Origin of the sequence: Sphingorhabdus arenilitoris (assembly GCF_042651485.1) — a bacterium.
GTDB lineage: Bacteria > Pseudomonadota > Alphaproteobacteria > Sphingomonadales > Sphingomonadaceae > Sphingorhabdus_B > Sphingorhabdus_B arenilitoris.
Map to the genome: position 1 here is coordinate 115,343 of NZ_JBHSDH010000010.1, position 57,671 is coordinate 173,013.

The 57,671-nt window shown below is 55.6% G+C and carries 44 protein-coding genes and 1 tRNA gene (2 of these 45 running past the window's edge); 19 read left to right on the forward strand and 26 right to left on the reverse strand.

Annotation, left to right across the window (positions count from 1 at the left end):
• A protein-coding gene (locus tag ACFOWX_RS02030; RefSeq protein ID WP_381420777.1) for an SMI1/KNR4 family protein crosses the window boundary here: on the reverse strand, window positions 1-205 show its start. It extends 629 nt beyond the left edge of the window; 205 of the gene's 834 nt are visible here — the first part of the coding sequence; the start codon lies at window positions 203-205; the stop codon falls past the left edge of the window.
• Window positions 206-350: 145 nt separating this feature from the next.
• Window positions 351-1,502, reverse strand: coding sequence for a flavodoxin-dependent (E)-4-hydroxy-3-methylbut-2-enyl-diphosphate synthase (gene ispG, locus ACFOWX_RS02035; RefSeq protein ID WP_381420778.1), 1,152 nt, complete (start codon window positions 1,500-1,502; stop codon window positions 351-353).
• Window positions 1,503-1,678: 176 nt separating this feature from the next.
• Between ispG and ACFOWX_RS02040 the strand changes: the two genes are divergently transcribed.
• Together ACFOWX_RS02040 and ACFOWX_RS02045 are read left to right on the forward strand one after the other, a co-directional pair.
• Complete coding sequence (locus tag ACFOWX_RS02040) at window positions 1,679-2,866, forward strand: acyltransferase family protein (RefSeq protein ID WP_381420779.1); 1,188 nt, start codon at window positions 1,679-1,681, stop codon at window positions 2,864-2,866.
• A gap of 205 nt (window positions 2,867-3,071) precedes the next feature.
• The gene (locus ACFOWX_RS02045; protein ID WP_381420780.1) at window positions 3,072-3,929 is read left to right on the forward strand and encodes a S1/P1 nuclease; all 858 of its coding nucleotides are present in this window, start codon (window positions 3,072-3,074) and stop codon (window positions 3,927-3,929) included.
• A gap of 283 nt (window positions 3,930-4,212) precedes the next feature.
• Here ACFOWX_RS02045 and ACFOWX_RS02050 read toward each other — a convergent pair whose 3' ends face one another.
• On the reverse strand, window positions 4,213-4,806 hold the full coding sequence (locus ACFOWX_RS02050) for a TlpA family protein disulfide reductase (RefSeq protein ID WP_381420781.1): 594 nt from the start codon (window positions 4,804-4,806) through the stop codon (window positions 4,213-4,215).
• 43 nt (window positions 4,807-4,849) lie between these two features.
• Here ACFOWX_RS02050 and argH point away from each other — a divergent pair, with 43 nt between their 5' ends.
• The 6 genes from argH to ACFOWX_RS02080 are packed head-to-tail and all read left to right on the forward strand — an operon-like array spanning window position 4,850 to window position 11,102.
• Window positions 4,850-6,220: an argininosuccinate lyase gene (gene argH / locus ACFOWX_RS02055; RefSeq protein ID WP_381420782.1), complete on the forward strand. Its 1,371-nt coding sequence runs from the start codon at window positions 4,850-4,852 to the stop codon at window positions 6,218-6,220.
• Window positions 6,217-6,576, forward strand: coding sequence for a hypothetical protein (locus ACFOWX_RS02060; RefSeq protein ID WP_381420783.1), 360 nt, complete (start codon window positions 6,217-6,219; stop codon window positions 6,574-6,576). The genes argH and ACFOWX_RS02060 overlap by 4 nt, the downstream gene beginning before the upstream one ends.
• Before the next feature lie 16 nt (window positions 6,577-6,592).
• Entirely contained in the window at window positions 6,593-7,855 is a 1,263-nt protein-coding gene (lysA, locus tag ACFOWX_RS02065; protein WP_381420784.1) for a diaminopimelate decarboxylase, read from the forward strand.
• Between the two features lie 5 nt (window positions 7,856-7,860).
• Window positions 7,861-8,643, forward strand: a complete 783-nt coding sequence (locus tag ACFOWX_RS02070; protein WP_381420785.1) for a precorrin-2 dehydrogenase/sirohydrochlorin ferrochelatase family protein — start codon at window positions 7,861-7,863, stop codon at window positions 8,641-8,643.
• A gap of 9 nt (window positions 8,644-8,652) precedes the next feature.
• Window positions 8,653-9,474, forward strand: coding sequence for a pyrroline-5-carboxylate reductase family protein (locus ACFOWX_RS02075; RefSeq protein WP_381420787.1), 822 nt, complete (start codon window positions 8,653-8,655; stop codon window positions 9,472-9,474).
• Window positions 9,471-11,102, forward strand: a complete 1,632-nt coding sequence (locus ACFOWX_RS02080) for an amidase (protein WP_381420789.1) — start codon at window positions 9,471-9,473, stop codon at window positions 11,100-11,102. Before ACFOWX_RS02075 ends, ACFOWX_RS02080 begins: the two co-directional genes overlap by 4 nt.
• Before the next feature lie 9 nt (window positions 11,103-11,111).
• Here the strand turns inward: ACFOWX_RS02080 and ACFOWX_RS02085 are convergent, their stop codons facing one another.
• Entirely contained in the window at window positions 11,112-11,567 is a 456-nt protein-coding gene (locus tag ACFOWX_RS02085; protein WP_381420791.1) for a DUF2721 domain-containing protein, read from the reverse strand.
• A 48-nt stretch (window positions 11,568-11,615) separates the two neighbouring features.
• On the opposite strand from ACFOWX_RS02085, the gene ACFOWX_RS02090 reads away from it, so the two are divergent.
• Together ACFOWX_RS02090 and ACFOWX_RS02095 are read left to right on the forward strand one after the other, a co-directional pair.
• Window positions 11,616-12,080, forward strand: a complete 465-nt coding sequence (locus ACFOWX_RS02090; RefSeq protein WP_381420793.1) for a PaaI family thioesterase — start codon at window positions 11,616-11,618, stop codon at window positions 12,078-12,080.
• Window positions 12,080-12,499, forward strand: a complete 420-nt coding sequence (locus tag ACFOWX_RS02095; protein WP_381420795.1) for a PaaI family thioesterase — start codon at window positions 12,080-12,082, stop codon at window positions 12,497-12,499. The genes ACFOWX_RS02090 and ACFOWX_RS02095 overlap by 1 nt, the downstream gene beginning before the upstream one ends.
• On the opposite strand, the gene ACFOWX_RS02100 is transcribed toward ACFOWX_RS02095, so the two are convergent.
• The 6 genes from ACFOWX_RS02100 to ACFOWX_RS02125 all read right to left on the reverse strand — a co-directional run bounded on the left by ACFOWX_RS02100 (window position 12,496) and on the right by ACFOWX_RS02125 (window position 19,778).
• Entirely contained in the window at window positions 12,496-13,008 is a 513-nt protein-coding gene (locus ACFOWX_RS02100) for a type III secretion system chaperone family protein (protein ID WP_381420797.1), read from the reverse strand. The genes ACFOWX_RS02095 and ACFOWX_RS02100 overlap by 4 nt on opposite strands.
• Window positions 13,009-13,146: 138 nt before the next feature.
• Window positions 13,147-13,476, reverse strand: a complete 330-nt coding sequence (locus ACFOWX_RS02105; protein WP_381420799.1) for an accessory factor UbiK family protein — start codon at window positions 13,474-13,476, stop codon at window positions 13,147-13,149.
• Window positions 13,477-13,509: 33 nt separating this feature from the next.
• The gene (locus ACFOWX_RS02110; RefSeq protein ID WP_381420801.1) at window positions 13,510-14,061 is read right to left on the reverse strand and encodes a TspO/MBR family protein; all 552 of its coding nucleotides are present in this window, start codon (window positions 14,059-14,061) and stop codon (window positions 13,510-13,512) included.
• Between the two features lie 179 nt (window positions 14,062-14,240).
• Window positions 14,241-14,543, reverse strand: coding sequence for a hypothetical protein (locus ACFOWX_RS02115; protein WP_381420803.1), 303 nt, complete (start codon window positions 14,541-14,543; stop codon window positions 14,241-14,243).
• A 35-nt stretch (window positions 14,544-14,578) separates the two neighbouring features.
• Window positions 14,579-17,491, reverse strand: a complete 2,913-nt coding sequence (locus ACFOWX_RS02120; protein WP_381420805.1) for a M16 family metallopeptidase — start codon at window positions 17,489-17,491, stop codon at window positions 14,579-14,581.
• 136 nt (window positions 17,492-17,627) lie between these two features.
• Window positions 17,628-19,778, reverse strand: coding sequence for a penicillin acylase family protein (locus ACFOWX_RS02125; RefSeq protein WP_381420807.1), 2,151 nt, complete (start codon window positions 19,776-19,778; stop codon window positions 17,628-17,630).
• A gap of 157 nt (window positions 19,779-19,935) precedes the next feature.
• On the opposite strand from ACFOWX_RS02125, the gene clpB reads away from it, so the two are divergent.
• Window positions 19,936-22,515, forward strand: a complete 2,580-nt coding sequence (gene clpB / locus ACFOWX_RS02130; RefSeq protein WP_381420809.1) for an ATP-dependent chaperone ClpB — start codon at window positions 19,936-19,938, stop codon at window positions 22,513-22,515.
• A gap of 8 nt (window positions 22,516-22,523) precedes the next feature.
• Here the strand turns inward: clpB and ACFOWX_RS02135 are convergent, their stop codons facing one another.
• Window positions 22,524-22,835 (reverse strand): hypothetical protein, encoded by a 312-nt coding sequence (locus ACFOWX_RS02135; protein ID WP_381420811.1) that lies wholly within the window; start codon window positions 22,833-22,835, stop codon window positions 22,524-22,526.
• Between the two features lie 91 nt (window positions 22,836-22,926).
• A complete protein-coding gene (locus ACFOWX_RS02140) occupies window positions 22,927-25,914 on the reverse strand; it encodes a TonB-dependent receptor plug domain-containing protein (RefSeq protein ID WP_381420813.1) in 2,988 nt (995 codons plus the stop codon).
• Window positions 25,915-26,238: 324 nt separating this feature from the next.
• Between ACFOWX_RS02140 and ACFOWX_RS02145 the strand changes: the two genes are divergently transcribed.
• Window positions 26,239-26,760: a hypothetical protein gene (locus ACFOWX_RS02145; protein WP_381420815.1), complete on the forward strand. Its 522-nt coding sequence runs from the start codon at window positions 26,239-26,241 to the stop codon at window positions 26,758-26,760.
• 39 nt (window positions 26,761-26,799) lie between these two features.
• Here the strand turns inward: ACFOWX_RS02145 and ACFOWX_RS02150 are convergent, their stop codons facing one another.
• The 3 genes from ACFOWX_RS02150 to xseA all read right to left on the reverse strand — a co-directional run bounded on the left by ACFOWX_RS02150 (window position 26,800) and on the right by xseA (window position 29,453).
• The gene (locus ACFOWX_RS02150) at window positions 26,800-27,729 is read right to left on the reverse strand and encodes a M23 family metallopeptidase (protein ID WP_381420817.1); all 930 of its coding nucleotides are present in this window, start codon (window positions 27,727-27,729) and stop codon (window positions 26,800-26,802) included.
• Window positions 27,726-27,926, reverse strand: a complete 201-nt coding sequence (locus ACFOWX_RS02155; RefSeq protein ID WP_381420819.1) for a DUF2093 domain-containing protein — start codon at window positions 27,924-27,926, stop codon at window positions 27,726-27,728. Before ACFOWX_RS02155 ends, ACFOWX_RS02150 begins: the two co-directional genes overlap by 4 nt.
• Window positions 27,927-27,989: 63 nt before the next feature.
• The gene (gene xseA, locus ACFOWX_RS02160) at window positions 27,990-29,453 is read right to left on the reverse strand and encodes an exodeoxyribonuclease VII large subunit (protein WP_381420821.1); all 1,464 of its coding nucleotides are present in this window, start codon (window positions 29,451-29,453) and stop codon (window positions 27,990-27,992) included.
• Window positions 29,454-29,577: 124 nt separating this feature from the next.
• Here xseA and purD point away from each other — a divergent pair, with 124 nt between their 5' ends.
• On the forward strand, window positions 29,578-30,858 hold the full coding sequence (gene purD, locus ACFOWX_RS02165) for a phosphoribosylamine--glycine ligase (RefSeq protein ID WP_381420823.1): 1,281 nt from the start codon (window positions 29,578-29,580) through the stop codon (window positions 30,856-30,858).
• A 15-nt stretch (window positions 30,859-30,873) separates the two neighbouring features.
• Here purD and ruvC read toward each other — a convergent pair whose 3' ends face one another.
• Genes ruvC through ACFOWX_RS02195 form a run of 6 tightly spaced genes read right to left on the reverse strand, consistent with a single transcriptional unit; the run spans window position 30,874 to window position 33,646 of the window.
• Window positions 30,874-31,347 (reverse strand): crossover junction endodeoxyribonuclease RuvC, encoded by a 474-nt coding sequence (gene ruvC, locus ACFOWX_RS02170; protein WP_381420825.1) that lies wholly within the window; start codon window positions 31,345-31,347, stop codon window positions 30,874-30,876.
• A 34-nt stretch (window positions 31,348-31,381) separates the two neighbouring features.
• On the reverse strand, window positions 31,382-32,125 hold the full coding sequence (locus ACFOWX_RS02175) for a YebC/PmpR family DNA-binding transcriptional regulator (RefSeq protein WP_381420827.1): 744 nt from the start codon (window positions 32,123-32,125) through the stop codon (window positions 31,382-31,384).
• 58 nt (window positions 32,126-32,183) lie between these two features.
• Entirely contained in the window at window positions 32,184-32,678 is a 495-nt protein-coding gene (locus tag ACFOWX_RS02180; protein WP_381420830.1) for a GNAT family N-acetyltransferase, read from the reverse strand.
• A gap of 21 nt (window positions 32,679-32,699) precedes the next feature.
• Complete coding sequence (locus ACFOWX_RS02185; protein WP_381420832.1) at window positions 32,700-33,017, reverse strand: heavy metal-binding domain-containing protein; 318 nt, start codon at window positions 33,015-33,017, stop codon at window positions 32,700-32,702.
• Window positions 33,018-33,037: 20 nt separating this feature from the next.
• The gene (locus ACFOWX_RS02190) at window positions 33,038-33,280 is read right to left on the reverse strand and encodes a DUF2312 domain-containing protein (protein ID WP_381420834.1); all 243 of its coding nucleotides are present in this window, start codon (window positions 33,278-33,280) and stop codon (window positions 33,038-33,040) included.
• A gap of 57 nt (window positions 33,281-33,337) precedes the next feature.
• Window positions 33,338-33,646 carry a DUF1244 domain-containing protein gene (locus tag ACFOWX_RS02195; RefSeq protein WP_381420836.1) on the reverse strand — a complete coding sequence of 103 codons (309 nt, stop codon included), beginning with the start codon at window positions 33,644-33,646 and terminating at the stop codon, window positions 33,338-33,340.
• Window positions 33,647-33,779: 133 nt separating this feature from the next.
• On the opposite strand from ACFOWX_RS02195, the gene pyk reads away from it, so the two are divergent.
• The 3 genes from pyk to ACFOWX_RS02210 all read left to right on the forward strand — a co-directional run bounded on the left by pyk (window position 33,780) and on the right by ACFOWX_RS02210 (window position 46,384).
• The gene (gene pyk, locus ACFOWX_RS02200) at window positions 33,780-35,228 is read left to right on the forward strand and encodes a pyruvate kinase (protein WP_381420838.1); all 1,449 of its coding nucleotides are present in this window, start codon (window positions 33,780-33,782) and stop codon (window positions 35,226-35,228) included.
• Window positions 35,229-35,357: 129 nt separating this feature from the next.
• Window positions 35,358-42,686, forward strand: coding sequence for a DUF7507 domain-containing protein (locus ACFOWX_RS02205; protein WP_381420840.1), 7,329 nt, complete (start codon window positions 35,358-35,360; stop codon window positions 42,684-42,686).
• 5 nt (window positions 42,687-42,691) lie between these two features.
• Complete coding sequence (locus ACFOWX_RS02210; RefSeq protein WP_381420842.1) at window positions 42,692-46,384, forward strand: hypothetical protein; 3,693 nt, start codon at window positions 42,692-42,694, stop codon at window positions 46,382-46,384.
• Window positions 46,385-46,451: 67 nt separating this feature from the next.
• Here ACFOWX_RS02210 and ACFOWX_RS02215 read toward each other — a convergent pair whose 3' ends face one another.
• Entirely contained in the window at window positions 46,452-46,715 is a 264-nt protein-coding gene (locus tag ACFOWX_RS02215) for a hypothetical protein (RefSeq protein ID WP_381420845.1), read from the reverse strand.
• Between the two features lie 209 nt (window positions 46,716-46,924).
• Between ACFOWX_RS02215 and ACFOWX_RS02220 the strand changes: the two genes are divergently transcribed.
• The 3 genes from ACFOWX_RS02220 (at window position 46,925) to ACFOWX_RS02230 (ending at window position 49,255) form a co-directional block, all read left to right on the forward strand.
• Window positions 46,925-47,011 (forward strand) — tRNA-Leu (locus ACFOWX_RS02220).
• A gap of 148 nt (window positions 47,012-47,159) precedes the next feature.
• A complete protein-coding gene (locus ACFOWX_RS02225; protein WP_381420847.1) occupies window positions 47,160-48,410 on the forward strand; it encodes a putative DNA modification/repair radical SAM protein in 1,251 nt (416 codons plus the stop codon).
• Window positions 48,407-49,255, forward strand: coding sequence for a TIGR03915 family putative DNA repair protein (locus ACFOWX_RS02230; protein ID WP_381420849.1), 849 nt, complete (start codon window positions 48,407-48,409; stop codon window positions 49,253-49,255). The genes ACFOWX_RS02225 and ACFOWX_RS02230 overlap by 4 nt, the downstream gene beginning before the upstream one ends.
• A 28-nt stretch (window positions 49,256-49,283) precedes the next feature.
• On the opposite strand, the gene ACFOWX_RS02235 is transcribed toward ACFOWX_RS02230, so the two are convergent.
• The 4 genes from ACFOWX_RS02235 to ACFOWX_RS02250 form a co-directional block, all read right to left on the reverse strand.
• Window positions 49,284-49,508 (reverse strand): hypothetical protein, encoded by a 225-nt coding sequence (locus ACFOWX_RS02235; protein ID WP_381420851.1) that lies wholly within the window; start codon window positions 49,506-49,508, stop codon window positions 49,284-49,286.
• Window positions 49,508-53,728, reverse strand: a complete 4,221-nt coding sequence (locus tag ACFOWX_RS02240) for a translocation/assembly module TamB domain-containing protein (RefSeq protein ID WP_381420853.1) — start codon at window positions 53,726-53,728, stop codon at window positions 49,508-49,510. The genes ACFOWX_RS02235 and ACFOWX_RS02240 overlap by 1 nt, the downstream gene beginning before the upstream one ends.
• Window positions 53,728-55,965, reverse strand: a complete 2,238-nt coding sequence (locus tag ACFOWX_RS02245; protein ID WP_381420856.1) for an autotransporter assembly complex protein TamA — start codon at window positions 55,963-55,965, stop codon at window positions 53,728-53,730. Before ACFOWX_RS02245 ends, ACFOWX_RS02240 begins: the two co-directional genes overlap by 1 nt.
• Window positions 55,966-56,229: 264 nt before the next feature.
• On the reverse strand, window positions 56,230-57,671 hold the 3' portion of the coding sequence (locus tag ACFOWX_RS02250; protein WP_381420858.1) for an ATP-binding protein. Its footprint extends 457 nt past the window's final position; only the last 1,442 of its 1,899 coding nucleotides appear in the window; its start codon lies off the right edge, out of view; its stop codon occupies window positions 56,230-56,232.

Genomic DNA, 57,671 nt, shown 5'->3' on the forward strand with positions numbered 1-57,671 from the left:
CCGCCAAAGAGCGGCCCAGCGGCGTATCGGGAAGCGTCATCTGCCAAGTTGCTCTATCCGGTGCGGCGTCAGGTTGGGGCTTGTGCCCATCAGACATGGCCTGCGGCGTGTGGGGCGATGCGTCTTGGCCCTTCGCCTGATTTTTGTTTGCCATGATCGCAATCGCAATCAGCGCGCCAATAACAAGAGCAACCGTCAATAACATAGACCTCACTCCGCAGCCTCAGTTGTCACGGCCCCCGCCTCTTGAAGAAGTTTGCGCGCCCATTTCATGCACAATGCGGGTTTTTCAGAATCCCACGCTCTATCTAAATAGCTCCAAACGCGATCTCGTTTTACATCTGTCAGCATCAAGCCGCCACCCCGTGGCTATCGTCCGCGCTCAAACTTTCGCCTGCTTCAATCGACGCGGCTTTGGCCTCGACCAATTTTACGATGTGCGCGACCATATCGGCGTCTTCGACATGGTGATCGGTTACGCCCGACAGATACACCATATGCTTGCCATTGCCGCCGCCGGTGATGCCAATGTCGGTTTCGCGCGCTTCGCCGGGGCCGTTGACGACGCAGCCCAATACGGACAGCGAGAGCGGCGTTTTGATATGGCTGAGTGCGTCTTCTAATTTTTGCACGGTGCGGATCACGTCAAAGCCCTGGCGCGCGCATGATGGACACGACACAACACGGACACCGCGGGTGCGTAGCCCCAAGGATTTCAGGATTTCATAGCCCACGCGCACTTCTTCCTCGGGTTCGGCAGACAGGCTGACGCGAATAGTGTCGCCGATGCCCGCCCACAGCAAATTGCCCATGCCGATAGAGGATTTGACCGTCCCGCCGATCAAGCCGCCCGCCTCGGTAATGCCCAAATGCAAAGGACAATCCACCGCGTCGGCAAGCCCCATATAGGCGGCGACCGCGAGGAACACGTCCGACGCCTTCACCGCGACTTTATATTCATGGAAATCATGGTCCTGCAGCAGCTTGATATGATCGAGCGCGCTTTCGATCAGCGCCTCTGGGCAGGGCTCGCCATATTTTTCGAGCAGGTCTTTTTCAAGGGAACCGGCGTTCACACCAATACGGATTGCGCAGCCATTGGCCTTGGCCGCATCGACGACTTCCTTGACGCGCGCCGCGCTGCCGATATTGCCGGGGTTGATACGCAGGCAGGCCGCGCCCGCCTCGGCGGCTTCGATCCCGCGTTTATAGTGGAAATGGATATCCGCGACGATCGGCACATTGGCGGCGCGCACAATCTGTTTCAGCGCGGCGGTGCTTTCCACATCGGGGCAGGACACGCGGATGATATCGACGCCCGCATCCTCACACCGGCGGATTTGATCCACGGTCGCCTTCACATCGCTGGTCAGCGTATTGGTCATGGTTTGCACGCTGATCGGTGCGTCGCCGCCGACGGGGACGTTGCCCACCATGATCTGGCGAGAGCTACGGCGGGCGATGTCGCGCCAAGGGCGCAAACCGGGATTATGATCGGACATAGGGGGGATATAATCCGAAGGGAGGCAAAGGGCAATTGCGGCTTTTGCGGAAAATCGATGTAATTTTTTTGGATAAATCGTGCAGGGCATTGGGCAAAGTCCCCATACTTACGCAAGCTTTAACGATATTTTCTCTTTTCCATGCCAAGCATTGCGCAAATTTTTGACGAGCTGACATGAGCCATATTGCCGAAAATCTGGGCACGCCGCCGCCCCGCCATTATGGCCTTGATTGGCTGCGCATTGCCGCATTTGCGATATTGATCGGTTATCATTCGCTGTTGCCCTATGCCCCGCATCAATGGGTAGTCAGCAGTGATCGGGTCTCACCTTGGCTCGCTTATGTCACCGAGGCGATCAGTCCATGGCGACTCGAAGTTCTGTTTCTCGTGTCAGGTTATGCAACGCAGGCCATGTTGTCGCGGCAAAGGGATATCGCGGCCTTCGCATGGGTGCGGAGCCGCCGTTTGTTGATCCCCTTGCTGTTTGGCGTGGCGGTAATAGTGCCACCACAAAGCTGGACGGCATTGACGCTAGCCGGGGAATATCACCGCGATTATGTGACGTTTTGGACGCAGGATTATTTCCGCTTTTCCTCCACAACCGGGCTGTTCCTTCCGCAATGGCAGCATTTATGGTTTCTTGGTTATTTATTCTATTACACGTTGCTGTTTCTGCTTTACGTACGGCTATTCCGGTTGCCGCGTTGGCCGTCACTGCTGAACCGGCGCTATATGCTGCTGATTCTTCCTGCTGCATTCATTGCCATCGCCCGTGTCGGTTTTGCGTCCATCTACGGGGAGGAAAATCATTTCTTCGATGATTGGCAATCCTATCTGCATTATTGCTTGCCCTTTATGCTCGGCGTGATGCTGGCCCGGATACCGCAGCTTTGGGAAGTCGTGGCGGCCAATATGCTTGCCGCCTTTGCGCTCGGCATCGCGGCCTATCTGACCGCCATCAGCATTGAAATGATACAGCCTGACCCAAAAAATTGGAGCACCGCGATTTCCGCATTATTTTATATGAGTGATAGCATCATCGCATGGTCTATCATGCTGGGCATGGTGGGTTTGGCAAATCGTATTTTCAATCGCGACCATCGTTGGCGCTTGCCTTTGTCTCGAGCTATATTTCCCGCTTATATCCTGCATCAAACTGTCATTGTCCTACTCGCCAGCGTCTTTATCGGCAGCAGCATTCCGGCGTTGCTCCAATGGCTAATCATCATTGCCGTAACCACGATTTGCTGCGCGTTGGCCTATCTATTGGGTAAACTGATTCCGGCGGTGGGGTTGGTGATCGGGATGGAACGCAGCGTTCCTGCAAAGCCATCGGCGGCGATCATACCTGCGCCAAATTAACCTTCCCAAATCTTACGGGTTCGGTCTATCGCAGTGTGTATAAAAGTTTAGATATGACAGGAGCGAACCAAATGTCCGCAACATTCCACCTTAATGGGCCGTTATGCTGCTCGCCCGTCTTGCAATGGTTGTAACGGACCTGGAGGCGCAGTGCGCTGGCAGCCATGACTGCACAGCGTCCAGGTCGCCATTTACGGCGATGAGGATGAACCGCATGTCCATCCGCATCCTGCCGCTGCTCCTCGCGCTGATCGCCGTTAATCCCGCGCCCGCGCTCGCATGGGGTGAATATGGGCATGAAACCATCGCTGATATTGCCAGCATCAACGCCTCCCCCAAAGCGCGGACGGAGATGCAGCGTTTATTCCGTGCCCAGCGCCTGCTCGGCACGCCCGCCTGCGCGCTCGGCAATATCCGCGATGCCAGCGTGTGGCCCGATTGCGTGCGGCGCGACCGCGTCCGGTGGGGCTATACCGCGCCTTGGCATTATCAAAATGTGAATATCTGCAAAGCCTTTGACCTGTCCCCCTGCCGCGATGGCAATTGCGTATCGGCCCAGATTGACCGCAATTTCGCGTTGTTAAAAGACCGCAGCTTGCCCGATCATGTCCGGCTGGAGGCGCTGGCTTTCCTTGTCCATTTTACCGGCGACCTGCACCAACCGCTGCATGCGGGCGACCGGGCCGACCGGGGCGGCAATGATGTGAAGGCCAATTATGGCATCATCCCCGGGGCCAACCTGCATTGGATATGGGACAGCCATCTGGCTGAACGCCCGATCAGCGCCGCCCCCGCAATCATCCGCCGTTACAACGCCGACGAACGCGCCGCAATGGCGGGCGGCACAGCAGAAGATTGGAGCCGCGAGGCATGGGCGATCAGCCGCGATGACGCCTATGCCCGCGCGCTTGACCGCGACCCATGCGAAGGCGACCAAAGCCCGCCTGCGGCTCCCGTCACCATCGATGAAGCCGACATGGAATCCAGCCGCGACGCGCTCCGCCTCCAAATCCAACGCGCCGGATTAAGGCTGGCAAGGCTGCTGGATGAGGCGCTGGGGTGAGGGTGAACGAAAGCCGAATTTATAATTTGTTGCAGAAACGCTTACCCTGTTAAATTGATCACATTTGGCTCATATTCACCTGCATACGCATCCAGATAAATTCGGCCTTAATGTCTGTCGCGCTGGTTCCATATTGTCCTCGCTCTGCTCGGTCGTCTGCAACTCCCCCCATCACCGCTTAGCTGTGTGGTGCCCGGCGTAGCGCCGCTCGTCACCACCGTTAAAGCCGTGCGACCGTCAGCGGCAACCAATCTTCAAAACGCGGACGACTTCCGAAATATGCCTAATCCGCCTCGCGCAACAAAGCTGCGACCTCTTCATCATTCCATTCAAGACCGCCCTGTACCCGCCAAACCTCTTTGCCACCGCTGTCGTATAATATCGTCGTGGGCAGGGATATGCCCTGATAATGGGACAGCAGCATGTTGTCTGTGTCCGTATAGGGTTCCAGATTTTTGATGCCGCTTTGTTCAAAAAATGCGCGCACCGGGGCCCTGCCCTCTAAATCCTGGCTCACTGCGATAACGGACATATTGCCCGCCTCTATTTCCGCCAGCGCGTCGATCGTTGGCATTTCGGCTTTGCACGGCGCGCACCATGTCGCCCAGATATTGACCAGCAATGGCCGGCCGGCAAAGTCGGACAGGGTCACGTCCCGCCCGTCTGCGCCAGTGAAACTGCCGCTCGGCGCGGCGCTTCCGTGATGGGCATAGCTCAGCACGGCGGTCATGCCGCTCGCGCTTTCCAATGTAATATCGGCTTTTGCGTCGCCGGACGCTGCGCTATTGCTGGCTGCCGTCTTTTCTTGCCCTTGCGGCTCAGACCTTTTATCGCAACCGGCAAGCATGACCGCCGGTAGCGCAAGGAGTAATATCATTAACAGTCGCATATCAGATTCCAATGCCAAAAAGGGCAACCAGATGTGGGGCGGACGTTTTGCCGAAGGCCCCGCCGCCGTTATGGCAGAGATAAATGCCTCTATCCCATTCGACAAGCGGCTTTGGCGGCAGGATATTCGCGGGTCAATCGCCCATGCCGAAATGCTCGGCAAAACTGGCATCATTGATCGGCCCGACGCCGATAGGATCACCGCCGGATTGAAACAGATTGAGGCGGAATATGCAGCCGAAGGCGTGCCTGTTAACCTGGCGCTTGAAGATATTCATATGACGATCGAAGCGCGGCTGACCGAAATTATCGGTCCCGTTGCGGGCCGTCTGCATACGGCTCGTTCGCGCAATGATCAGGTTGCAACCGCTTTTCGCCTGTGGACGCGCGATGCCGTAACCGAGGTTTTGGGAGCTGTATCAGAATTGCAACAGGCCTTGATCGCCCGCGCCGAAGAACATACTGACACGATATTGCCCGGCTTCACGCATTTGCAGGTCGCACAGCCGATTAGTCTGGGCCATCACCTGCTCGCCTATTACGAAATGTTCAGCCGCGATGTCAGCCGTCTGCACCAGTGTAATCAGCGCAATGATGAATGCCCGCTGGGCAGCGCGGCTCTGGCGGGCACGGGTTTTGCCAATGACCGCGACATGACGGCAAAGGCACTGGGTTTTGACCGGCCTACCTCCAATTCAATGGACAGCGTTTCGGACCGCGATTTCGCGCTGGATTATTTGATGGCGGCATCGCAAATCGCGCTGCATCTATCGCGGTTGGCCGAAGAAATTATCATCTGGGCATCGCAGCCGTTTGGATTTGTTAAACTGTCCGATGCCTGGTCCACGGGCAGCTCCATCATGCCGCAAAAACGCAACCCTGATGCGGCCGAGCTGGTGCGCGGTCATGCAGGGCGCATTACCGGATGTCTGAATGCGTTGATGATGATGATGAAGGGCCTGCCGCTGGCCTATTCCAAAGATATGCAAAATGACAAGCCGCCGGTGTTTGAGGCGCATGACCTACTAGGCCTGTGCCTGACCGCGATGACCGGCATGGTGGAAAGCATGACATTCAATCCAGAAAAAATGCGCGCGGCGGCCGATAGCGGTTTTTCGACCGCCACCGACCTTGCCGATTGGTTGGTTCGGGAGGCCGGTATTCCATTTCGCGAGGCGCATCATATCACGGGCGCAGCGGTCAAGCTGTGTGAAGAACGCAGTTGCGGGCTTGCCGATTTAACCGCAAAGGATATAATCGCAATCGACGAAAGGGTGGCAGGTTATGATTTGCCGGACCTGAGTGTTGAGGGATCGGTGGCCAGTCGTACCAGCTATGGCGGAACCGCGCCGGAACAGGTAAGGCAGCAAATCATGCTCATAAAACAGACGAATCGGTTATGAAACTCGCCTTACCCCTAACGCCCCGGCTGTGCGCTTTTGCTGCTTTATTGGTTCTTGCCGGTTGCGGAAAATATGGCGAATTGGAACCGCAGCCCGGTTCGAAATCGCTACCCGTAGCCTATGGCCAAGAAAAGGCTGAAACGCCCGATGAGCTTTTGACCCCGTCACCGCAGGCGCGGCCAGGCCGCAGCGCAGAAATACTCAGCCGGTCGCAACGGCGCGAAGATGATCCGTTTGATTTACCGCCCGGCAGCGAACCGGAAGTAGACGGGCCGAGCGCAGGTGATACAGCGGAACCCAAAGAAACAGTTGCGCAGCCCGGCTCTGAAGATGAACCCAAATACAAAACCCCATAATCAGTAAGCGAACCCGATGGATCATTTTGAATTGAAAAATGGCGTGCTCCACGCCGAAGATGTGCCCTTGCCCAAAATAGCCGAAGCGGTGGAAACGCCCGTCTATGTCTATTCGCGCGCAACCTTTGTCCGGCACGCACGGGTGTTTAAGGACGCGCTGTCTAAACTCGACAATCCGCATATTGCTTTCGCGATAAAAGCCAATCCGAACCTCGCCGTGCTGCGTATTTTGGCGCGTGAGGGTTACGGCGCCGATGTGGTCTCAGCAGGAGAGCTTGACCGTGCTTTGGCTGCGGGCATGAAAGCGGAGGATATTGTTTTTTCCGGCGTGGGCAAAACCATGCAGGAAATGGCCCATGCGCTGGAACAGGGGATAGGCCAGTTTAATGTGGAATCGGAAGAAGAAGGTATCGAGCTATCCACCGTTGCCAAGCGGGTGGGAAAAACCGCCCATATTGCGCTGCGCATCAATCCCGATGTGGATGCAGGCACCCATGCCAAAATTTCAACCGGTAAAGCAGAGAATAAATTTGGCGTGGCTTTTGACAAGGCCAAGGGCATTTATGTCCGGCTCGCGGCCCTGCCCGGCCTCAATGTGCGCGGCATTGCGCTACATATCGGCAGCCAGCTGACCAGCCTTGCCCCGCTCGAGGCGGCCTTTGTTAAGGTCGGCACCCTGATTGCCGATATTCGTAGCAGCGGCGCAGCGCTCACCCATGTCGATTTGGGCGGCGGATTGGGCGTCACTTACAGCGGCGATGACAATCCGCCCAGCCCCGCCGATTATGGCGATATGGTCGCGAGGGTGACGCGGGATTGGGGCGTCCGCTTGATGTTCGAACCGGGACGAGTGATTGCCGGTAATGCGGGAATATTGGTCACTCAGGTGATCCGCGTCAAACCGGGCGGCGGCAACGTTCCTTTTGTGGTTGTCGACGCCGCCATGAATGATCTGGCGCGTCCAGCCATGTATGATGCCTATCATGAATTTGTTGCGGTTGAACCCAATGGTCAGCGGATGACCGCACATATTGTCGGCCCTGTCTGCGAAACAGGAGACACATTTGCCATGCACCGCGAAACCGACGAATTTGTGGCTGGCGACCTTGCCATTTTCCGCACGGCGGGTGCCTATGGCGCGACGATGGCAAGCACCTATAATAGCCGCGGCCTCGTGCCCGAGGTTCTGGTCGATGGCGACCGGTTTGCGGTTGTGGCGGAACGGATTAAGCCTGCAACCATATTGGCGGCAGAGCATGTGCCGGATTGGCTGGACTGACCCAGATGGACCAGCTCCCCCTCTTCGTCAATCTGCGCGGCAAAAATGTCGTGCTGGCCGGAACCGGGGATGCCGCAGATGCAAAAAGGCGGCTGATTGAGCGGGCGGGCGGCATATGCGTGGATGATTGCCCCAATGCCATATGCCGCTGCGCCAAAATTGCCTTTGTCGCGATCGACGATGACGAGCAGGCCGTTCAGGCTGCACAGCGGCTGCGCGCCAAAGGCATGATCGTCAATGTGGTCGACAAACCCGATCTATGCGATTTTACGACACCTGCCATTATTGATCGCACACCGGTTCTGATCGCGGTCGGAACGGGCGGCGCATCGGCGGGTATGGCCAAAGCGATCCGGCAAAAATTGGAGGCTTTATTGCCCTCGCGATTGGGACGCTTGGCCGACAATATCCAATCGGCACGCGATGCCATCAAACGCCGCTGGCCCGGTGCACCCGAACGCAGGCGTGCGCTGGATCAGGCTTTTCAGCCCGGCGGCGCGCTTGATCCTTTTGCTGAGCAAGATGAGGCAGCGGTCGCCACTTGGTTGGACCGTGACGATAGCCCAGCGCAAAATGGCTTGGCCCAGATAACGCTCCTATCGAATGATCCCGATGACTTGACGCTGCGCACCGCCCGCTTATTGGGTGAAGCCGACTATATTTTTTATGAGGCCGGTGTCGCCCCCGGGATATTACAACGCGCCCGCGCCGATGCAGTGCGCCAAGCCGGAGCGCCGCCAGCAAAGCTGCCAAACGGATTGAGCCTTTTCCTGACCCTAAAAATCTGAGACGTGATTATGACTGATAGCGCCGCCGCCTTTCCTGCCCCGATGTTGTTATTTGGATGCGGCAATATGGCCGGGGCCATGGTCACAGGATGGATGGCGGCGGGCGTGCCGGGCGCGCATTTTCATATTGTCAAACCAACCGACCGCAACATACCCGCAGACGCGCGGCACTTCACCACCGCCGATCAGCCGGGACAGAAATATGACCAGCTGATGATTGGTATCAAACCCTATATGCTCGCCGAAATGGCGCAGGAGATTGCCGCGCTGCTTAATCCCGGTGCGCTTGTTATTTCCATCATGGGCGGGGTCAGCACCGATAGCTTGGCTCGGCATTTTCCCGGTGCGCGGATATTGCGGGTTATGCCCAATCTGGCGGTTGCGCTGGGCAAATCGCCGTTGGGGCTTTTTGCAAAAGGGTTGAGCGAGGCGGACAAAGCTGATGCCGAGAAATGGCTTTGCGCATTGGGCACGCCTTATTGGATGCCGGCGGAGGAAGATATGCACGCCTTCACCGCCATCGCCGGATGTGCCCCCGCCTATCTATACCGCTTCATTGACGCACTTGCGGCAGCGGGAACGAAACTGGGCATTGAAGCAGAGCAGGCCGAGAGGCTGGCCCGCGAAATGACGGAGGGTGCCGCGCTGCTGGCCGCGCAAAGCCCCTTTCCCCCTGCAGAGCTGGCCTCGCGTGTCGCGTCAAAAGGCGGTTCCACGGCAGCTGGCCTTGCGGTGATGGATGAAGATAAGGCGATATTACGCTTAATGGAAAACACGTTGCGCGCCGCGCATGACCGTTCGGTCGAGCAAGGAAAGGAAGCAGAGGCATGACATTTCGGACATTCGCATTCGCCGCATTGTTGATAACCGCCAGTCCCGCAGCAGCGTCAGTCGCGCCGCCGCCCTCCACGCAGGACGCCAGCGCCGCAATCGAGAAATATGGCCCGATCGAAAATCTCAGCCTGTTTGAACTGGCCGACGGGATTGATGACGGCCTGTTGAACAGCGAAGCGATCGTGGCGGCCTATTTGAAAAGAATTGCCGAAATTGACGATGCTGGACCGACATTAAACGCCGTTATCGCGACCTTTCCCGACGCACTGGATCAAGCGCGGGCGATGGATGCAGAAATAAAAGCCGGTAAATATCGCGGACCGCTGCACGGTCTGCCTATTTTATTAAAGGACAATATCGAGGCCAAGGGTGACTTGCCGACAACCGCCGGTTCATTGGCGCTGAAAGGTAACATAACCCAGCGCGATGCCCCGATGGTCGCCCGCCTGCGCGAAGCGGGCGCGGTGATATTGGGCAAAACCAATCTGTCCGAATGGGCCAATATCCGCTCCGACGATAGTACCAGCGGATGGAGCGCCATCGGCGGCTTGACCAAAAACCCTCATGCGCTGGACCGCAATACATGCGGTTCATCGGCGGGAAGCGGGGCAGCTATGGCCGCGGGGCTTGCCGCTGCGACCATCGGCACCGAAACCAATGGCTCCATCGTATGCCCGTCCTCGGTCAACGGCATCGTCGGCTTCAAACCCACTGTAGGGCTGGTGTCCCGCACTCATATCGTCCCGATCAGCCATACACAGGATACCGCTGGACCGATGACGAAAACCGTGTTGGACGCCGCGATCCTGTTGACCGCGATGGCTGGCACCGACCCAGCTGATTCCGCAACGAAAGACGCCGACACGTGGCGCGGGGATTATGCAAATGGCCTGCGAGGCGGCGATTTGAAGAATGCCCGTATCGGCATTTTGCGCGATGAAGTGGGCGACAATGCCGGGGTGGCCGAATTGTTTGACCAAGCCGTGGCGCAAATGAAGGCGGCGGGCGCGGTAATTGTGGAAATAGCCGATAGCGGCATAGGCCTGGACAGCAATGTTGGCCGCGATGAAGGCATATTGCTGTTTGGTGAATTGAAATATGACATGGCCGCCTATTTGCAAAGCCTCCCCGCCGGTCTGGTCCCGCACAAAAACCTCGCCGATCTGATCGCATTTAACGCCGCCAATCCAGATACCGAATTGCAATATTTTGACCAAAGCGGATTTGAGCGCGGCGAGGCAACGACTTTGTCAAAAGAAGAGTTGCAGCAGCTGGCCGATAGCCTGACGCAGCGCGTGAATGATCATATCAACCGGTTGCTCGTAACGCATAAAGTCGATTTTCTGGTGCAGCCCACAAATGGCCCTGCATGGTTATCGGCCCTCGGCAAAGGTGACGACTTTACAGGCCCCAGCGCCAGCAGCTTGGCAGCGATAGCAGGCGCGCCGCATCTGACCGTTCCGATGGGCGCCGTGGGCGGCTTACCGGTGGGGATCAGCTTTACCGGCGCGCGCTGGCATGACCATGCCGTGTTGAAGGTCGGCTATGCCTATGAACAAATATCCAACGCCCGGGTGACACCCACTTATGCCGCCAGCATTGAACCGCCGAAACCGGTTGAATAGGTTCTGACCCTAGTCGCGTTTTTGGCGGCGGGGCAGCTCGAGATATTCCTCACTGATCCTGACATTGCGGATAGCAAAGCGCACCTCGGCCATGAATAATATCAGCGCCGAGGCCAAAAGCCCGATGGCAATCAAAAACGCACCCACGGCATAGCGGCCCAATTGTAAGCCGGTAAATTCGATAACGAATAATATGCCGATCAAAATGCTGACCGTGATCGCACTCAGCACGCCGCAAGCAATCGCCCGGTTGACGATATGGATGCGTTTTTCCAAATCACGCAGCTCTGCAACGACGCGGTCATGCTCCTGTCCTTTGGTTTCGGAATAAATGGCCTGCAAATCGCGCGACCTGTCGACCACGCGGGATAGGCGTCCGGTAAATAGCCCCAGCATGCTGCCCAGAGCAACCAGCAGAAATGCAGGCGTTAAAGCCGATTGTAGCAATGAGGATGTAGATTCCATAAATTGAATTTCCTTGCATGGACCGGCATCTTGGATAGGGAATAGTTTATGACCAATGCAAGCACCAGTTCGGCCATTCCCACCGGAACCCGTTTTAATCCCGAAATCGTCAATAATTTCATGGGCAAAATTGGTCATGGCGGATTTTTGAATATGGAATATTCCGCGCATGGTGATGACTGGGTTGAATTGATGATTGATTGGCGCGCTGATTTGGTCGGTGACCCGCAAACCGGTGTTATCGCGTCGGCCGTGGTGATCAGCCTGCTGGATAATGCGACGAGCATGTCGATCTGGCAAAAACGCGGGGAATTTATCCCGCAAGTTACGATGGATCTTCGACTTGATTATCTGCGCCCTTCTCCGGCGGGAGAGCGTGTCTATGGCCGGGGCATATGCTATCATATCAGCCGCAATATTGGTTTCGTCCGGGGCATTGCCCATAATGGCGACATTGACGATCCGCTCGCCCATGCCAGCGGCACTTTCATCCGTGTGGGTGGTTGGCAATAATGACAGAGGAAAATGAAACCGCGCAATTGCCGCCTTACGCCCGGGCATTGGGTATGATCATATCGGACAATAGCGGCGAAGCGCCCGTCATCGAAATGCCGTTTGACGATAAAGTGCAGGGCAGGCCCGGCTTCCTTCATGGCGGGGCGATATCGGGCCTATTGGAAATGGCCGCTGTGGCCGCCATTCATAAAGCGTTGATCAGCAGAGGCAGCGACGCGCCGATAAAGCAAGTTAACGTGACGGTTGATTTTATGCGCGGCGGTTTAACCAAAACAACCTATGCCGTGGGCCATGTCGTTCGCATGGGCCGAACCATGGCCAATGTAGAGGCAACCGCGTGGCAGGATGATCCCAAAAAACCGATTAGCCGCGCGCAAATGCATTATTTGATCAAAACGAAAAGTGGTCCTACCTAAGCCTCGCCATGGGTTTCCACTAACGCACTGGCAATCGCGTCTTCCGGGCTTTTGTCGCCCCAGATGATGAACTGAAACACCGGATAGAAGCGCTCACATTCGTCGATCGCAACATCGATGATGGTTTGCGCCTGATCGATCCCGAGCATGCCATTTGGGGGCAATAACGATCCATGACGGAATAATAAAATGCCATTATTCGACCATATATCGAAATGCCCCATCCACAATTGTTCGTTGATCAGGCCAAGCGCGCGATAAATATCGTTTCTCTTATCACTCGGGACGGTCACATCGGGCAGGATGATGACCTGAAGGCTATTATCCTCCCCGCGCCAAATCGCTCTTATCTGATAGCTGGCCCAGCTTCCCTTATATTCTGCACTAACCTCTTCGTCGCCATTGGCTTCATGCGACCAGCCGCGTGCCTCGAACAAGGCGGCAAACATATCCATCGGTGCCGATTCGTCGCGGTCAAAGCTGGCGAAATCTTCGTCGGGATCAGGCATAGGGGCGAAACCGGATGAGCATAGCCGTCTATTGCCTTGCACGCAGAATCAGCGCAAGCGCGATGATGGGCCGCCACGCACAAGTCTGTGGGTGCATTGTGGAAAACTATTGTGGGCAGGGTTAACCGCCCGGCCTCCCTATGCTTTTGGTTTGCGCGGTGCGGGCTTTGCTGCGGCTTTGCGCGTCGCTGCTTTGGCGGCAGGCTTTGCGGCAGCTTTGGCAGGCTTCATCCCCGCCTCCAACTGCTCAACACGCTTGGCCAGCGCCTCTGCCTCTGCGCGCGCATTGGCGGCCATTTGCTTCACCGCTTCAAATTCCTCGCGCGTCACCAGATCGAGTCCGCCAGTCCATTCCTTGGCCCGTTCCCGCATATTTTCCTGCGCCTCGCGGCCCATGCCTGCAACCGTGCCCGCCACACCGTTCAGCATTTTGGCGATGTCGTCAAAAATCTTATTTTCGCTTTGCATATTCAAACTCCGTCTTGCCGTAATGGCTGTGTCTTATCCTATTTGGGCGCTCGCTGCTGGAACGTAAAGACCCTCTGCATCAGGATTCAACCTATCTATCTGAAAATTGAGAATAGAAGCGAAGCTAAGCCAGGCCAAATAGGGCACCATCAACCACGCCGCCGCCTTGCGAATGCGGCCAAAGGCAAAGGTAGCCGCTATTGCAATGAATAATATCGCGAGGATGAGGTAAAATGCGGTCGTCACCTGATGCTGTCCGAAAAATAGCGGTGACCATGCAAAGTTGAGCAATAGCTGAGCCAAAAATAACCCGATGGCAAGCCCCCGGCCCTTTGCGCCGCGCGCGTGCAAAATCATTGCGAAGGCGAGGCCAATCAGCAAATATAAAATCGGCCATACCACGCCAAATACCCAGCCCGGCGGTTGAATTTCCGGTTTCACCAATTCCTGATACCATGCATTTTCTTCGCCCGATCCAGAGACAGTTCCAGACAGGAAGCCGAGTAACATAATCGTCGGAATCACGAATAACGACCATCGCAGCAATGACATGCGGAGCTGTGAGGAAGAGGCAAGCTGGTTCATAGCAGAATTTCTTTCAATTGGTCGCAGCAATCGGAATGCGGGGAATCGCAAAAGCTTATCCCCCTCAGTCTTAAGCATGGTAGTTCAATAGAACAAGGCCGCTCACCCCAGGATGAACGGCCTTGAAATATTTTGGGACGGTTTGGCGAAGGAGCTTAACCCCGCCGCCAAATGCCGAATTAAGCTTTGCGTGTGCCGCTCAGACCCATGGATCCAAATGCGCCAGCAACAACTTCGCCAGTGATCGAATCGCCGTCAACAGTCGCGCTGCATTCCAAGGTCATTGGCATCGGCACAGTCATGTCCATTTTCCATGTCAGCGTGTTGCCGTCAACGCTGCCGTCGTTAATGTCCATGCTGCCCATTGCGCCAGCCATGCTGCCGCTAAAGCTTGCGCCATCGCTGTTTACGGTCAAAACCGAATTTTGGTCGCCCATGGGGCTTTTCACTACAACGTCATATGCGCCGTCAACTGCTGCCATTTTCTGTCTCCTAAAAACTTTTTAATATGCCAGGATCATTCTTTATCCGCGGTGCTATCGGTAGCAGCTTCTGCAGCCATTTCAATTGGCAATCCCAATTTATCAAGCTGCGGTTTGACGGTTTCAGCGTCCCCGACCACCACAAATAACAGGTCGTTGGTCCGCAAATCGCCGCGTGCCGCAGCGTCAACATCAGCCGCTGTCATTGCCCGATATTTATCCGCGATTTTTTCATAATAATCATCAGGGCGTCCATAATTGACGATATTTTGCACACCGCCGAGCACATCAGCCGAAGTTTCAAAGCTGCCCGGTAATTCCCGGATGCTGCCATTGACGGTGCGCGTCAGCTCCGCCTCGGTAACGCCTTTATCAGTCAAAAAGGCATTAGAATCCTTCAACAATTCGGTGATCGAGTCTCCTGTCCGGTCAGCCTGCACCGGCGCATAAATCTGGAAACTGATCTGTTCCTTGCCAGACGTAATTTGACTGCCGACGCCGTAGGACCAATTTTTGGTTTCGCGCAAGTTGGTGTTCAGTCGGCTTAAGAAACTGCCGCCCAAAACGTCATTCGCCGCGCGCAATGTCACCAGATCATCGGAGCCTTTTTTGTCTATGACATGCGCAGCCACGATTACAGACTGCGGCGATTTCGGACGATTGACCAAAACAATGCGTGAAGTCTGCTCTGGAATTTTGACGTTAAAATTCTTCTGCGGGGCAGCGGTTTTGGGGGCGGCCCATTGTCCCAAACTTTTGTTCAATATCCGGCTTACCTCGGATAGGCTGGTATCCCCCACAACAAATACCTGCGCTTTGTCGGGGCGCAGCCATTTTTGGTGAAATGCAATCAAATCATCACGGCTGAGCTGTTTTACGACTTCGGCGTCGCCGGTCCCTGATGGCGGGGTGCCATAGGGGTGGTCCTTACCAAATAGCAGCGGCATCAACGTCCGAAACGCGAGCGGAAATGGCTCTGTCAATTCGGAGGATAACCGGTTGAGCTGCTGCGCGCGGACGCGTTCCAGCTCGGCGGGATCCATCGCTGGATTGCGGATCAAATCAGTGAGCAAATCGACCGATGCTTCCAAATTGGGTTTCAGCGCAAATAGCTGGAATATCGTATTGTCGCTGCTCGCCCGCGATGAAATATTCGCGCCCAGCCGCTCCTGCGCCTCGGCCAGTTGCACACTATTGAGCGTTTTTGTGCCTTCATCCATCAAGGACAGCATTAAAGATTGCGTGCCCAATGCGTCCTTTGGATCAGCGGCATAGCCGACGTCAAAACTGACTGCGACTTGCACAGCCGGAACCGCTGATCTTTTGGCAAAGAAAACCTCTATGCCATTGGCCAGTGTGGTCCGTTCAATATCAGGGAAATCGAGCGCCTGTAATGTGCCGACCTCAGGAAATTTCGAACGGTCGGCTCCTGTGTTGGCTATCGGCGTCTTTTGCGCTTTCGCATCATCCGGGCCGAAATAATATTCAGGGGTAAGCGCCCCAGCGCCAACAGCCATCGCTGGCGCTGTGATAAATCCGCCTCGATTTTCACCGCCTTCGGTGCGCTCTCCCGGCTCGACAATCAAAGAGAATACCGGGCGCGATAGCCATTTACGGGTCACTTGTTGGACCTGTTCTGGAGTGGTCGCTGCTGCCCGTTCCAGCTCAACCTTATATTCACCGATATTGTTTGAATAGAGTAGCCCCTCGGCCAACTTAGGCGCTTTGCCGCTGAACCCGCCCACTTGTTCCAGCCCGCGGATAGTCCCGGAAACATAAGTGGTTACCGCCCGCTGGAGCTCATCGTCGGTCGGACCTTTATTCAGGAAATCAGCGATCTGCTCATCAAGCTTGGCCGCCACCAAATTCGCATCCACGCCAGGTTTCACATCGGCATAAATGACAAATTGACCGCCTTGAGCAAAAATCTGTGCGTTTGCAGAAACATCAACGGCCACCTGCTGTTCGCGGACCAAGCTATTTTCCAGCCGAGAGCTGGCAAGGCCGCCCAAAACAGAACCCGCCATCGACAGCGGCAGGTAATCCGGATTATTGAGACCGGGCACGGCCCACATGCGGTAAATACGGGTCGTGGAGACCTGATCCTTTATCGTTTTGGACTTGGGCGCATCCAGTGTAGGCACATCGATATCCAGCGGCTTGATCGCGGGGCCGCTTGGAATATCGCCGAACCATTTGGTCACTTTTTCCTTGGCAGTGGCAAGGTCAATATCCCCCGCCAACACCAGCACCGCGTTATTAGGGCCGTAATTGTCGGTGAACCATTTTTTCACATCCTCAAGACTAGCCGAATCCAGGTCCGCCATCGAACCAATGGTGCTGTGGTGATAGGGGTGACCGGAAGGGTAGAGATTTTCGAGCTGCTCATATTCGGTGAGGCCAAAAGGCTGATTATCGCCCTGCCTTTTTTCATTTTGAACAACGCCGCGCTGAATATCCAGCTTCTCTTGCGTAACCGCACCGAGCAGATGCCCCATTCGGTCACTCTCCAAAAACAACGCGAGATCGAGAGCACCCGTCGGCACGGTTTCAAAATAATTGGTCCGGTCAAACCAAGTGGTGCCGTTCAGGTCGGTCGCGCCGACTTGTTGCAGCGGTTCAAATGTATCGCCTGGTGCGTTTTCACTGCCGTTAAACATGAGATGCTCAAACAAATGCGCAAATCCCGTTTTACCTTCGGGCTCGTTTTTCGATCCAACACGGTACCAGACTGACACGGCCACAATGGGTGCTTTGCGGTCGGTATGGACAATGACTTCCAGCCCGTTATCCAGCTTAAAATTCTCATAAGGAATATCGACCGCTTTGATCAGATCAGCCACAGGAGCGGCTTCGGCAGCAGCAGCCTGCGCCGTCTGCGCAGCAACCGGTATCGCGGTCAAGCTGGTTGCCGATAATAATAATGCAACGGATAATTTACGGATCATTGGACGCTCCCCGGCGGTGTTTATGATGGAACAAAATGGATGGCCGCAATGGTAAGGCCGCTCTGCCCGATATGCAGCGGTAAAGACCCAGCATGGTCAATATTTTCGACAAACGCCAACTTTACTGAACCAATCCTTATGGACGATAAACTCCCTTCCCGCTTTTTTTCGCCTGTGCCACTGCGTCTTCCCAAGCGAAATGCACGGGTTTGTAGCGTTTTTGCGAAAATAACTGCATCTGATCGGTGTAATGCGGCGAGGCAGGCCGGTTGGTTGCTGCGCCATAGGGCTGGAGCGAACGGCTTTCGACCTTGCCATTCGAATCCCATGTCACCAGCATGATGAAACTGTCGCCATGGCGCACCCGCATTTGGCCGTTATCCTGCGGGTCCCAAATGGTCGCAGCGCGCAATGTATCGGTGCCGCCAAAGGCTGGCATATTCACCTTGCCCCGGATCAACCTTTGGACATCACCCAGCGGCGGATCCAACCGACCGAAGTGGGTCATCAAATGGTCCGAAACCTCTTTCAAGCTGCTCCGTGGATCGGGCAGTTTGCGGCCATTATACGCGTCGCGTGCGGCCATATGAACCATGGCTTCGCCGATAGTGTCGGCTTTGTGGTTGCCGTCGCTGTTCCAATCCCATTGCCGCAGCAAATCCTGCGCCGATTGCAGCTGCGGGTCATCCGAGACATTAACCGATAGCAGCTGCTGCATCCACCCGCCGACAAAGCTGACCTTGCTATAGCCGGTGTCATATTTCATCGCCATCAACGCATCCGGCGTGATTTTCCCGTTCAGCGGCATCAGTTCCAAGGCCCGGATGATCCGATTTGTAGTGCGCGCCTCAATGCCCATTTCCTGAGGGAAATCAGACCGGTCCAGTTCAGACCCCTTGCCCGCCGCAAGGAAAGGCGTGTTATTGGCGTTGATAACAAAGCCGGACCGCGGATTAACGATCTTCGGGATAGCATCCCAGCTGCGGGTTTCGGTCCATATCAAATCGCTGCGATTGCCGGGTAATGTGCGATTATAGTCAAAGCCGGGTTTCCGGTCGGGATGCAGAGCGTAATAGTAATAGGCGATGGTGCCGCTTTTATCTGCATAAATAAAATTGGTGGCGGGCGTCCCACCAATTTGCATCGCCTTTTCCCATTCACCATGGTTCGTCGCTTTTTGTACCCGAAAATATTGTTCCAGCGCCTTGATATTATCCATGCCAGCATAGCGGATCGCAAAAGCGCCTTTCGCATTTTTGATCACCGGCCCATGTTTGCTGCGATATATCTGGCGCGGAACTGGAAGCGTAAATGGTCCCATTTTGACGGGGAGCCAAATTCGTTTGGTGTCTAACTTTTCCCATTTTCCGTCGATCTGGTAATGGGTTCCCGCCTCATTCATCTCCAACTTATACACGTCGATCAAATCGGGTTGATTGACCGTATTCGTCCAACCCAAATCACGGTTATGGCCCAGCAAAACGAAAGGCGATCCAGGGAATAGCGCGCCTGCCATATTCAGCCCCTCACCCGAATGGATCACCGCCTCATACCATGCAACGCCGCCTTCATAAGGTTGGTGCGAATTGGAAATAAGCCATGTTTTGCCATCGCTCATTCGCTGGGGTGCAACCGCCCAAGCATTGGAACCGTTCATTTCCGGATCGCTGCCAGTAGGGGACAGCATCGCAGCCTTCTTGCCCAGTTTCTCCACCGGCCTGTCGGTCGGCTCTTCATCTTTGACCAGCTTTTCAATCGTATTGTTCAGTCCATAGAAAAACGGTGCGCGCAGCACAAATCCGGTGGCAATGTCTTTGCCATTTACGGGAAACAACCCGGATAGACGTAATTCATCTGGATGCTTATCCGCATAATGATTTAATCCGGCGGCATAACCGTCAAGAACCAGCCGGACATCGGCGGGGATTTCCTTATATTTGCGGTCTACGGTGTCCCGTACGTTGAGCATATGGGCGGCAAAATCAATCGCGGCTCCATCCTGCCCCAACATGGCTCCTGCCCGGCCACGGGTCATCGCAACAACCTCTTGCAGCACCGGAAAATCATCCTCGGCATGGGCATAGGCCAGCCCATAGGCGGTATCGGCATCGCTTTGCCCATAGACATGCGGCACGCCAAATTCATCACGGGCTATTTGAACGTCATAGGTCCGCTCGGGCGGCGGCGCGGCGGCGGTAACCGTGAAAGGCTCCCAAAATGCAAGGCCGGCAGCTACGGTGCACAACAAAATCAACAGGCCGCCACCTATGCGCTTAAACCATTTCATTCCGCTCTCCTCTGCCCATGGCGTCGCACAAAGGTCAACTCCCGGCAACCCATTTTCATCCCCGCCTCTTGTGTGATAAATATGCAACATTACATAAGTTGAAAGCTTCCCTATTTTGGTAAAAGGCCGGGGAGCGCCGAAAGATAAGGACCCACATATGAATCTTGAGAAATTCACTGACCGTGCGAAAGGATTTTTGCAAAGCGCGCAAACAGTCGCCATCCGGATGAACCATCAACGCATCTCGCCCGAGCATCTGCTTAAAGCGCTGCTGGAGGATGAACAAGGTATGGCAGCCGGGCTGATCGCCAAAGCGGGTGGTGATGCGAAAGCAGCGGCAACCGGGACCGACGCTGCGCTTGCCAAAATACCATCGGTTTCAGGCAGCGGGGCGCAGCAAACCCCCGGGCTCGACAATGATGCAGTGCGGGTGCTCGATAGCGCCGAAACCATCGCTGAAAAAGCAGGGGACAGCTATGTCACGGTTGAGCGGCTGTTGCTTGCCCTGTTACTGGCCAAAAGCACGGCGGCGGGCAAAGCGCTATCCGATGCGAATGTGACAGCCGAAGCATTAAACGCAGCGATCAACGCGCTTCGCGGCGGCCGGACCGCCGACACGCAAGGTGCCGAAGATCGGTATGATGCCCTGAAAAAATTTGCCCGCGACCTGACCGAGGTGGCCCGCGAGGGAAAACTCGATCCGGTCATTGGCCGGGATGAAGAAATCCGCCGCACGGTGCAAATCTTGGCGCGGCGGACGAAGAATAACCCGGTGCTAATCGGTGAGCCAGGCGTCGGTAAAACCGCGATTGCCGAGGGGCTGGCGCTGCGCATTGCCAACGGCGATGTCCCCGATAGCCTGAAAGACCGCAAGTTAATGGCGCTCGACATGGGTTCGCTTATTGCCGGCGCGAAATATCGCGGGGAGTTTGAAGAAAGACTGAAAGGCGTTCTGGATGAGGTGAAGCAGGGTGAAGGCGACATCATCCTGTTCATTGACGAAATGCATACATTGGTTGGTGCAGGGAAAGGCGAAGGGGCAATGGATGCGTCCAACCTGCTGAAACCCGCATTGGCGCGGGGCGAGCTCCACTGCATTGGCGCAACCACACTGGATGAATATCAAAAACATGTCGAAAAAGACCCCGCATTGCAGCGCCGGTTTCAGCCGGTATTTGTTGGCGAACCGACTGTCGAGGATACGGTCAGCATTTTACGCGGCCTGAAAGAAAAATATGAACTGCATCACGGCGTGCGGATCACCGATGCTGCATTGGTATCGGCAGCAACCTTGTCCCATCGATATATTGCCGACCGGTTCCTGCCCGATAAAGCCATCGACCTGATGGATGAGGCAGCGTCGCGTATTCGGATGGAGGTCGAATCAAAACCCGAAGAAATCGAAACGCTCGACCGGAAAATCATTCAGATGAAAATCGAGAGAGAGGCGCTGTCGAAAGAAAGCGACAATGCGTCCAAGGACCGGTTGAATACGCTCGAAGGTGAGCTCGCCAATTTGGAGCAGAAATCGGCGGAATTGACGCAGCGCTGGCAAGCCGAAAAAGACAAAATAGCAGGTGAAGCGAAGATCAAGGAAGAGCTTGACGCCGCGCGGATCGCATTGGAGCAAGCGCAGCGCGCCGGTGACCTCGCCAAAGCGGGTGAGCTGCAATATGGTGCGATTCCCGGCCTTGAAAAAAGGCTCGCCGAGGCCGGTATTCAGACCGCAGGCGCGATGCTGCGCGAAGAAGTAACGCCGGAAGACATTGCCTCTGTTGTCGCCAAATGGACCGGCATTCCGGTTGAAAAAATGTTGCAGGGTGAACGCGACAAATTGCTCAAAATGGAAGACTGGATCGGCAAACGGGTGATTGGCCAAAAAGATGCGGTGGACGCCGTGTCCAAAGCCGTACGTCGCAGCCGTGCCGGTTTGCAGGATCCAAACCGCCCGCTCGGCAGCTTCCTGTTCCTTGGCCCGACCGGCGTGGGCAAAACCGAGCTGACCAAATCGCTCGCTGCATTCTTATTCGATGATGACAGCGCGATGGTACGTATCGACATGAGCGAATTTATGGAAAAGCACAGCGTATCACGCCTGATCGGTGCGCCTCCCGGCTATGTCGGTTATGACGAAGGCGGCGTGTTAACAGAGGCCGTCCGGCGGCGTCCCTATCAGGTTGTTTTGTTTGATGAGGTTGAAAAAGCGCACGGCGATGTGTTCAACATCTTGCTGCAAGTGCTCGACGATGGGCGGCTAACCGATGGACAGGGGCGGACGGTGGATTTTTCCAATACACTGATTATCCTGACGTCCAATTTGGGTAGCCAGCATCTGGCGGCGCTGGGTGACGGCGAAGATGTGTCAAAGGCCGAGCCAGCGGTGATGGACAGTGTGCGCGCGCATTTTCGCCCTGAATTCCTGAACCGCTTGGACGAAATCGTATTGTTCCACCGGCTCGCGCCCGAACATATGGCCCCCATTGTCGATATTCAGGTAAAGCGGGTGCAGAAATTGCTGGCTGACCGGAAAATCACCTTGGACCTGACCGAAAAGGCCCGTGAATGGATTGGCCGGGTAGGCTATGACCCCGTCTATGGCGCACGCCCGCTCAAACGCGCGATCCAACGCCATTTACAAGACCCGCTGGCCGACATGCTGCTGCGCGGTGAAGTGCCCGACGGTTCGGTCGTCAAAGTCGAGGAAGGCGACGGGGCGTTGGTGCTTAGGGTCAAGTGATGGCGGCGTTAGTTGCCTTGATTGGGCCGTGAAGTGCCCGATTCAACCATGTCGCGCGCCATAGCGTTGCCATCTCGGGAAACTTCTGCCCATTGCTTATTGGTCAAACAGACACGCCGCTTCTTCGCGTTCGAACCCAGCACAGGTTCGGTGCGACACCGAACATAGTCGGGATGTTTTCGATCGGTTATCTTTTTCGATTTTTCGGCGGTGCTAGATGCAGGCGGGCTATCAGTCGTTTCAGTCGCCGCAACATTAGCGGAAGATAGAGAAAAAACCAAAGTCGCCGCTAAGCCGGCAATGATTACATCACGCGTCATTTATAATCCCCAAAAAGTATGATCCCATAATAAAAAAGGAGCGCTGCAAATGCAACGCCCCTTTTTTTATCGGCTTTAAGCCAATTTGGATTTAGAAACGGAATTTAACCGATGCGGCATAACGACGACCAAGGGCGTCATATGTCGATGGATAAACGTTTCCGCTATTGAATGCGGTGGTACCAATATCAGAACCAACAACCTTGGGCAAACTATCAAACAAGTTGCGTACGGTCAGCGTAAAGGTAACCGCGTCGGTGATATTCCATTGGCCAGTCAGGTCGAAATAATGCTTCGCCCCAATGCTGCGGAAATCAGGCTCAATCAAGCAACCACCGTCATCGGCACCATTGAAATCTGGGCATTCTTGATCATCGACAGCCAGCAATGCTCCATTCACGTCGCGGTTTGCGCGTTCCGCAGCTGCGACGTCTTCAGCGAATTGAAGCGGCTCATATTGAACAGCATCAATGTAACGCCACAAGAGCGAGAGACGGAAATCATCTCCGAAATCAAGCGACGTCCGCTGCGTGAAACCAAATTCTGGTTGGATTGATGCACAGTTGACGCTGTAGAAACCAACGCAGTTGCGATCAACACCACCCGGAATCGAGCGGAAGACATTTTTGTTTGTCCAAGTACCGTCAAACGACAGCGACAGGCCGAGATTGTCGGTCAAATCCGTCTTATAGCGCAAGCTTAAATCGATACCGTCGGTTGAATAAAAGCCGCGGTTGGTAAGCGGCAAATCGAGACCCGGCGTGTCATCTGGCGAACCGCTGAGGCTGCCATCGAGCGGGTTACGGCGGATGCGTGTGCATTCTGGATCAGTCGCACTTGCGGCCGACAGATTGTTGAAGCACACACCAATCGCATCACCAGGTGTTGGTGTCGAGATCGCGTCTTTAATAACAATGTTAAAATAGTCGACCGTCATCGAGAAGCCTGGAAGAAACTCTGGCTCTACCAAAGCACCAATGGTCCAAGTTGTCGCTTTTTCAACACCTAGATTTTGATTACCGCCTGTGGTGACGTTAATCTGACCGGCTACTGGTGGTTCAATTTCGCCGATGGAGTCAGCAGGCGCACCTTGTGCCAAGCATACGGCTTCCAACTGAGCATTGTTTACTGGCGCTGAACCCTGACATGGGTCGAAGCCAAAGTTGTCCAAGCTGGTTGATACCGGGGTAAACAATTCGCCAACGTTTGGTGCACGGGTACTGCGCTGATAGTTGCCACGGATGGTGAACCAATCAAGCGGGGTCAACGTACCACCCGCTTTCCAAGTGAACTCGCCGCCCGAAATCGAATAGTCAGAATAACGCGCGCCCAGATCGATTGTAGCAATGCTGAACAACGGAATGCTGAGTTCGCCGAAAGCGTCGTATACGTTATATCCGCCGCTAATGTCCGGAGCAGCACCGCCGCCGCCAACAACCGCGCCTGGAGTTTGCGATGCTTCATCGCTCAAACGCGTTGCGGTATATTTGCGATATTCGCCGCCCACGGCAAAGGCGATTGGCTCATCACCAAAGCCAAAGCCCAGATCACCGGAAACCGTACCGTTGGCAGTTGCCAAAGTGGTTGTGTTGATCACTTGCTGCGTTTGACCAAAGGAAAATCCAATTTGATCGGGCGTGATCGAACCGGCTAGTCCGAACAGGTTCAGAGGAACGCATCCGTTGCTTGAATCAACGCAAGAGCCATCGGGCAGGTTCAAAATTGCCTGTTGAATGCGCGAGAGGCGGCCATAACCCGATTGACGTTCGATCCGCTCCGATTCGCCATAACCTGCCGAAAAATCCCAGGAGATATTGTCGGAAATGTCACCGCGAAGGCCAGCCATCACGTTGAAAAGTTGCGTTGTGTAGGCCGAATCGCGTGTACCTGTCTCAACCGTACGGCGGCGAACCGACGCTTGGAAGGTTTGGTAGTCAGGGTTAGCCGAACCGTCGGGCAGCGTAGGCCCAAATGGCGTATTCAGAGCAGCGGTACATTGTGCCGGGGTTAAAACACCGGCACCAGCACAGATTTGGTTGCCAATCGTGTCGTTAATGAACGGGCTGTTATAGTTGAATGTGTAGGTGTTAAAGAACGATCCACCCGGCGCGATCTTCGTTGAAACCGTCTGTTTGGAGAACATCGCCTGCGTGTATACTTCAACAGCGTCAGAAACTTCATAACGCGCTGCGCTGAAAACGTTGAAGCGTTCAAACGGGGTTTGGAAAATGTTGAAAGGGTTAAAGTTAAATGGGCGGTCAAACGGCCCAACGGACAGTCCATCCTCGGTTATCTGACCGCTGATCGGACCACGAATGTTGGCTGGAACCGAGTTGGACGAGCCGCCTGGTGCTCCAGTGAAAGAACCAATGTTAAATTCCGAAAATTCACGGTCGCCTTGGAATACAGTATCTTGCTCTTGATATCCAATGCTCAAAATCGCGTTGCCGCGGCCATCGTCGAAATTGGCGCCAATGGTGATGTCGGCGCGCAATTGATTGCCATCACCGCGCTCGGTTAAGCCATTGCTAATTTCAGCTTCCAATCCAGCGAAATTACGCTTGGTGACGAAGTTGACAACGCCAGTGATCGCATCAGCACCATAAGTGGTAGTTGCACCACCGGTCAAAATATCGGTTCGCTCAATTACGGCCAAAGGAATGATGTTCAAGTCAACGATGCCGTTGGAATCGGCGGGCACAACGCGGCGTCCGTCAAGCAAAACCAGGTTGCGGTTTGCACCAAGGCCACGAAGGTCGACGAAAGACGCACCGCCATTACCGTTGTTCACGGCAGAACCAATGCTAGGAACCGCACCGGGCAGTTCGCGCAGGAAGGTCTCAGCTGTGTTGGTTTGACGCAGAGACAATTCCTCCGAAGTCACAACACCAACTGGGCTTGAAAGCTCCAGATTTGGGTTTTGAATGCGCGACCCAGTAACGACAATCGCATCTTCTTCAACTGCAGTGGTTTCATCTGCTGCAGAATCTTGCGCAAAAGAAGGTGTTGCGATCAGCGCTAGGCCGATTGCCATCGGCGCGGCGGCATATTTGAATTTGCTAATACGGGTGTTTTTCACTGTATCCAGCCCCTTAATCTAAGTTGCCCAAGCCAAAATGTAACTACATTACGGCCTCAAGCTTATTGTAAATATTTCCCTGCTTTTCAGAGTGATAACCAAAATGGCGCATACCATACGGTGTTCAGTTGAAACTGACAGGTTGCCGCTTGTTAGGCGTTTTTACCTGTTTCGTGCAAGGAAATGGACCAATAGATCGCAGAATATTCCGGCTTGTAACTTTTTTGTCACAGTCGATTTGGTCGGCCCTTTCGCAAAAGACTTGAGTCAGAGTTGCGGTCGAGCCATGATGTCGCCATTTAATCGTTACAGGGAGACATACCGATGCTTGTTCGCGCGATATTTATGCCAGCTTTTTTGCTTTATACTGCGCCGCTGTTGGCCCAAAATGGGGCAGATTTGAAAGCACCGTCGGTTTTTACTGATCTCATCAATTGCAAATCGATTGAAAATGCGCAGGAACGGCTCGCCTGTTACGATCAAAAAGTCGATAGCCTCGACAAAGCGCAACAAAATGAAGATATTATCGTCACCGATAAAGAGGCGGTGCAAGATGCAAAAAAGGGCCTATTTGGTTTCAGTCTGCCGAAGTTAAAAATATTCGGGAAAGAGGGCGATACGCAGCTCGAAGAATTGGTCTCAACGATAAAATCTGCCCACCAAGATCGCAGTGGCAAATGGACGTTCGTTTTAGAAGATGGCGCGGAGTGGCAACAGATAGATTCAGAAATACCTCGTCGTGATCCCAAAGCCGGGATGGAGGTTAAGATACGCAAAGCGTCCCTTGGCAGCTATTTTGTCAACGTCGAAGGCCGCCGGGCCATCCGAATGCGACGGATCGGTTGATCTGTTTTCGGCTGAATTGGCTCGTCCAGAATCTCAAACTTACCGCGCGGGCAAAATCAGCTTTGGATCGACTCGCGCATCATTCCATTTCATCCCCCAATGCAGGTGCGGCCCGGTTGCTCGTCCGGTCACGCCGACTTTGCCAATCACTTGGCCTTGCTTAACGACATCGCCATTTTTGACGAGTAATTCGCTGCAATGCAGGAATGCACTATTCAGTCCCATGCCGTGATCAATCATCAACAAATTGCCTTCCAGCGTGAATGGCGACTCGGCCGCCAATATCACCACCCCGTCGGCGGGCGCGACAAACGGCGTGCCGTTGGCGGCGGCGATGTCCATGCCGCCATGATAGGTGCCAGGTTTGCCCTGATAGATTCGCTGCGCCCCGAAAAGACCCGATAGGCGGCCCTGCACAGGCCAGATAAATTCCTGTCGCCAGCCATCACTGTCATTGCTTTGCGTCCGGGCGGCGGCGATCTGCGCCAATTCGGCTCCGCGCCTGCGCTGAAATTCCTCGCTGGATTTTGCCCCGCCGCGATAGGGTGCATTGATATATTCTAAACGCCAATCACCGCCCGCGACCATCAACTCCTTTGTCACTTTGCCGCCACCAGTTAGGTCAGCGGTCAGCATCAAAGTGGCCGGGGCATCTCGGTCAAAACCCAGCAGAAAGAATCCATCCGGCGCAGCAGCGACGAGTTTGCCGTCAAAGCGGATATTGGTCGCGCCGGTTGGCGCTCGTCCTAATATGACCGCGCCTTGTACCGGTTCAGATGCCAGCCAAAATGCGCTGCGCGAAACTTCGCCGGGTTCGGCTTCTGCAGCAACGCTGCTTACCGGGGCCGCTGCCGCTGCGGCCACTTGCTCTGCGGCTGCACTTTTTGCAGGCGGTGAGGCAGTGCAATTGGCGGCAGCGGCCATGGATAGCACCGCAAACACGCTCATTCCCTTGCCAAAAGCCATCATTTATCCAGCATCGCCTGCGCAGCGGCTTCTGCGCTTGCATAAGGCTCTTGCCGCGCTACGCTCCAATAGCGCAGATCCTCAAGCTCAATACGCTGGCCACTTGCAGCACAAATGACATGGTCGCCCGCGGCGAGCATACGGTAATTATTGGCCATATAATGCAGTTTGGCCAGACGGTTCCGGTTTGACATCAACATGATCCCTGTATGCCTCAGCCAATCTGAACTGGCAATGTAGGAGTATCGGGCAAAGCCAAAAAATCAGCCGAAGAGATCTGCTTGACCAGCGGCAGGCGGCTTTTTGGTTGATTTTCGGGCAGCTTGTTTGGGTGGCTGTCCAGCGGGCGGAGCGGCGGGCTTTTCGGTCCCGTCCACCCGTGCGCCCATTTCACCATCGGCAAAGCGCAGCGTGAAATGCCCTGCGGCTTGCGCAGCTTCGCGGGTCATCACGGTTTTGCCTGCGCCATCGGTTACCCGGGCGAACCCCCGCCGGAGCGGTGCCTCCGGGTGCAGGCTGGCCAGCAAACGCTGCGCAGCGTTTAGGCGCTGTTGCCCTTGGTCCAATCGGTTTTGCAGCAGCGACAGCGACAAGCGGGCGCTGCTTAACTGCGCTTGCTTTGTATCTAATGACCGTTCCAATAGCCGGGGGGTAAGCGCCCGGGCCATGGGCATATAGGCAATCGCTGCATTCGATATTCTGCGTTCCAACGCGCGCTGCATCCGCTCGCCCAATTCATCGGCGCGTTGCTGCTGCGGGGCGGTTAATTCCGTTAATTTAGGAAGCAGTCGCCGCTGCGCTTCCAGCCGCTCTGCCGCATGGGCCAATGTGCGGCGTGTCGCCCGGTCAAGCCGGAGGGCATTTTGGCCAACCCGGTCCAATAGCTCGCTGCGCACAGGCACCGCCATCTCGGCGGCGGCAGTAGGCGTTGGGGCGCGCAAATCGGCGGCAAAATCGCATAAGCTGGTGTCGGTTTCATGCCCCACCGCAGAAATGACTGGTATCCTACACTCAGCCACCGCGCGGACCACGGCTTCTTCGTTAAAGGCCCATAAATCCTCGATCGAACCGCCGCCCCGCGCGACAATTAACACATCCGGACGAGGGACCGGGCCGCCGTCATCTATCGCCGAAAATCCGTTTATCGCTCCGGCAATCTGTCCAGCCGCTTGTTCACCTTGAACCAATACCGGCCATATGATGACATGGCTGGGAAAGCGGTCGTTCAACCGGTGTAATATGTCCCGGATCACTGCGCCAGTGGGCGAGGTTACGACACCGATCACTTTGGGTATCGCCGGGATCGGGCGTTTTCGCTGCGGATCAAACAGGCCCTCAGCGGCAAGCCGGGCCTTCAGCTTTTCGAACAGAACGGCGAGCGCACCTTCGCCTGCCAATTCCATCTGGTCAGCTACGATCTGATATTTTGACCGCCCGGCATAAGTGGTTAGCTTTCCAGTCAGCACCACTTCCAACCCGTCTTCGGGCGCGAAAGGGAGGCGGCCAGCGTTGCCTTTCCACATTACTCCGTCGAGAACCGCATTTTCGTCCTTCAGCCCAAAATATAAATGACCCGAAGCGGCGCGTTTATAACCCGTCAGCTCACCGCGCACACGCACATATCCGAATTGATCCTCGACCGCCCGCTTGAGCGAGTTGGACAATTCAGATACGCTCAGCGCCTGCGCATTATCTCCAGCGCGATTTTCGGCGATTATTTTCGTCATGGTCCGGCAGGTGATAGGAAATTGTCCGGCAGCTTACAATTGATTGTTCACAATACTTGACCTTATGCACAATTTCGCGTCAGGAGCCGGGCGGTATGACTAGAAGGAAAGGCTGTATTACACCATGAATATCCTCCTCATCGGTTCGGGCGGACGCGAACATGCGCTGGCCTGGAAATTGTCGCGCTCCCCCTTATGTGATCAGCTTTTCGCCGCGCCGGGCAATCCCGGAATAGCCGAGGATGCGGCGTTGGCCGGCTTGGATATTGCCGACCATGACGCGGTCGCCGCTTTTTGCAGTGACAAGGATATTGGTTTGGTTGTTGTCGGCCCTGAAGCGCCGCTGGTCGGTGGTCTGGGTGATTATTTGCGCAGCGCGGGATTTGCAGTTTTCGGACCCGATAAAGCCCCCGCGCAGCTTGAAGGGTCGAAAGGCTTCACGAAGGATCTATGCACCCGTGCCAGCATCCCCACCGCTGGATATTCGCGCCATAGCGACAAAGCCTCGGCGCTGGCGGCGCTCGCCGATTTCGGCCTTCCTGTGGTTATTAAGGCCGATGGGCTGGCCGCCGGGAAAGGCGTGATTATTGCCGAAAATCAGGAGCAGGCCGAGGCCGCGATTGACGATATGTTTGGCGGCGGCTTTGGCGATGCCGGCGCGGAGCTTGTGCTGGAAGAATTTATGACCGGCGAAGAAGCGAGCTTTTTCGCATTAACCGACGGCAGCGCCATTGTCGCCTTTAGCAGTGCGCAGGATCATAAGCGAGTGGGTGAAGGCGATACCGGCCCCAATACCGGCGGCATGGGTGCCTATTCACCCGCGCCTGTGTTGACCGCAGAATTGGAACAGCAGGTCATGGAGCGGATCATCCAGCCGACCGTCGAGACGCTCAGCAAGGAAGGTATGCCCTATAACGGCGTATTATTCGCCGGGTTGATGCTAACCGAGGACGGGCCAAAACTGATCGAATATAATTGCCGTTTTGGTGACCCCGAATGTCAGGTGTTGATGATGCGTTATCAAGGCGATCTTGCCGCGCTTATGCTCGCGGTGGCAACAGGAAAATTGGCGACAGCGAGTAAGCCGGAATTTGATCGCATCACCGCACTCACCGTGGTTATGGCGGCAAATGGCTACCCGGGCACACCCGAAAAAGGGGGCGTTATATCGGGTCTTATCCAGCCCAAAGATGGTAAGATTTTTCACGCCGGAACAGCGGTTCAAAATAACCAGCTTGTCGCCAATGGCGGTCGGGTGCTCAATGTCACTGCAACCGGAGCGAATGTTACCGAGGCCCAGAAAGCCGCCTATGCCCTGGTGGATCAGATTGATTTCCCGTCCGGCTTTTGCCGCCGCGACATTGGCTGGCGCGAAGTTGAACGCGAAGCGCAGCCAGCTGGTTAGGGTTAGGGCCTTCGCTCAGCGCCCGCCCAAATGGGCATGGGTAATCGCCACGGCAAGCGCATCGGCGGCATCATGCCCGGCCAGCTTCACCCCCGGCAGTAATATTGCAAGCATCGCCTGAACCTGCTGTTTTTCGGCATTGCCAACGCCGACTACCGCCTTTTTTACGAGCCGCGTCGCATATTCCGCCACGGGCACCCCGCCGCGTGACGCGCCCAGCAGAACAACGCCGCGCGCCTGCCCCAGCTTCAGCGTGCTCTGCGGGTTCTTGTTCACAAACACCTCCTCCACCGCGACCGCGTCGGGCGTATAACCGATCAGAATGTCTTTCAATTCGAGATCAAGCTGCAACAGCCGCGATGGTAGGGGCATTTTGGCGTCGGTTTTTATCTGCCCATTGGCGATATGCGACAACCGGTTACCGTCGGCACGGATCACGCCCCAACCGGTACAGGCAAGGCCGGGATCAAGACCAAGGATTATAGGCATTTAGGCAAACTCCCCCAAACAGGGGCGGCCAAATTCAACCCAGCTTCTCCATAATCTCATCGCGAATGTCATAATTGCCCCAAACGGTCTGGACATCATCATCATCTTCCAGCGCGTCGATCAGCTTGAGCAAAGTCGCAGCGTCTTTTTCATCCACTTGCGTCGTTAAATGCGGCTTCCAAACAAGCTTCACCTCGTCGGCTTCGCCCAAATCAGCCTGCAACTTACCCGATACTTCGTGCAAATCTTCCATGCTGGTGAAAATTTCATGGGCATCGTCACTGCTGTTAATGTCGGTCGCGCCGGCCTCCAATGCAGCCATCAGAACATCATCTTCGCTGCCCACGGACGCCGGATATAGGATCAGGCCAACCCGGTCGAAACCATGCGCCACCGCGCCCGATGCCGCCAAGTTTCCACCATTTTTGCTGAATGCCGTGCGGACATTGGTCGCGCTGCGATTGCGGTTGTCGGTGAGCGCCTCGACAATGATCGCTGTGCCGCCGGGGCCATAGCCTTCATAGCGCACTTCTTCATAATTTTCATCATCGCCGCCCGATGCTTTATCAATCGCCCGTTGAATATTATCCTTGGGCATCGACTGCGCTTTGGCCGCATTGATCGCGAGCCGCAAACGCGGGTTCATGTCCGGATCGGGCAAACCCATTTTTGCCGCAACCGTTATCTCGCGCGACAGCTTGGAAAAAAGATTGGACCGCTTCTTATCCTGCGCGCCCTTGCGGTGTTTGATATTTGCAAATTTGGAATGGCCTGCCATGGCTCTCTTCTTTTCGGCTAAGTGAATTTGAGCGCGTCCCTTACATCAGGCGGCTCACTTAAAGCAAGCGCTGCCACTTGCTAACGTCACGCCAACCGTCCATTTTCCATCCGACTTCGCGGTAGACACCAACCGGCGAAAATCCGGCGGCTTTATGCAGGGCAATGCTGGCGGCGTTGGGCAAAGCAATTCCAGCGAATACCGCATGGATATGCCGGGCTTTCAGCTTGGCAAAAAGCGCGGTGTAAAGCTTCCGCCCGATACCTTGCCTTGCGTAAGCCGCATCCACACAAATCGCGAGATCGGCTGAAGTGGCATAGGCTTCACGCTCGCGGTGCGGTGACCCGTAAGCATAGCCCGCAATCGCGCCGCCCATGTCCGCAACCAGCCATGCGTGCGAGGTGCCATAGGCTAAAATGCGCCGCGCCATTTCGGCTTCATTGGGGGGATCAATTTCGAAACTGATCCAATTGTCGGTTACAAAAGGCGCGTAGATTTCCGCGCAGCGTGCGGCGTCCTTTGCCTGTGCACCGCGAATATTCAGGTTTGCCATCCGCACCTCCAATATTTGGGATCAAATTACAACCGCCGTGCCGGTGACACTAACCATCAGCATGGATCCGGCTTTGCCCAAGACTTCATAGTCGACATCGACGCCGATGACAGCGTTGGCTCCGAGCTTTGCGGCGCGGGCTTGCATCTCGTACATCGCATCGTTGCGGGCCTTGCCAAGCACAGCTTCGTATTTCCCGCTGCGTCCGCCAAAAATATCGGTGACGCTGGCAAAAATATCGCGCACGACATTGGCCCCGGCAATCACCTCGCCTGTTACAACGCCGAGATATTCTTTCACGGGCCGGTCATCGAGGCTGCTGGTGGTTGATACGATCATCGCATGGGATCCTTATATATTTATGCTAAGCCTAATGCGGATTTATAGGTGTCCAATATCGCTTCCATTTCTTGACGATCATTGGTTTCCATCGCGCGCAGCCGCACGATCTGCCGCATGATTTTGGCGTCATAGCCTTGGCTCTTGGCTTCGCTATATACATCGCGAATATCATCGGCGATGCCCTTTTTCTCTTCTTCGAGCCGCTCGATACGCTCAATAAAAAGGCGCAATTGATCGGCCGCTACTGTGCCTTCGGACATGATGGTCTCCTCAATATGTAAAGGGGCTGGATTGTCCCCGAATCAATGCGGCATGCCTTAACCAGCAGCTTTGTTTTTCGCCACGCTTGTTTTCATTTTTTCCAATTGTTCTGCCGTCGCTTCGCTTTGGAAGCGTGCCTTCCATTCATTCATCGGCATGCCGTGGATCAATTCGCGTGCCTGATCCTTGGTCATGGTGCCGCCGTCTGCATGGTCGGCGGCCATCACCCAATCGGCGAGGCAATTGCGGCAAAAACCAGCGAGGCCCATTAAATCGATATTCTGCGCATCATGCCGGTGCTGCAGATGCGCGACCAGTTGGCGAAATGCTCTGGCAGCAGCGGCATCGGATATTGCTTGTGTCATAATGGCCCTCAAAAATAATCCTGTTTCGTAGCGTCATAGGGCTTTCGCCCCGACTCTCTCGCCGCTATGGAGCAGAAATTGATTTTGTTCAATTTACCTATCAATTTGATTATTTAGCATACCGGAGCCGATTTTGAGCCAGATTCCACAGCCGCGAAACCGCAAAGTCCGTATTTTGGCCACATTGGGCCCGGCCAGTGACACGCCGGAAATGATCGAAAAGCTGTTTATAGCCGGGGCTGACGCTTTCCGCATCAATATGAGCCATGGGGAACAAGCGGATAAGGCAAAGCTGGTCACCGCGATCCGCGCTCTCGAAAAAAAGCATAACCGGCCAACCACCATCCTTGTTGACCTGCAAGGACCAAAATTGCGCGTCGGCAGCTTTGCCGAGGGCAAGGTCATGTTGGAAACCGGGCGGACATTTACGCTTGATGACAACGATGTCGACGGCGATGCAAGCCGGGTGTACCTGCCGCATCCCGAAATTTTTGCGGCTTTGGAAGAAGGTACTCGGTTGCTGCTTGATGACGGAAAGCTCGTTTTGCGCGTAACGTCGGTTAGCGCGAGCAGGATTGAAACGCGGGTTGAGGTTGGCGGGGCATTATCCAACCGAAAAGGCTTAAATGTTCCCGATGTTGTTGTGCCGGTGGCAGCGCTGACGGATAAAGATAGGTCTGACCTATCCTTTGCGCTCGCGCAGGGGGTCGATTGGATTGCGATGAGTTTTGTGCAGCGACCCGAAGATGTCGCCGAAGGCCGCAAATTAATTGGTGGAAAAGCTGCTTTGCTTGCAAAAATTGAAAAGCCAGCAGCAATCAACCGGCTGGAGGAGATATTGGAACTCGCCGATGCCGTCATGGTGGCTCGCGGCGATCTGGGCGTTGAATTGCCGCCCGAAGAAGTGCCGCCGTTACAAAAACGGATTGTTAGCACGGCGCGCCGTATGGGCCGTCCGGTGGTGGTCGCCACGCAAATGCTCGAATCGATGATTACGTCGCCTTCGCCCACCCGCGCCGAAGTTTCCGACGTGGCCACCGCCATTTATGACGGCGCAGATGCGATCATGCTGTCGGCGGAAACGGCGGCGGGTGACTGGCCGATTGAGGCTGTTTCCATTATGGACCGGATTGCCAAACAGGTTGAAACCGATCCGGATTATTATGCCCGTGTTCACTTTACCGAAACCCGTCCCGATGCCACAACGGCAGATGCATTGGCGGCGTCCAGCTCCGCCATTGCGCAGACCGTCGATACCAGCGCCATCATCTGCTTTACCTCGTCTGGTTCGACGGCGCGCCGTATTGCCCGCGAACGGCCATCGGTTCCGATCCTCGTCCTAACCCCGCATGAAGAAACCGCGCGCCGCGTCGGGTTGCTATGGGGCGTATTCGCCGTCCATACGCGCGATATTGGCAGTTTTGAGGAAATGGTGGCTAAGGGCAAACGGATGGCGCTGCGCTATAATCTGGGACAGGCCGGTGCCCGGCTGATTATGCTCGCCGGCGTTCCATTTGGTACGCCCGGCTCAACCAATGTGCTGCATGTCGTTCGTTTAACGGGCGATGAGTTGAAGAAATAAGCAAAGCCCGTGGCCAGAAGCAAAGTATTGTAAAATAGAGTATAATCGAACCCGCCTTTACCACAAATTAACTACACTAGCGCCAACGCTCCATTTCGGACCGAAAAAGGTCGAATGTGGAGATAAAAAGTGGTTGCTTCAAAAAAACAGGGTTCGTTTCATACATCAATTGGCAGCGTTCCAAAAACGCAGTGGCTGACCAAAGCCAAATGGCTCGCTGGGGCGTCGGCTTTCGCAGCCAGCACGGCCGCCATGGCGGCACCGCCGCTTATTTTGACGCCAACCGGTCAACCCACAGTCGTGGGCGCAGGCCTGAACGAACGTGCGCTGTGGAGCAACGCAGGTACCGTCGGCGGGCAAAATGTCGACATCGTTGCGGAAGTTGTCACTGGCACGATTGATCATGAACTGCGCACCGACGGCGCTGGCTACCCATCTATCTTGTCGCGCGGCGTGGAAGATATCTGGGTTCGCTGGTATCTCTACCGCGCCGGAACGCACAACATCACAACAAATAGCGGCGGCACACCCGTTGTCGCCGATGTCCACATTCAATTTAACGACATTGATGGCCCTAATAATGAACGAGTCTATGTCCCTGTCTGTTCAGGCGCTGTGCAATGGGTCCGTATTGATGCCGACGCAACAACCGGCCGTGCCTTTGGTACGGTAGCGGGCCGCAATGAAATTTTCAGCTTGATCGGCGATCAAAATTACGCGGAACAACCGATTTCCGGATTAGAGATTTTTTACCCCGATAGCAGCACATTCGAAATGGGCCGCCGCGCAATTGGCGGGCCAGGCATCCAAAGCTTCCGCGTTATCATGGGGCCGCCGACCTATTCGGCATTTGATACACTCGACTATGAATGCGGTGATTTCGTGCCGCCGATTGCCAATGATGATAGCCAAGAAGGCATCATTGGAACGCCAACTGTCATCAACATTTTAAACAATGACAGCAATTCTACAAACAATGACAATGGCCCGAATAACAACACGTTGTTGCCATCGGAATTTGCAAAATCAACGGTCAGCCTGGTTGCACCCGCTGGCGCGACAGGGATACAGACGGACGCAAAAGGCGACGTCATCGGCTTTACCGTTCCGGGCGAAGGTGCTTGGGCCTATAATGATAACACAGGCGAGCTGACCTTCACGCCCGATCCAAGCTTTAAGGGCAGCGCAACGCAAATCGACTATACGTTCGACAATGCGCTCGGCGTGCCATCCAACGCCGCGACGGTAACTGTTTGGTATCCCGCCATCGGCGTGGTCAAAAGCGCGACTTTCAATGATGCAAATAGCGACGGTTTTGCGCAAGTTGGCGAGACAATCGACTATATTTATACCGTCAATAGCTATGGCATCGAACCGCTTGAAAATATTACCATTTCCGAAACTGGCTTTACTGGCGCAGGCACTGCGCCAACGCCGGTTTACTCCAGCGGTGATACCAACAGCGATAACCGGTTGGACCTGACCGAAACATGGATCTATACCGCAACCTATGCCCTTATCGCAGCCGACCTGACCGGCACAGGCATCACCAACAGCGCGACTGCAGGCGGGCAGACGGCGGGCGGAACATCGGTTAGCGATGTTTCGGATTCCTCCAATCCCGCCGACGGCAATGGCAGCGGCACATCTGGCCCTGGTCCAGATAATGGCGATCCGACCGTCACGCCTTTTGCGATCAAACCAATTGCAGCATCCAATGACAGCCAAACCGGCACAATCTTCGCCAATAGCGGTGCAGCCAGCGCCTATAACGTCTTTGACAATGATACGCTGAATAGCGCGGCGGCAGACCCGTCGAATGTGGCGCTGACCATTACAACCCCGGCGAGCAATGCAGGCGTCACGTTGGACACAGCAACGGGTCTGGTATCGGTTGCTCCCGGCACGCCCGCGGGCAGCTACACGATTGATTATCAAATTTGCGAAATCGGTAACCCATCAAATTGCGCCAATGCGCAGGCAAGCGTCGTGGTGACCGCAGCTACGCCTATTTCAGCCGCCACTGATTCTCCGCCCGCCGTGCCATCCGTGGCCGGGGGCAGCGACATAGTGAACGCGCTTGCGAACGATATGCTGAATGGCAATCCCGTAAATATTGCGGATGTAAATCTGACAGTCGTGACACCAGCCGCCAATCCCGGGGTCACACTCGACACCGCAACTGGCCTTGTCTCGGTTGCGCCAGGAACGCCAGCAGACAGCTACAGCATTGAATATCAAATTTGCGAAGCCGCCAACCCATCCAATTGCGCGATCAGCACCATTAACGTGGTCGTGAATGCGACGCCAATTTTGGCTGATAATGACAGCGCAGGTCCGGTCAATGGCAATGCGGGGTCAATGGCCGTCATCAATGCCTTTACCAACGACCGTTTGAATAACGCACCGATAAATGCGGGTGACATTACGGCAACGGTGACCGCGCCCGCGGCCCCGATAAACGGAGGTCCGGTCCCCACGCTGAATCCAGCATCGGGTGACGTCGATGTGCCAGCCGGTACCCCAGCGGGCAGCTACGTCATTGGTTACGAAATATGCGAAACGGCAAGTCCGGCCAATTGTGAAAGCGCGCAAGTTACGGTTAATGTCGTGGCCGCGCCAATCGCCGCGACTAACGATAATACCGCACCGGTTAATAGCGCCTCGGGCGGCGCCAACCTAGTGAATGTTTTGGGCAATGACAGCCTCGACAGTGCGACTCCGACACCTGCGGTCATTGACCTGACCATCGTAACGCCAGCATCCAATGCAGGCGTTACACTTGACCCGGCAACGGGTAATGTGTCGGCTGCCCCGGGAACGCCCGCGGGGAATTACAGTATCGTTTATCAGATTTGCGATGCGTTAAACCCAGCAAACTGCGCGATGGCGACCGTTACAATACCGGTCGGCGCATCGCCGATTACCGCCAATACGGATAGCCCCGCACCCGTCAGCGGGATTAGCGGCGGTAACGATATTATCAACGCCTTTGACAATGACCGTTTGAACGGACAGCCTGTTGATCCAGCTGACATTACAGCAACAATCACAACGCCTGCAACGCCCGCCAGCCCCGGCGCATCTGTGCCCGTGCTCGACCCTGCAACCGGCCTTGTTGATGTGCCTGCTGGAACGCCAGCGGGAACCTACACCATCAATTATCAGATTTGCGAGACTCTGAACCCCTCAAACTGTGCGAATAGCAGCGTCATGGTTGTGGTAACCGCCGCTCCGATTTCAGCAGATGCCGACACGCCAGCGCCTGTGAATGGCACCAGCGGCGGCAATGACATTATCAACGCTTTTGACAATGACCGCTTGAACGGACAGCCTGTTGATCCAGCTGACGTTACAGCCACGGTGACAACGCCTGCAACGCCCGCCAGCCCCGGCGCGCCGATCCCTGCGCTGGACCCTGCAACCGGGCTTGTTGATGTGCCTGCTGGAACGCCAGCGGGAACCTACACCATCAATTATCAGATTTGCGAGACTCTGAACCCTGCCAATTGTGCAGACAGCGTCGTTACGGTCGTCGTCGACGCCGCACCTATCGCTGCGCAAAATGATAGCGCTGGGCCGGTCACCACTGCTGCGGGGGGCGCGAACCTTATCGACGCGCTCGCTAATGACAGTTTGAATAATATTCCAGTTGTGCTGGCGGATATTGATTTGACAGTCACCAGCCCGGCTTCCAACCCTGGGGTCACTTTGGACCCTGCGACTGGCCAAGTATCGGTAGCCCCCGGCACGCCAGCGGGCAATTACACGATCGGGTATCAAATTTGCGAAAAGTTGAACCCAGCCAACTGTGCAACAGCAACGGTTGCGGTTGCGGTTAACGCTACGCCGATTGCGGCAAGCAATGACATGCCTGCGCCAGTCAACGGCACCGATGGCAATCCAAATGCCATCAATGCCTTCACCAATGATCAATTGAACGGACAGCCGGTTGATCCAGCTGACATTATTGCCACCATTACCACCCCTGCGTCGAACCCCGGCGTTGTCATCGATCCCGTCACAGGCACTGTATCCGTTGCCCCCGGCACACCGGCGGGCAGCTATGCGATTTCCTACGAAATTTGTGAGCGCGGCAACCCGGCGAATTGCCAAAGCGCTGTAGTCAATGTGGTTGTTGAAGCATCTGCTATTTTGGCCGATGCGGACACGCCAGCGCCAGTCAACGGCACCAGCGGCGGTAACGATATTATCAACGCTTTTGACAATGACCGCTTGAACGGACAGCCTGTTGATCCAGCTGACATCACAGCAACAATCACAACGCCTGCAACGCCCGCCAGCCCCGGCGCATCTGTGCCCGTGCTCGACCCAGCAACCGGGCTTGTTGATGTGCCCGCTGGAACGCCTGCCGGCACCTATACCATCAATTATCAGATTTGCGAGACTCTGAACCCCGCCAATTGTGCCGACAGCGTCGTTACGGTCGTTGTCGAGGCCGCGCCTATCGCTGCGCAAAATGACAGCGCGGGGCCGGTCACCACTGCTGCGGGGGGCGCGAACCTTATCGATGCGCTCGCCAATGACAGTTTGAATAATATTCCAGTTGTGCTGGCGGATATTGATTTGACCGTCACCAGCCCAGCTTCCAACCCTGGGGTCACTTTGGACCCTGCGACTGGCCAAGTATCGGTAGCCCCCGGCACGCCAGCGGGCAATTACACCATTGGCTATCAAATTTGCGAAAAGTTGAACCCAGCCAACTGTGCAACAGCAACGGTTGCGGTTGCGGTTACCGCTACGCCGATTGCGGCCAATGCCGACACGCCAGCTCCTGTGAATGGCACCAGTGGCGGCAGTGACATTATCAACGCCTTTGACAATGACCGCTTGAACGGACAGCCTGTTGATCCAGCTGACATTACAGCAACAATCACAACGCCTGCTACGCCCGCAAGCCCCGGCGCGCCGGTTCCTATGCTCGACCCTGCAACCGGCCTTGTTGATGTGCCTGCTGGAACGCCAGCGGGAACCTACACCATCAATTATCAGATTTGCGAGACTCTGAACCCTGCCAATTGTGCAGACAGCGTCGTTACGGTCGTGGTCGATGCTGCACCTATCGCTGCGCAAAATGATACGCCGCCACCTGTAAACGGCCTGAATGGTGCCAGCAACATCGCTAATATATTTGGCAATGATACGCTGAACGGCGCAGCTGCGACGGCGGCGAATGTTACCTTGTCAGTAACCAGCCCAGCCGCCAATCCCGGCGTTACACTGGATCCGGTTTCCGGCAACGTATCGGTTGCGCCTGGAACACCGGCTGGCACCTACAGCATTGGTTATGAAATTTGCGAAAGGTTGAACCCGTCCAATTGTGCAACGGCAACCGTTATTGTGGTTGTGGAATCTGCAGCAATAAATGCGGCGCCCGATACGCCTGCGCCTGTTAATGGGGCCAATGGCGGCAGTGATATTATCAATGCGTTCGGTAATGATAGGCTGAACGGCAATCCCGTCGATCCAGCAGACATCACCGCGACGATTACGGCCCCCGCTGCTCCAGCAAACCCAGGTGCATCTGTGCCCATGCTGGATCCTGCAACCGGCCTCGTCGATGTGCCCGCAGGAACGCCCGCTGGCACCTATACGATTGGGTATGAAATTTGTGAAAGGTTGAACCCTGCCAACTGCGCGCAGAGCGAAGTGACGGTAGTGGTTGAAGCGCCGGCGATCACGGCGGCAACCGATATGCCCGCACCCATACGCAGCGGTATCGGCAATCCTAGCGCCATCAACGCCTTTGCCAACGATACGCTGAACGGACAGCCGGTGGACCCAGCGGCGATTACCGCGACCATCCTCACGCCTGCGACGGACCCGGGCGTTGCGCTCGATCCAGCCACCGGCAATGTGTCGGTTGATCCAACCGTTCCTGCCGGGACCTACACTATCGAATATCAGATTTGTGAGCGGCTAAACCCAACAAACTGCGCAATCAGCACAGTGACCGTGGTGGTTGAACCTCCGGTCGGCGGCATATCGGGAACAGTCTATACCGATCTGGACGGCGACCGTATTCCCGGTGAAGGCGAACCTCGCCGTGCGGGCTGGACCGTCGAGATTGTCCATAATGGCGCGGTGGTTGCCACCGCCATTAGCGATGCCGAAGGTAATTATTCTGTCCCCGGCTTGTCCAGCGGCCCCGGATACGAAGTTCGCTTCCGCAGTCCAGAAAACAATGTCGTCTATGACGTCATCCGCGACATGACGGTTGGCAATAATCAAACGTTGGTTGACCAGAATCAGCCAATTGATCCATCGGGCGTCATCTATAACTCGGTTACCCGCACCCCAATTTCGGGGGCAACCGCGACGTTGACCGGCACAAATGGACTGCCGCTGCCCGACATTTGCTTCGTCAGCGCCAGCCAGCAAAATCAAACCACGGGCGCGAGCGGTGAATATCGCTTCGACATTGTTCCGGGCGCTGCGCCGCAATGCCCAGTGGGTGAAACCGAATATCGCATTACCGTGAACCCGCCTGCTGGTTTCGCCAACGATTCATCGGTCATATTACCGCAAGCTGGACCATTTGATCCAACCGGGCTTTCTGCCCCGGTCCGCATCTCTCCGGAAAATGGCGCACCCTTGGCGGCTGACCCAGTCTTTTATCTGAACTTCAGATTGGCGAATGGCGATCCCGATATTATCAACAACCATATCGCGCTCGATCCATTCACGCAGCGTCCGCCGCTGATTGTGACCAAAACATCGCCAAAACGGACTGCCAATGTCGGCGACGTGGTGCCTTATGAAATCACTGTCCGCAATGCCGACAATGTCCGCCGCGCTGGCGTCGATGTCGTCGATATATTGCCGCCCGGAATGAAATATGTGCTGGGCACGGCAACGGTTAATGGCACCGCGCAGGAACCCGAGGCAACCAATGGCAATCGTCAGCTTGTCTGGCGCAGTCAGGTGATCCCGGCAAACGGCTCGGTCAAATATAATCTTGCCTTGGTGGTCGGCGCTGGCGTTACAGGCGGTGAGAAGGTCAATACCGGCCTTGCCCAAAATACCGCAGACGGCACCGCTATCTCCAACCGCGGAACATCGGTCGTGCAAATTGTGCCGAGCGCCGTGTTCGATTGTTCAGAGCTTCTCGGCAAGGTGTTTGAGGATACCAACCGCAATGGATATCAGGATGAAGGCGAACCCGGCGTTCCCGCCGTCCGTCTGGCAACCGTCAATGGTCAGTTGATCACGACGGATGAATATGGCCGCTATCACATTGCCTGCGCCGCGGTGCCCGATGCCCGTATCGGTTCAAACTATGTGCTGAAACTCGATACACGCACCCTGCCTCTGGGCTGGGAACCAACGACAGATAATCCGCGCTCCATCCGTTTGACCCGCGGTAAATTTGGCGAGCTCAACTTTGGCGTCGCGCCAAAGGAACCTTCCGCCAACCGTGACGAGAAGGGGGAGTAAGCGCCATGAAAAATATTCAGGACACAAAAAGCATGATTAAATCAGCACAAAATAGCTGGGCCGTTCGTTCGTCGCTGGCCGCAGCAATGGCTGTTTCACTTCCGGCGGCTGTCCATGCCGAGGATGACGCAAATAGCACTATTGGCGCTGCTATCGCCGCCGAAACGGCTATCGTATCCCAACAACCGGAAATCATCTTCATCCCCGGAACAGGGACTGCGCTGGTTCAAAACGCTGTTCAACCGGTAAGAGCATCCGCATCGCCGATCGCAATTGCCGTTGCTACAGCGCCAGCGGTCAGCGCCAGCGCCAGCGCATTGACGCCGGATGCTGCAGCAAGCGAGGGTAAGCCCGCTGCGCCTGTGCAGGCAGATGAATTTAACATTCAATTTCGCGCAGACACTTTAATCGTGCAGCCGGTGTTGAATGTCGGCCTGATGGATTCGGAACGCACCGCAGCGGCCGGACAAACGGTTTCTTTCTTGGGTTATAGCAACTACCCGGCCTTCATTGAAAAAGGCGAGCTTCGTATTTTCCGCGCAACCCAATCACCGGACGGCGAACCATTGGCGGTCATTCCGGTCGATCAAAATGGCACAGCGCCCTGGCAAGTGCCGGACAACGGACCGTCGGCGCTATTCTATGTCTACCGCGTCTATGCCAAGGACGGTAAATTCGACGAAACGGCCGCACAAGAGCTAACCATTGTCGACAAAGCGGTCGCCGATACCATGGCGAAGAAGCTGGTGACCCGTCCCAATTTCGGCAAAATTGATGAAGCCGCCCGGCGCACCATCGACCTGTCTGGCATCATGGCGACGGTCACCGGTACAGCCGATCCAGATAGCGATATTGTCCGCGTTTCCGGCCAATTCGTGCCAGTCGATGCAGACGGCAAATTTGCGGCGCAGCAGATCGTATCGCGCCAGGATGGCGATATGCAGGTGAGCATTTCGCGCGGCGGAAAAGAAGTTATGCGCACTTCACAAAGCTTTGCCGCGCCCAAGGATGACTGGTTCATTGTCGGCCAAGGCGAAGTGACATTGGGCAAAAGCTTTGGCAGCGGCCCCGCCAGCATCGTCAGCGGCGACAGTCTTGCCGACGGAAGCTATGCCATCGGACGGGGTGCTTTTTATGCAAAGGGCGTTGTCGGCGACGATGTCCGGGTCACCGCTTCGCTCGATACAGGTGAGACGCTGGTCAAAGATTTGCTCAGCAACCTGGACCGCAAAGATCCACGTCAGCTGCTCCGCCGGTTGAACAGCGATCAATATTATCCCACCTATGGCGACGATTCGACATTGGTCGAAGACGCGCCAACACAGGGCCGCTTCTATCTGCGCGTCAATAAGGATGCGAGCCAGCTGGTTGTCGGCAATTTCGTGACCCAAATTAACGGCGCAGAATTGGCGCAATTGGACCGCGGATTATTTGGCGCGCTTGTCGATATTAACAGCAAAGCCGTCACCGGATTTGGAGAGCGGAAATTGCAGCTGACCGGTTTTGCCTCCGATCCCGGCACAGTGCCAGGGCGTGAGGAATTTCGCGGCACAGGCGGATCGCTCTATTTCCTCAAACGTCAGGATATCTCAGTTGGATCCGAAAGGCTGCGCATCGAAGTGCGCGACCGGGAAACTGGCTTGGTATTGGAAAGCCGCGATTTGCATCCGCAGCAAGATTATGACTTTGATCCATTCCAAGGCCGTTTAACATTGCTCAGTCCGCTTGCCTCAACCGCTGCCACAGGCAGCACGGTGCGCGAAGGAAGCTCAGCGGGCAATGTCCCGGTTCTGGTGGTGCGTTATGAATACACGCCGCCGATCGGCAGCCTCGATGGTTATACCGTAGGCGGCCGGGCATCGGGCTGGCTGACCGATGATGTGCGTTTGGGCATTACCGGGCAACGCGATACGGTCGAACAAGCGGATCAGACCGTGCTCGGTGCCGATATATTGCTGCGCGTGACCGCTGGCACATATGTCAAAGCGGAAATAGCGCAAAGCGATGGCCCCGGATTTGGTCAGTCCAATTCCATTGATGGCGGGCTTAGCTTTACCGATATTGCCAATCCCGGAACCACCTTGAAATCGAAAGCATGGCGGACCGAGGCTGGCATCAACTTTGCCGAGCTAACCGGTAAAAGCGGTGACTTGGGTTCGGCATCGGCCTATTATGAAAATCAGGATGCGGGCTTTTCCTCCGCTGGCCGGTTGACGCCTGCCGATACCGAAAGATGGGGTTTCGGCGTGACAGTTCCCGTTGGCACTTTATCGTTATCGGCAAAATATGACACGCTGACATCGGGTAGCGCAGGCCAAAGCGAGACCGGGACAATTGACATTGCCAATAAATTTGCCGTTGGCACAGGCAGTGTCACAGCCAAAGCGGGCCTTCGTTATGAAGACCGCACGCCCGGCCTGCTGTATAACAGCGTGCAAGACGGCGAGCGCACCGATGCCGCGGCAGAAATTGAGTATAAGCCCGGCGGCACCAATTTGGCGCTTTACGGTTTTGGTCAAGCCACATTGGAGCGCGATGCAGCGCGCAGCCGCAACAACCGTGCAGGCGGCGGGATCAAGGCCGAATTGTCCGAGCGCCTGTCGCTTAATGGTGAGCTTTCTGGCGGCGATGGCGGGCTGGGCGCCGATGTGCAGCTTAACCACCGATTGAGCGAGGGTAGCGAAGCCTATGTCGGCTATGCGCTATTTGCCGATCGGACCGATACCGGCCTCGACAGCCAGAATATCTTTACCCGCTCCAATCGGGGCACATTAACCCTAGGCGCGCGGCAACGCTTTACCGATAGCCTATCGGTATATGGCGAAAACCGCGTTGGCATTGGCGGCACCGCTCCGTCGCTGACCCGCAATTTCGGTCTGCGCTTTGACCCATCAGAAAAGCTGTCTTTCACCGGCAGTTTTGAAAATGGACGGATTGATGATGCCACCACGGGCCCGTTCAAACGGACAGCGGCAAGTATCGGCGTTGGCTATACTGCCGAAGATGTGCGGGTGGGCACCTCGATTGAGCTGCGCAATGAAACCGGCGTGGGCCGGGATCAAACCGTATGGCTGTGGCGCAATGATTTTAGCTATGCGGTCAATCCTGACTGGCGTGTTTTGGGCCGGTTCAATATCGCGCAGGCGGATAATGAAGGCCCGTCGATCCGTGCGGCGGAATTTACCGAAGCTGTTGCTGGCTTTGCCTACCGCCCGGTCAATAATGAACGGTTAAACGCGTTGGTTCGTTTCACCTATTTCGAAGATTTGGGTCCCGCAGGTCAAGTAACAGGTTCAGGCACCACCGAAAGTCCGAAACAGGTTTCATCCATCGGTAGCATTGACATTAACTATGACCTCAGCCGCAAATTCACGCTAGGCGCAAAATATGGCTATCGTTCGGGCCGCGTTTCATTGGCCCGCGACAGCGAAGTTTTCGTCAGCTCCGATGCGCATTTGGGTGTTGTCCGGCTGGACTATCATCTGAATAAAGAATGGGACATTACGGCGGAGGGCCGGGCATTATGGGTCACAGCGGCCGATGATAAACGGCTCGGCGCATTGGGCGCAGTGTACCGTCATTTGGGCAATAATGTGAAATTGGGTGTCGGCTATTCGCTGTCCGATTTCTCCGATGATTTGACCGACCAAAGCTATAGCAGCCACGGACCTTTCATCAATATTTTGGGCAAATTCTAACGATAACCGGGCGCAGCATTGTGATTGCCGATGCTGCGCCCTGTTTTGCCCCTGACCCCGCCGTTTATTAATAAAATTCCGTTACCGACATCGCGCCGCGTTGGCTGATCTGCCGGTCCGTTTTTTGATCGCTTACTTGGCTGGAACGAAAGGTGATCCGTTCGGCTTTCACAATCTGCGCACTGGCCTTGCCAACAGCGGTTGCTGCGCGGGCATTGACGGGCGGTGATACTGGCTTGTCCGCCGCCGCCCAGTTGAATGATACGGCCGCAGATTGCCCTGCGCCTGTTGGAACGGCGGCAAGTAGCAACAAGGGTAAAGAGTTTATCATCAAACGTGATTAACGCTGTTTAACCATATCAGAGCAAGCGCCGTTTCTGGTTAACAGGGCTTAATGCGTCTCATTTCCGAATTTTTACGGCTAGCTTGCAATGCCATGCCCCAAAATGCGACATATTGACGGGCTGATCTTTATTGCAAATCGCGGTTGCGCCAATTGTTACCTGTTGCTAATGGCGCGCATCACCATGTCAGGGCTGTGCGGCCATGGCGGAATTGGTAGACGCGCAACGTTGAGGTCGTTGTGGGCGAAAGCCCGTGGAAGTTCGAGTCTTCTTGGCCGCACCAGACAATATCAGAAACGCCCCTGCGAGTTCCGTGCAGCGACGGCGCGCCAACGCCAAGCTTCAACCATTTTCGCAAGTTGCTGCCGATAAAATGTGCAGCGCAGAAACAATATTTGTTCTTTTTATGTTCTGTGTGCTACATGCTGCATATGGCGCAAAAATCGACGATGGAAAAGCTGGCTATTTTGGCGGATGCCGCGAAATATGATGCGTCCTGCGCGTCGTCGGGAACGGCGCGCCGTGATTCGGTAGGTACCAAAGGCATCGGGTCCACAACGGGCATGGGAATCTGCCATAGCTATGCGCCCGACGGGCGGTGTATCTCGCTGCTGAAAATATTGCTGACCAATTTCTGCATTTTCGATTGCCGTTATTGTATCAACCGCGCCTCCAGCAATGTTGAAAGAGCAAGGTTCAGCGTGGATGAAGTGGTGCAGTTGACGCTGAACTTCTACAAACGCAATTATATTGAGGGCCTGTTTTTGTCCTCCGGCATTATTCGGTCATCCGATTATACGATGGAGCAAATGGTCGAAATTGCCCGCCGGCTGCGCGAAGATCATCTGTTTGGCGGCTATATTCACTTGAAAACTATACCCGATGCGGACCCCCGTTTGATCGACCTAGCGGGGCGATATGCGGACCGATTGTCGATCAATATTGAGCTCCCCACCGAAGCGGGCCTGGCTGCTTTTGCGCCGGAGAAAAACGCGCCTTCCATTCGCAAAACGATGGGCGCGGTGAAAATGAGGCTACTGGAAAGCGCGGGCGAACACAAAGCGGCAAAGTTGATGAAAGCAAAACCGCCGCGTTTTGCGCCCGGGGGGCAATCGACGCAGATGATTGTCGGTGCGGACAATAGCCTTGATGCGGATATTTTGCAGACTTCGACAAGCCTCTATTCCGATTATGGTCTGCGACGGGTTTATTATTCCGCCTATAGTCCGATCCCCGACGCAAGCAGCGACCTGCCGCCCGTGCGCCCGCCCTTGCTGCGCGAACACCGGCTGTATCAGGCCGATTGGCTGCTGCGTTTTTACGGTTTTAACCGTGACGAGATATTGGAGGGCGCGCCCAATGGTATGCTCGATCTAGCCGTCGACCCCAAATTGGCCTGGGCATTGCAGCGGCGGGAGGAGTTTCCGGTCGATATTAACCGAGCTCCGCGCGAAATGTTGCTGCGTGTTCCCGGCCTTGGCATCAAAAGCATTCAGCGTATCATCGCAGCGCGCCGTCAAGGGGCGCTGCGCTTTGGCGATGTGGCGCGGATCGTGCGTTCCTTGAAAATCGCAAAGGCATTCATCATTTGCGCAGACTGGCATCCCGGCGGGTTAACCGACAGCGCAGATTTACGTGCACGCTTCCTGCCGCCGCCACGGCAAATGGCGCTGATGTTATGATAGAGGTTGTCATCGAAAGCCCGGATGATTTTGATGCTTGGCGGGCCAAGGCTAGAGGCTTGCTGCGGATCGGGGCGCATCCGGCCGATGTCCATTGGCGCATGGCGCAAGACGCGCCGTCTTTATTTTCGGGCGGCGCCGCGATTGCGCATCGACCTGCTGCAGCTTCTCTGCCTGCCATTCATAACGCTGTGCCAAAAATATTCCTAGCGCTCGCTCAAATCGCGATGCTGCACCGCGATGAGCAGCGTTTCGCAAGGCTATATTCGATATTATGGCGGCTGCAGTCCGAACGCGGATTGCTGTCACGGCGGAACGATGATGATATCGGCTGGCTGCATGACAGGGCCAAATCGGTCCGGCGCGATATTCATAAAATGCACGCTTTTGTCCGGTTTAAGAAAATAGGCGAAAATCAGGATGGCCGAGAGGCTTTCGCGGCTTGGTATGAACCCGATCATTATATCACCCGCCATACTGCCGGTTTTTTTCGTAAGCGTTTTTATGGCATGGATTGGGCCATTATCACGCCGCATGCACGCGCCATTTGGCAGGATGAGATACTATGCTTTGGTCCCGGCGGAGAGCGCAGCGAGGTGCCCATCCATGATGTCATCGACGATCAATGGCGAACCTATTATGGCGCGATTTTCAATCCAGCGCGCATCAAGATAAAGGCTATGCAGTCCGAAATGCCGAAAAAATATTGGAAGAATTTGCCGGAAGCCGATCAAATATTGCCGTTGCTGATCGAAGCGCCGGACAGGGTGAAGGCCATGCACGAAAAAGCGGTACAAGCGGCCAATCCAAAAGCAGAAAAATGGCAGGCCATGCTGGAGCGGTAGCGATGCGGCAGAATTACGAGTTATCGCTTTATTTCTTCGCTGGAACAAAAGCGCCCTTGGCCGGCGGTGCGGCCTCGCTGCCTAACTCTGATTTCATTTGTGCATCGAGGTCGCGTTCGATCTTTTGGGCTTTTTGCTGCAATTCCTTTTCGGTCTCTGCATAGTCCGTTTCAAAATCATTCGAACAAGCCGGTAAGGTCATCACGACCACAGCTAGGATTATCAGCATGGGCGATTTGGTATGCGGGCGCATCAATAATCCTTTCGGTAGCGCACATTGACGTTGGAGCTGCCAAAACTGCTAAACTGGCTGAGCACCGATAGCGCAGGCGTCAGGCTGATTTCTATCTGACTAGCGGTATAGCCGCGGGCGTCGGTCACAATCTCTACATAAACATCGTTGGTGATATATTGACCAAAAGCAACCGATGTCCCGCGGCCATTTTCCTGATCCGCCCCCAATATACGCAGCCGGTCAATACCGCTCGATGCTTGCAAAACGCCCAGCGGGTTTAGCCCGCCGCTGCCGCCGCGCAAACTGTTTAACGATGCGGCCAGTTGCACCGCCTGAATGGCATTCAGCTCTCCGACTGAATTGCCGAATAATATTCGGGCCATAATTTCGTCCTGCGGCAATGTGGGCGTCGACGAAAATGTGATATCAGGATTCAACCCAGTCCCGCGAATAGTGACCTGCGTCGTCACGCCTTCTATCTCACTGGTTGCTGCGATCCGGACGCTTGGATTGACTGCCGGCCCGTTGAAGGAAATACGCCCTGTTTCCAATTGGAATGACCGTCCGGCGAATCCCAAAGTACCTCGCACCAGATCCACCCGGCCGGTTATACGCGGCGCATCCGTCGTACCGCTGATTTTCAGGTCGGACGACCATTCGGATTCCAGTCCCATGCCTGATATATAAAGCTGATTTTCGGCAACAAGCGCGATATCAAGCTGCCAATTGGACGGCAGGCTTTCAATAGGGTCGGGGTCACCGGTGATTCGGGCGTTCCGCAGGGGCGGTTTTCGCCTGACGCCGGTTAATTTGGCGACATTTGCCGACCCTTGCCGGACAATGCGGTACCGGGTTTCGGGAAGGCGCAATGTGCCGCGTATCACCGCTGGCGAATTGGCGCTGTTGGTTATCGAAATGCGTCCGCTTGCTTCCGATGCAATTAAATCATTTTGGGCAAGGCGGGCATTGTCGAGGTCCAGGTTCAGCTGCACCGGAAATCCTTGCGCCGATGACAGGCTGACAAAGCCGCTACCGCTCACACTGCCTTTGCCTGCTTTGGCGGTTAACTCGCTCACCTGCAGCTGATCATTGGTAAAACGCCCACGCAGCCGCAATTGGGTCAGCCGCGTGCCATAAGCGGCATTTTCGTAAATCAAGTCATTGGCACGCACAACACCCGACAGCTGCGGGCTGGCAACACGGCCCGAAAAATCGGCGGCAACGCCGATATTCCCAGCCAGATTTTGATCCGGGAGCGCCGCGAGGGAGAATAGCGCATCAGCCGGGCCATTATAGCGGATCCCGCCGGATAACGGTGCCTGCATCAGCCTATCAACCCATGGTCCGGCACCGGGCGGCAATGGCCGCAAATCCACCTGCATCCGGCCCACAGCGGCGCCGCGCCGCCGAATAACCAGACGCGCGTTGCCGCCATCGGGCAGCAAACGGCCAACCAAATTTATATCGACAGGCAGGCTCTGGCTCGCCAGGCTGGTGCGGGTAAAATCGTTCAATTGGAGCCGCGCATCGGCCTGAGGAAAGGCGCGAGACGAAGCCTGATACCAATCCAAACTGCCGGTCGCAGTCCCCCCTATCCCAAGCGCGGGAAACATTGGATTCAGCGCCGCCAGATTGACGCCGGTCAGCCGCGATTCAATATCAATGGCATCCCCGTAACTGCCCGCTAATTGCACCTTGCCATTTGCGACATTGATCGTCGCCGGCAATATTTGATATTCGTTGCTGCGCGGAATGATGCGAAGCGGGGTTGCGGTTGCGATATCCAAGCCGTTGACGCGGCCCTTTGCTGCCACCCGCCATAGCTCTGGCGCAAGATCAGCATTGATCGCCATCCGAAACGGAGCGCCGCTGCGTCCTTCGGCAAAAATCTGCGCTGTGCCGCTTTCGCCGCGATAGTTTATTTTGGCGCGGGCAAGCGCAATTTGTGCGCTGTTAATGGTCGCATTGGAAAGCTGCACATCGGCAATGATCTGCGGCTTGTCGAATAGGATTATATCCGCATCAGCAATCGCGCGTCCGGCGGTTAGCTGCGCGGGTCCAGACAGGCGCATGTTATTGCCGGCGGCGTCTATGATAAGCCTTTGGCTATTTTGGTAGGATGATAGGGTGATGGTGCCGTCAAATCCTTGCCCTGCGCCGATTAACTGCCCGGCAAAGGGCCCTGCCGGGGTCTGATTGATCCGGCCGGAAACCGCTATCCCGGCAAAATCGGCGCGGCCAATATCAACGGTCAGCGGTCCGCCTCCCGCCAATATGCCGACATCTGCTGAAAACGGACCATAGCTGGTATCACCCGCCGCTATGACGTCATAGCCTCGCTGGCTTCCGCGCACGGTCGCGACCACATTAGCCATTCCAATCCCAAATCCCGGACGCGGCGCGGCAATGCGCGCGACAGGCGCGGCCACCGATCCTGTCAGGCGAAGCCCAAGCGGTCCATATTGAGCGGAATTGCCGCTGGCCGCGAAATCCAGTCCGCCGGAGGGTGTGTAGCTGCCGCTCCCCTGCGTCAGGCGAAAGGAGGGTGCCGCCAGCCGCGCCGATGCAATGCGGATAACCCCATCGGTGCCATAACGCACATTGGCGGTTACAAAACTATTCCCGCCCAGAAATTCGCGCGCGCCGTCGTTGAATATCCGGGTCGAGCGCGCCTTCACTGTGCCGGTCAGCGCAAAACCGGTTACCTGTGTTTCCACATCCACATCGGTTTCGATGTTGAAAATACCGACGCTTTCGATGCGGTAATCATTCACCCGGCCATTGAGCGCCGCTGTATATCGGCCGCTGTTCAAATCCGCAGCAACGATCGCGGTCGCGTCGATCCGCCGCGAGGTGATCTTCAGATCATCGGACAATATACGGTTATTGGCATAGGCCAAATTGCCCGACAGCCGCACGCCCGTTAGCAATTCACCCGCCGCTTCATTCAATCCCGCGATGCGATCCGCACGGGCCGTTACCGGGATGATCGTGCGGTCCCTGTTAATACGGCTTTCGCCGCTTGCGATAAGCCCCAATATTGCGGTTTCATCAAAGGCAAGACGGCCAGCCTGAAGATTATAGGCCACAAGCGGCCGCGCCCATTGGTCATTCAGAAGCGCGCGAAGCCGGATATTTTCGCCCGACATATTGGCCGCAAGCGCGGCTGGCCGTTTTAGCCGAATGAACACCGCAAGATCATCGAAACTATTGTCACCAAAATCCACGATGCCATTGGTGCCCGCGTCAAAATTGGCAGATGCGATGCCGCCATATATTTGAGCGCGCCGATCATCGAGGTCAGCGCGCATGTCGATATAGGTTAAAGGCGCAAATAGCTGCGCCGCCTGACCCTCTAAGAAGGGCCCAACTGCAAAATTACCAGACGCGGTGAAACGGCTTTCACGTCCGGTAAGAGCCAGATCAGCCCATTTGTCCCCGCCCGATAATCCGGTCAGCTGCCCTTCCCATTTGGCCCAGTCGCCTTTGCCTGACAGGGTGATGTCCAATGGCTTAGCAACACCGGACAGGCCAGCGAGCAAGCCATCGGCTGGAGCAGTCAGGCGGGCGTCAACATCGAAAATATTATCATCGGGCACCGCATCCAACACCAATTTCAGCATATCGCCGCCTGCCATACCGCTGTCCTCGCTCGCCGCCGCATCGATGCGTATTTGAGCCCTGCGGTCGGCAATTTTCGCCGAGCCAGAAAAGCGCGCCAGGTGGCGTTTCCCGGTCACAGCCTCAGCAATATCAATTTGGTCAATCGTCAACCGGGCAATGTCGATATCAATATCGGGCAGCAACGGATCGTCGCTATCCGGAACCTCCTTAAACTCCGGCAGCCTCAGCATATTGACGCGTTTCGCGGTCAGGCTGTTTATATCCACATGATTGGACAGCAGTGCAAATGGCGACCAATCCAGCTGCGCGTGCGGCACAGATGCAAAATCACCCTTGGGGTCGGCTATGGTAAGATCATGAATTTCCAGCTGGTCATAAATCGATCCGTCCAGCCTGCCCGCCTTAACCTTCATCCCATTTTCAAATGTCATCGCCTCTATCTGGCCAATGATAAAACGATGCCCAGATTTGCTGTCGAGCCAGATATAGCCCGAAAATGCCGCGACTATCACCACCAGTAATGCCGCCGACAAGCTCGCAAAAATGCGTTTGGGCCAGCTCCACCGCGTGACTTTGACCGTATCGTTATATTCGTTGGTGCTATCGTCGGTCATCAAAATGCCTGACCGATCGAAACATAAACCGACACACGGCTTTCCCCCGGGCGGCGGTTTATCGGGGTTGCGATGTCCAGCCTTACTGGTCCAAAATTGGTGTAAAACCGTCCGCCAATGCCCACTCCGAAACGCCAATCGTCAAATTGCGGCGTGCTTTGCGTATAGACTTGTCCAGCATCGACAAAAGCCACCACGCCATAGCTGCCGAAACGATAGCGCGCCTCCGCCGATGCTTCAACAAGGCTGCGCCCGCCAATCGGCTGGGATAGGGTTGGGCTATCCTCTTCATCAGGATCATTGGGGTCAAAATCCGGGTTGGCAAATTCCGCTCTCGGCCCCAGCTCTTGAAAACCAAATCCGCGCACAGATCCCCCGCCGCCGCCGTAATAGCGGCGCGACGGCGTGATATTGGCCCGCTTCGCGCCGAGTATACTGCCGACGCGCAGACGGCTTGCAAATACAAAATTATCCATCAGCGGAACATAGCTCGCCGCCTCGGCGACCGTCCGCGCATATATTTGCTGGCCGCTGCCCAAAGATACCTCGGGCGATAAGCGGAGATTCAGCCGGTAGCCCTTTGTGGGATCAAGCAAGCTATTGGAACGATCATAACCGAGCTGCCCCGGCAATGCGAAAATCAGATAATTGTCGGTCACGAGCCCCAGCGTGTCCACGTCAAGCTCCCGTTCCCGGCTGCCCAATAACTCAAATCCATAACTATAGGTCCAGCGCTTTTGCCAGATCGGAGTGGACTCGCGCGAGATCCGCCCGGCCAGACGGATGCTTTCCGCTCGAAATGCTTCAAGATCGGACCGCTGCGCCGCGAGCGACAGTTCGGCGGCACGGTCCCGTTTGCCCGCGTTGGAACGCCGAAATGTAACGCCTAGGGCCTGCTCCTGTGTCCCGGCGACCGCACTGAGCGTCAGCGCGCCTTCGGGCGGGAACAGGTTGCGGTGGGTCCAACTGGCCTCTGCGCGAAATCCCTGACCGGTTGCATAACCGAGGCTGCCCGCGATGGTTCGCGCCGGGCCCGCCTCCTGACGGACCAGCAGGTCGGCATAGGCAGTCCCATCGGGCGCGGTCTCATCGCTATTTACCGCTTCAACCGAAATGGTGGACAATAACCCGGTCGACACCAGCGCCGCCCGCAAATCATCCAGTTTCCGAGCATCATACAGCTCGCCGGGTTTGAAACGGCGGAGCCTTTCAATATGCTCGCTACCGAATACCGGTTTATCGCCGCTGGTGATGATCTTACCAAAATAGCTGCGCGGCCCGGTGTCAACCGGCAGGGTATAGTCGCCCGTTTGTGTGTCGGGATCGAGCAATATGTCGCGCTGACCCACCTTTGCAAAAGGATACCCATAATTGGGCAGCGCAACCGAAATATTCGCCTCGGCCGCCAATATTTGTTCGGCGACAATCGGATCACCCGCTTTAGGTATAAAGTTGCGCGTGATCAGGTTGACCGGTTCAACCGGCGGCGCGTCGAAATCGATTATGCCCAGCCGATATCGCGGTCCAGGAATCGCGGTCAGGACGGCGGTAAGCTGCTTAGCCTCGTCGCCTTTTTCCTCTGTTGCAGCGCGGGTTGCGGCGTCATAAAAACCCTCCGACTGGAGTAAGTCGATAAGCAATTGCTGATCTTCGCGCAGGCGGGCCGCTACCATTGCCGCATTGGCCGCCTTTCCATCGCCCTCGGCCAGCGCCGACAGGCCGTCAAACCTGTCCTTAACCGAACGCAAGGCCGCGCGATCATCCTCCGCCTCCACACCATCACCGTCCAGCCCTTCAAGCCGGTAGCTATAGCGCAAGCTCGCCGCTTCATCTTCTGCAGCTTCGGTAGGCTGCGGCGGAGGTTCGGCGTCAAAATCGGTAATTGATGGCAGCGGTTCGTCAAGCTCAGGGTCATTTACCGGCGGATCGGGTAATAGCTCGTTAGGGTCGCGGTCTTCAAATGCGGGCAGCTGCGGCTCTGTATCTTCGCGCTCCTGCTCAGTGCGGTCATTGTCCTGCTGCTGCTGTTCCCATTCCTCGATCGTTTCGAGCGGCGTTTTGTCGGACGGGTCCAGTTCGGGAATTTCCGATTCAAACTCTTCATCTGAAAGGATCGGCTCATTGTCATTTTGAGTCTGGGCCAGTAACATTTGCGGAAATGAGAGCGCAGCTATGCCGACCGACGTGCGAAACAGCCAATAGACTGAATGTTTCGAGGCATAATTGCGAATGATCAAACGTCTTATCCAAATTCTATTGCTTGCACCGGCATTAAAACGCACTCAAGCGGATAAGGTTGCGCTTTGCAAGCTATGGTCGGCGAAGGAGCCGTGGAAGTGACACTTATCACCGATCGGTCGAATGGACGCTGAACGGAATATTCGTTATCAAAAGCCCTCTGACCGAGCGGCAAGGCGCAGCACCGGCTGATGCGCTTGTTTTTGGCGCACCAGTCGGCAAGTCTTTACCAAGAGGCCCGGACCGCCGGGCGGCAGAGAGAATTACCGCCCTTGCGAACGCCAGCGGCGCACGACGCGCTCCAATATCTCATCCTCGCCGCCGGTTTCCTGCCACAATTGTGAGAATAGCGGATCTTCAGATGCGGGCCGCTTTTCCTCTTCCAGCGTATCGAGAGCAACCCGCATGGGAATGGAGACGCCTTCGCCGCAGATAATAATCTCTCGGTTACGGAGCGCCGGGATCGCGTCGAGAAACCCGCGCGCACCCTCTGGCATTGCTGCCCGAACAAAGGCTTGGTCGCGGTCATTATTCAAACGCATCGATAATATTGTACCGCATTGCGACAAGACGCCTTCGGCCAAATCCGAAGGACGCTGCGTGATCAGGCCCAAAGAAACGCCATATTTACGGCCTTCCTTCGCGATGCGTTCCAAGATGGTCCGCACCGCGCTATCGCCTTGAATCTTATCCGACGGAATGTAACGGTGCGCTTCTTCGCAAACGAATAATATCGGCCGCTGCGGCTCGTTACGCGACCAGATCGCATAGTCAAAAACCAGCCGTGACAATACCGCGACCACGGTCGAGGTAATATCCGACGGCATGGAGGACACATCGATGATCGAAATCGGTTTACCGTGGCTCGGCAAACGGAAAATCTTCCCTATAAAATCCGCCATAGTGTCGCCAACCAGCATCCCGGAGAACATAAAATTATACCGCGGATCGGCCTTTAACTCGTCAATTTTGCCCTTGAGCCGCATATATGGCGCAGAGGTGCTGGCTTTATCCAGCTTGCCCATTTCATCCTGAATGATGCTGGTCAAATCGGATAGCAGATAGGGTATCGGCGCATCCACCGTCAGCTTGCCTACGCTCTCCGCCGCGCGGTTTTTCGACCGTGCCTTTAGCAGGCATTTGGCCAGAATATCGCAATCCATTTGCCGGTCATCGCCTTTCGAGGTGACGAAAACTTCGCAATGTTCCTTAAAATTCATAATCCAATAAGGCATGGCTAGGTTGTTCACATCATATAACGCGCCATTGGTTTTGAACGCCGCGCTATATTCGCCGTGCGGATCGACCATCACAATATGCCCTTCAGGGGCGAGATCGCAAATCCGGTGGAGGATCAAGGCGGCGCTGGTGGACTTACCGGTGCCGGTGGACCCCAATAGCGCAAAATGTTTGCCCAACATGGCATCAATATAGAGCGATGCGCGGATATCACGCGTGGGGAAAACCGTGCCGATGCCAATATTCGCGCGGGCATCGGTGGCATAAACCTGATTCATATCTGCGGTGGAGACAGCATATACTTCGGCGCCCGGAACCGGATAACGGGTCACACCGCGCCGGAAGTTATAGATTTTGCCGGTCAGCCTTTCTTCGTCGCCTTCGCCCAAAAAGTCGACAGCAGCGACAATCACACCGCTTTCGGTGGCGTGCAGTTTTTGGGTTCGGATGCTAGCGAGCAGCCATG

Coding starts and splice junctions, on each gene's coding strand:
- ACFOWX_RS02110 (WP_381420801.1), bottom strand. CDS start 14,061: ATGAACCAGCTTGCCTCTTCCTCACAGCTCCGCATGTCATTGCTGCGA.
- ACFOWX_RS02100 (WP_381420797.1), bottom strand. CDS start 13,008: ATGCCTGATCCCGACGAAGATTTCGCCAGCTTTGACCGCGACGAATCG.
- ruvC (WP_381420825.1), bottom strand. CDS start 31,347: ATGCCTATAATCCTTGGTCTTGATCCCGGCCTTGCCTGTACCGGTTGG.
- ACFOWX_RS02225 (WP_381420847.1), top strand. CDS start 47,160: ATGGCGCAAAAATCGACGATGGAAAAGCTGGCTATTTTGGCGGATGCC.
- ispG (WP_381420778.1), bottom strand. CDS start 1,502: ATGTCCGATCATAATCCCGGTTTGCGCCCTTGGCGCGACATCGCCCGC.
- ACFOWX_RS02195 (WP_381420836.1), bottom strand. CDS start 33,646: ATGACACAAGCAATATCCGATGCCGCTGCTGCCAGAGCATTTCGCCAA.
- ACFOWX_RS02240 (WP_381420853.1), bottom strand. CDS start 53,728: ATGACCGACGATAGCACCAACGAATATAACGATACGGTCAAAGTCACG.
- ACFOWX_RS02075 (WP_381420787.1), top strand. CDS start 8,653: ATGACTGATAGCGCCGCCGCCTTTCCTGCCCCGATGTTGTTATTTGGA.
- ACFOWX_RS02145 (WP_381420815.1), top strand. CDS start 26,239: ATGCTTGTTCGCGCGATATTTATGCCAGCTTTTTTGCTTTATACTGCG.
- ACFOWX_RS02120 (WP_381420805.1), bottom strand. CDS start 17,491: ATGATCCGTAAATTATCCGTTGCATTATTATTATCGGCAACCAGCTTG.
- argH (WP_381420782.1), top strand. CDS start 4,850: ATGTGGGGCGGACGTTTTGCCGAAGGCCCCGCCGCCGTTATGGCAGAG.
- xseA (WP_381420821.1), bottom strand. CDS start 29,453: ATGACGAAAATAATCGCCGAAAATCGCGCTGGAGATAATGCGCAGGCG.
- ACFOWX_RS02215 (WP_381420845.1), bottom strand. CDS start 46,715: ATGATAAACTCTTTACCCTTGTTGCTACTTGCCGCCGTTCCAACAGGC.
- lysA (WP_381420784.1), top strand. CDS start 6,593: ATGGATCATTTTGAATTGAAAAATGGCGTGCTCCACGCCGAAGATGTG.
- ACFOWX_RS02085 (WP_381420791.1), bottom strand. CDS start 11,567: ATGGAATCTACATCCTCATTGCTACAATCGGCTTTAACGCCTGCATTT.
- ACFOWX_RS02175 (WP_381420827.1), bottom strand. CDS start 32,125: ATGGCAGGCCATTCCAAATTTGCAAATATCAAACACCGCAAGGGCGCG.
- ACFOWX_RS02135 (WP_381420811.1), bottom strand. CDS start 22,835: ATGACGCGTGATGTAATCATTGCCGGCTTAGCGGCGACTTTGGTTTTT.
- ACFOWX_RS02095 (WP_381420795.1), top strand. CDS start 12,080: ATGACAGAGGAAAATGAAACCGCGCAATTGCCGCCTTACGCCCGGGCA.
- ACFOWX_RS02185 (WP_381420832.1), bottom strand. CDS start 33,017: ATGATCGTATCAACCACCAGCAGCCTCGATGACCGGCCCGTGAAAGAA.
- ACFOWX_RS02105 (WP_381420799.1), bottom strand. CDS start 13,476: ATGCAAAGCGAAAATAAGATTTTTGACGACATCGCCAAAATGCTGAAC.
- ACFOWX_RS02190 (WP_381420834.1), bottom strand. CDS start 33,280: ATGTCCGAAGGCACAGTAGCGGCCGATCAATTGCGCCTTTTTATTGAG.
- purD (WP_381420823.1), top strand. CDS start 29,578: ATGAATATCCTCCTCATCGGTTCGGGCGGACGCGAACATGCGCTGGCC.
- ACFOWX_RS02230 (WP_381420849.1), top strand. CDS start 48,407: ATGATAGAGGTTGTCATCGAAAGCCCGGATGATTTTGATGCTTGGCGG.
- ACFOWX_RS02180 (WP_381420830.1), bottom strand. CDS start 32,678: ATGGCAAACCTGAATATTCGCGGTGCACAGGCAAAGGACGCCGCACGC.
- ACFOWX_RS02210 (WP_381420842.1), top strand. CDS start 42,692: ATGAAAAATATTCAGGACACAAAAAGCATGATTAAATCAGCACAAAAT.
- ACFOWX_RS02090 (WP_381420793.1), top strand. CDS start 11,616: ATGACCAATGCAAGCACCAGTTCGGCCATTCCCACCGGAACCCGTTTT.
- clpB (WP_381420809.1), top strand. CDS start 19,936: ATGAATCTTGAGAAATTCACTGACCGTGCGAAAGGATTTTTGCAAAGC.
- ACFOWX_RS02045 (WP_381420780.1), top strand. CDS start 3,072: ATGAACCGCATGTCCATCCGCATCCTGCCGCTGCTCCTCGCGCTGATC.
- ACFOWX_RS02125 (WP_381420807.1), bottom strand. CDS start 19,778: ATGAAATGGTTTAAGCGCATAGGTGGCGGCCTGTTGATTTTGTTGTGC.
- ACFOWX_RS02070 (WP_381420785.1), top strand. CDS start 7,861: ATGGACCAGCTCCCCCTCTTCGTCAATCTGCGCGGCAAAAATGTCGTG.
- ACFOWX_RS02155 (WP_381420819.1), bottom strand. CDS start 27,926: ATGTTGATGTCAAACCGGAACCGTCTGGCCAAACTGCATTATATGGCC.
- ACFOWX_RS02040 (WP_381420779.1), top strand. CDS start 1,679: ATGAGCCATATTGCCGAAAATCTGGGCACGCCGCCGCCCCGCCATTAT.
- ACFOWX_RS02050 (WP_381420781.1), bottom strand. CDS start 4,806: ATGATATTACTCCTTGCGCTACCGGCGGTCATGCTTGCCGGTTGCGAT.
- ACFOWX_RS02115 (WP_381420803.1), bottom strand. CDS start 14,543: ATGGCAGCAGTTGACGGCGCATATGACGTTGTAGTGAAAAGCCCCATG.
- ACFOWX_RS02235 (WP_381420851.1), bottom strand. CDS start 49,508: ATGCGCCCGCATACCAAATCGCCCATGCTGATAATCCTAGCTGTGGTC.
- ACFOWX_RS02150 (WP_381420817.1), bottom strand. CDS start 27,729: ATGATGGCTTTTGGCAAGGGAATGAGCGTGTTTGCGGTGCTATCCATG.
- ACFOWX_RS02060 (WP_381420783.1), top strand. CDS start 6,217: ATGAAACTCGCCTTACCCCTAACGCCCCGGCTGTGCGCTTTTGCTGCT.
- ACFOWX_RS02080 (WP_381420789.1), top strand. CDS start 9,471: ATGACATTTCGGACATTCGCATTCGCCGCATTGTTGATAACCGCCAGT.